Source organism: Pseudoalteromonas sp. T1lg22, assembly GCF_002964645.1.
GTDB lineage: Bacteria > Pseudomonadota > Gammaproteobacteria > Enterobacterales > Alteromonadaceae > Pseudoalteromonas.
The window spans coordinates 1-57671 of record NZ_PQBY01000027.1 but is presented as its reverse complement, the minus strand read 5'-3'; the positions used below and the strand labels follow the sequence as shown (position 1 = coordinate 57671).

Below are 57671 nucleotides of genomic sequence, written 5' to 3'. Positions count from 1 at the left end.
ACCGCTTCACCAGGTTGTACGTGCCATGTTGCGATTGTTGCATCAGCAACAGATTCTGGAAGTACAGGAACTTTAATATCCACTTCTTTACCTTCTTGTGCGCCAGCAGCGGCTGGAGCGGCTTTGTCTTCAGATGGAGCTGGTGCAGCACCAGCGTCAGCGGCATCAGCTTCACCGATAATGGCAATTACCTGCTCGGCCAGCACTGTTGCGCCTTCTTGTTCTTTGATTTCAGTGATCACACCATCAGCAGGTGCAACAACTTCTAAAACAACCTTGTCGGTTTCGATGTCAACCAGGTTTTGATCGCGACTTACTTTGTCGCCAACACTCACGTGCCACGTTGCGACCGAAGCGTCAGCAACTGACTCAGGAAGAACAGGAACCTTGATTTCTGTGGTCATCTCTTATCCCTTATTTTTTAATGGTAAGCGCGTCAGCGACTAACGCTTGTTGTTCTTTAGTATGTACGGCCATATAACCACATGCAGGTGCTGCAGAGGCTTTACGACCTGCGTATGTTAGGTTGGCACCCTGTGGAATTGAATTCCAGAAGTGATGCTGCGAGCAATACCAAGCGCCTTGGTTTTGCGGCTCTTCCTGACACCATACAAAGTCTTTCACATGGCTGTAACGCTCAACAATGTTCGCCATTTCCTGATGCGGGAATGGGTATAATTGCTCAACGCGCACAATAGCAATATTGTCGATTTCCAGCTTACGACGCTCTTGCAGTAGTTCGTAGTAAACCTTACCGCTACAGAAAACCACACGTTCAACTTTCTTCGCATCGATATCATCGATCTCGTCGATCATGTTGTGGAATACGCCTGCAGAAAGTTCTTCCAGAGACGATACCGCAAGCGGGTGACGTAGTAATGATTTCGGCGTCATTACGATAAGCGGACGACGAAGAGGACGTACCGCCTGACGACGTAGCATGGCGTAAACCTGTGCTGGAGTCGAAGGCACACATACCTGCATATTGTGGTCGGCACACAGCTGAAGGAAACGCTCAAGACGGGCCGAGCTGTGCTCTGGGCCCTGACCTTCATAGCCATGTGGTAGCAAACAAGTTAGACCACAAAGACGGCCCCACTTCTGCTCACCCGAACTTAGGAATTGGTCGAATACAACCTGAGCACCGTTGGCGAAGTCGCCGAATTGCGCTTCCCACATAACCAGTGACGTTGGCTCTGCCGTGGCATAACCGTATTCGAATGCCAGTACCGCTTCTTCAGAAAGCACTGAGTCATATACTTCAAACTTACCTTGCGCTTCGCTGATATGCTGTAGCGGCAAGTAAGTAGAAGCGTCAGCTTGGTTGTGTACAACCGCGTGACGGTGGAAGAAGGTACCACGACCTGAATCCTGACCCGTTAGGCGGATGTCCGTGCCCTCTTCAACCATGGTTGCGTAAGCAAGCGTTTCCGCCATACCCCAGTCCAGTAACTTGTCACCGGCGGCCATGGCTTTACGGTCGTCGTAAATTTTCTTAACGCGAGACTGAGCCTTGTGGTTTTCAGGGTAAGACGCCACCTTGTTGCCAAGCTCTTTAAGCTTTTCAACAGATACGCTGGCATCGTATTGGGTATCCCAATCGTGACCTACGAACTTAGACCACTCTGAAGAGTGCTTGGTCTCTGGCTCAATTTCTTCAACCACACAGTGACCATCATCAAGACCACCGCGATAGGTATCGACCAGGTTCTTGATTTCTGCCTCAGTGAACAGGCCTTCAGAAATCAACTGCTGCGCATAGATTTCACGAGGTACCGCGTGCTTCTTGATCTTTTGATACATCAAAGGCTGAGTTGCATTTGGCTCGTCGGCTTCGTTGTGACCGTGACGACGGTAACACACCAGGTCGATAACCACATCGCGCTTAAACTGATTACGGAAATCAAGAGCGATTTGGGTAACCATGGCAACCGCTTCTGGGTCGTCCGAGTTGACGTGGAAAATCGGCGCCTGAACCATCTTAGCGATGTCGGTACAGTAGTCAGTAGAACGCACATCATCCTGGTTCGAAGTTGTAAAGCCAACTTGGTTGTTGACAACGATACGTACGCTACCACCTACCTTAAAGGCATTGGTTTGCGACATATTGAAGGTTTCTTGCACCACGCCCTGACCGGCGATCGCCGAGTCACCGTGAATGGTGATAGGCAGCGCTTTAGAGCCGCTTTCGCAACCAAGACGGTCTAGACGAGCACGCACCGAGCCCATAACTACCGGGTTTACGATTTCCAAGTGCGACGGGTTAAATGCAAGTGCCATATGGACACTGCCGCCAGCGGTTGCGAAATCAGACGAGTAACCCATGTGGTATTTCACGTCACCCGAGCCTAGCGTGTCATTGTGCTTACCGGCGAACTCATCGAACAGCGCCGATGGGTTTTTACCCAGTACGTTAACAAGCACGTTTAGACGACCACGGTGAGCCATACCGATAACCGCTTCCTGTTGACCGCTTTCACCAGCACGGTGAATAAGCTCTTTCAACATAGGTACCAGGGCGTCACCACCTTCCAGTGAGAAACGCTTGGCGCCTGGGAATTTAGCACCTAGGTACTTTTCTAGACCATCGGCGGCAATCAGACCTTTTAGAATACGCTTTTTAGTAGCGCTATCGAATTGCGGGCGAGCCTGCACCGATTCTAAACGCTGTTGTAACCAACGCTTTTCTTCGGTCGATGTGATGTGCATGTATTCAGCACCAATAGAACCACAATAAGTAGTCTTAAGTGCTTGATAAAGTTCACCCAGTTTCATCATTTCACCGCCGGCAGCGAATGAACCTACATAAAACTCAGTGTCGAAATCTTCTTTGGAAAGGCCGTGGAATTCTAAGTCTAAATCGCGTACGCGCTCACGCTGCCATAGACCCAAGGGGTCAAGGTTCGCGTTTTGATGACCACGGAAACGAAAAGCATTGATAAGTTGCAGAACTTTGATCTGTTTCGGGTCAGCTTGACCCCCTTCTGCAATAATTACTTCTCGGTGTTTATTTTTTGCCAGTTCGGCGAATTCGGCTCTAACTTGTGAATGTTTGGTTTCTACATCCACGCCTTCCACTTTTGGAAGTTGTTCGAACACTACACGCCATTCTTCTGGCACTGAAGTCACATCATCAAGATATGCTTCATAAAGCTCCTCAACATAAGCAACGTTGCCGCCGTATAGATGAGAAGACTCTAGCCATGCCTTCATCACACCATCGTGCATTTATAAGCCCTTTTATCTAGCGCAGATTTACATTGTCTAGCCTACTCAATAATTGAGTAAGTGATCGAAGAATGGCCAGACAGATGTCTAGCCATTCTTTGCGTTATTATGCCCTTAAACAGAACGATTAAGAAGCATTGATTTGATTTGACCAATCGCTTTAGTCGGATTCAAGCCTTTCGGGCACACGTTGACACAGTTCATGATATTGTGACAACGGAATACGCTAAATGCGTCGTCCAAATCGGCCAAGCGTTCTTCGGTTGCCGTATCACGGCTGTCCGCTAGGAAGCGGTATGCGTGTAGCAAGCCCGCAGGGCCAATAAATTTGTCTGGGTTCCACCAGAAACTCGGACAAGAAGTAGAACAACAGGCACACAAGATACACTCGTATAGGCCATCAAGCTTATCACGCTCTTCAATTGACTGAAGGCGCTCGCCTGCTGCCGGTGTGTCGTTGATCAGGTACGGCTTCACTTTCTCGTATTGGGTATAGAACTGAGTCATATCAATAACGAGGTCGCGCACTACAGGTAGACCTGGAAGTGGACGAATAACTACCTTACCCTTGCCGTTTTTCTGCAACGCAGAAATAGGCGTGATACATGCAAGGCCGTTTTTGCCGTTCATGTTAACACCGTCAGAACCACATACACCTTCGCGGCAAGAACGACGGAATGCCAGGCTTGGGTCTTGTTCTTTTAACAGAATCAAGGCATCAAGCACCATCATATCGCGGCCTTCTTCCACCTCTAGGGTGTATTCCTGCATGCGCGGTGCGTTATCCACATCTGGATTGTAACGATAAACAGATAATTCTAAAGTTGCCATCGTCATCTCTCCTAGTAAGTACGAGCTTTAGGTGGGAACGCTTCACGCAATTTAGGCGCGTAGTTAACGTCACGTTTTGACATCTGCTCAGTCTCAGGGTTGTAGATACTGTGACATAGCCAGTTGTCATCATCACGCTCTGGGAAGTCGAAGCGTGAGTGTGCACCACGACTCTCGGTACGGAAGTTAGCTGCAACTGCCGTTGAGTACGCGGTTTCCATAAGGTTGTCTAGTTCTAGACACTCAATACGCTGGGTATTGAAGTCGCTTGATTTATCATCAAGACGGGCGAACTGTAGACGCTCACGGATTTCTTTAAGTTCTTTAAGACCCGTTGCCATGGCATCACCTTCACGGAATACCGAGAAGTTAAGCTGCATACACTGCTGTAGATCTTTCTTAATTTGAACTGGGTCTTCACCTTGACCAGGCTTAGATGTTTCCCAACGATTGAAGCGCGCAAGAGCACCATCAATGTTGTCAGTTGAAGCATCACGCTGCGCTTGGTAATCATTCAGGTAAGTACCTAGGAAGTTACCTGCGGCACGGCCGAATACCACAAGGTCAAGTAGTGAGTTACCACCTAGACGGTTAGCACCGTGTACAGATACACACGCAATCTCACCTACCGCGAATAGACCTTCAACCAGTGTCTCATTACCTTGACCGTCTACGTTCAGAACCTGACCGTTAACGTTTGTAGGCACACCACCCATCATGTAGTGACAGGTTGGGATTACTGGAATTGGCTCTTTTGCAGGGTCAACGTGAGCGAATGTTTTCGCCAGGTCACATACGCCAGGAAGACGTAGGTTAAGGGTTTCTTCACCCAGGTGGTCTAACTTCAGCTTGATGTGAGGACCCCAAGGACCTTCACAACCACGACCTTCACGGATCTCAGTCATCATTGAACGAGCAACAACGTCACGAGAAGCAAGGTCTTTGGCGTTTGGCGCATAACGCTCCATGAAACGCTCGCCGTCTTTGTTTAGAAGGTAACCACCTTCACCACGACAACCTTCAGTAACTAGTACACCCGCGCCGGCGATACCGGTTGGGTGGAACTGCCACATTTCCATGTCTTGCATCGCAACGCCGGCACGTGTTGCCATACCAACACCGTCACCTGTGTTGATGTGCGCGTTTGTAGTAGAGGCGAAGATACGACCTGCACCACCGGTTGCAAGAACCACGGCTTTCGATTTGAAGTAAACAACTTCACCGGTTTCGATGTCGATTGCAGTACAACCAACAACGGCGCCGTCGTCGTTTTTAACTAGATCAAGCGCATACCACTCAGAATAAACGTTGGTTTTGTTTTTAACGTTCTGTTGGTATAGGCAGTGTAGCAGTGCGTGACCTGTACGGTCGGCAGCAGCCGCTGTACGAGCCGCTTGCTCACCACCAAAATTCTTAGACTGACCGCCGAAAGGGCGTTGATATACACGGCCATTTTCAAAACGTGAGAATGGTAGACCCATGTTCTCAAGCTCGGTAATAGCTTCCGGGCCAGTTTTACACATGTATTCGATAGCGTCTTGGTCACCGATGTAATCAGATCCTTTAACGGTATCGTACATGTGCCATTCCCAGTTATCCTCGTGCGAGTTACCTAGCGCAACTGTGATACCACCTTGCGCAGAAACTGTGTGTGAACGAGTTGGGAAAACTTTAGAAATAAGAGCACAAGACTTGCCCGATTCGGTGATAGCTAGTGCTGCACGCATACCCGCGCCGCCGGCACCAATTACTACCGCATCAAATTCGCGAACTGAATATTTCACTTAAACACCCCATAGTACGAATAGGCCGATCACTACGTAAGCAAGAGCCATAAGGTTTAGTACGAAGCCAAGAAACGCGCGTAGTTGAGCGTTCTTTACGTAGTCAGTTAATACCTGCCATAGGCCGATGCGTGTATGCACCATGATGCAAATTAGTGCCACCAAGGTGAACACTTTCATCGCTAGGTTGCCGAATAGGCCTGACCATGCTTCATAGGTTAGTGCTGGAGTGCAAAGCAGATAACCAATAATAAATAGTGCGTAAGCACTGATAACTAGCGCTGTAGCACGAAGAGATACGAAATCCTGAACGCCATTGCGCTTAAGAGATGCTTGATTTAAGACCATAGCCAAACTCCCGCTAAAACAGCAACAATTACCCATAACACTAGGGCTGCTTTAGCCGTCGCGTTACCTGAGTCTAATTCTTTCCACGGGCCCAAATCTTGGACTAAGTGGCGTACACCTGCGATGAAGTGATACGAAAGAACGGTGAGGGTACCCCAGGCGATAAATTTGGCAACAAACCCGGTTAACAGGCTTTTGACAAATTCAAATCCTTCCGGAGAAGATAGAGACTCAGCCCATGCCCAAATCACAAAGGTCAAGGCAAAGAACATTGCTACACCGGTGACGCGGTGAAGAATTGATGCTTTGGCCGTTGCTGGCATAGAGATGGTCGTTAGATCGAGATTTACAGGTCTTTGCTTTTTCACAGTTACTTGCCCATCTTGCTCACATTGAAAAATAGAGCCATCTACATTGTTTTTATAACCATTTATGCATCACTGCATAAATGCGCTCACAGAAATAAACCGTAGACATGCGAAAAATTCACTTTAGGTGTTCGACTTTAAAGCGAATTTCCACTGATTTGTCATAATCGGTTTACTCAAAGACGTTACGGTATTGAACCTCAGACAGTATATAAGTCTGTAGAGGATATTACAATTCTTGTTTAGTCTCGCAGGTTTGCGAATTAGCCATTGGTATAATATTTAATCTGTGAGGAATATTTATTATACCTAGATGCATTAAAATTGACTTTCTACCCCTCTTGTACGTTAGAATGAGCGCAATTTGCTTAACATTAGTATCACGCATAACAGCAGCAGCTTGTTATTCTTATTAGGAGATAAATAGATGGCAGATAAGAAAGCCACAGTTCATATTGATGGACACGACCCTATCGAGCTTCCAATTTATGAAGGCACAGCGGGTCAAGACGTTATCGACGTTCGTACCTTGGGCTCTCACGGTTACTTCACTTACGACCCAGGCTTTATGTCGACTGGCTCTTGTGACTCATCTATCACCTACATCGATGGCGCCAAGGGTGTACTACTACACCGCGGCTACCCTATCGACCAACTAGCCGAAAACTCAAACTACACCGAGCTATGCTACCTACTGTTAAACGGCGAACTGCCAACAGCAGAGCAACTTGAAAAATTCTCAAACTCAATCACATTAAGCACCATGGTCCATGAGAAGGTTGCGGCCTTCTTCCAGGGTTTCCGTGTTGATGCACACCCAATGGCCATGCTGTGTGGTGTAGTTGGTGCTATGTCTTCTTTCTATCACCAGGACCTGGACATTGCCGACCCGATCCAGCGTAAACGCAGCGCCATTCGCCTAGTCGCCAAGCTGCCAACAATCGCAGCCATGGCTTACAAATACACCATTGGTCAGCCTTTCGTTTACCCACGTAACGACTTGAGCTACGCAGAAAACTTCCTACACATGATGTTCTCTGTGCCTTCGGAAGAATACAAGGTAAGCCCAGTGCTAGCGAAAGCTATGGACCGTATCTTTATGCTTCACGCCGACCATGAGCAAAACGCGTCAACGTCGACAGTACGTATCGCTGGCTCTTCAGGCGCTAACCCTTATGCATGTATCGCAGCCGGTATCGCATCACTGTGGGGCCCTGCTCACGGCGGTGCTAACGAAGCCTGCTTGACCATGCTGCAAGAAATCGGTTCGGTTGACCGTATCGACGAATACGTTGCTAAAGCCAAAGATAAGAACGACCCGTTCCGTCTAATGGGCTTCGGTCACCGTGTTTACAAGAACTTCGACCCACGCGCTACGGTAATGCGTGAAACCTGTCACGAAGTACTGAAAGAACTTAACATCGAAGATCCACTACTAGACGTAGCTATGCGCCTAGAGCAAATCGCTCTGGAAGACCCATACTTCGTTGAGAAGAAGCTATACCCGAACGTAGACTTCTACTCAGGTATCATTCTTAAGGCAATCGGTATTCCTACCAGCATGTTCACAGTGATCTTTGCTATGGCCCGTACCGTAGGTTGGATCTCACACTGGGATGAAATGCTTTCTCAGCCTGGTCACAAGATCAGCCGCCCACGTCAGCTTTATAAAGGCGCGACCAAGCGTGATTATGTGAGCCCGGCAGAGCGCTCATAATCCAAGGTGATTCTTAATATAGGCCAGCTTTATGCTGGCCTTTTTATTTGCCATTTGTATGTAACTCTCTACAATATCGGCCATTGTTTTAGCGCCGCCTTCTTATTCAAAGCCAATATGTTTGATATCGATGCCATTCGTGGCGACTTCCCCGCTCTTATTCACCATCAACAGCAGGGAGTTGTCTATCTCGATTCTGCCGCCACCAGTCAAAAACCCCAGTGCGTGATAGATGCAATCTGTGAATTTTATGAAAATGGCAACGCAAATGTACATCGCGGCGCCCATAGGCTGAGTCAACTTGCTACAAAAAGCTACGAAGAGGCGCGCGAAAAGGCTGCAAAGTTTATCAATTGCCAGGCCAAAGAGCTGGTTTGGACCAAGGGGGCAACCGAGGCCATCAACCTTGTGGCCTATGGCCTGACTCATCTAATCAGCGAAAATGATGTCATCTTAATAAGCGAGCTTGAACACCACGCTAACATAGTGCCCTGGCAGCAATTAGCCAAACGCAGCGGTGCGACCTTGCGTGCTATTCCCGTGGACAGCAATGGGATAATAGATACCGAGCAGGCTCTGGCGCTAATTGAAGAGTTAAAACCCAAAGTCTTGGCTATCAGTCATGCCTCCAATGCCCTCGGTAATATTCAACCTGTGCAAACACTTATCAAAGCGGCTAAAGCACATAACGCCTTCACCTTGGTCGATGGCGCCCAATCCCTGCTGCACTTGCGCCCGGACGTAAAAGCCCTGGACTGTGACTTCTTTGTGTTTTCCGCCCATAAATGTCTAGGCCCCACCGGCCTTGGTGCCCTTTATGGCCGTTATCAGTGCTTGGAAGCTCTGGATGTCTTTCAAACTGGGGGCGAGATGGTGACCAAGGTAAGCATAGAACAAACGCAATTTAACCCGCCGCCAAGCAAGTTTGAAACCGGCACACCAAATATCGCCGGTGTACTGGGTTTTAGTGCCGCCATCGACTACCTCAATGGCCTTGAGACAGCGCAGCTACGAGAGCATGAGGTGCAGCTGTTTACCTATTTACGTGAGCAATTGGGGCAATTCTCTGAGGTGCGTATCCTTGGCGATATGGATAACAACATAGGCACCATAAGTTTTGTAGTCGGCGGTGAGCACCCTTATGATTTAGCGACCTTGATGGATATGGAAGGTATTGCCCTGCGCCACGGCCATCATTGTGCGCAACCACTTATGTCGGCGCTCGGAGTTAACGGCACGGTGCGGGTAAGCCTGGCATTTTATAATAACAAGGCGGATATCGACGCCTTTATTATGGCACTTACCAATACCTTGGAGATGATGGCCTGATGGTTGAGAATTTCAATGAATTAAAACAACAGTTTATCGCTTTGGGTAGCTGGCAACAACGTTATCGCGAGTTGATGTTACTGGGTAAGGCCCTGCCCTTAATGGCCAATGAACTCAAGGTGGATGAAGCTAAAGTCGCCGGCTGCGAAAGCAATGTATGGATGTATATCGATTTCACTCCGCAAGAAGATCAGCTGCTGATCATTGCCGACTCAGACACCCGTATCGTTAAGGGGTTGCTGGCGGTGATCTTGCTTATGTACCGTAACAAGACCCCGGCTCAGGTTGTTGCCATTGATGCGGAAAAGGAATTTGATGAGCTAGGCTTACTAAAACACCTAAGCCCATCAAGAGGCAATGGCATACGCGCTATCGTGCAGCAAATTAACGCCTTCGCTGAGCAGCACCTTTAGTTACTCGGCCTTTTAGCTACTCGACCTTTTAGCTACGGCTTCTGCAGGCGGGCGCGCTTATCAAGGTATTTGCGCACCGCTTTCGCAGCGGCAAAAAAGCCGAAGGTGCCTGTCACCATGGTTGCCGAGCCAAAGCCGGTCGCACAGTCCATATTCATGCTTGAGTCCGCTCCTTGCTTGGCCTTACATACCTGGCCGTGACCATCGGGGTAAACCAGCTGCTCCGTTGAATAGATACAATCCACATCGAATTTGCGTTTTGGGTTGGAGCTGAAGTTGTATTGTTTACGCAGGATATAGCGCACTTTAGCCAATAAAGGGTCATGTGTGGTTTTTGCCACATCACCAAATTTTATCTCGCTTGGATCTGTCTGTCCGCCGGCGCCACCCGTGGTAATAATGGGCATCTTATTGCGCTTACAATGGGCTATTAGCGCCGCCTTTTCTTTTACCGCGTCTATGGCATCAATCACATAATCAAAACCTTGAATATGCTCGCGGTAATTATCCAGGGTGATAAAGTCATCGATAACATTGACTTGGATGTCTGGATTGATCAGCTCGCAACGGGCCTTCATGGCATCGACCTTAGCCTCACCCACACTGTTGCGATGGGCGTGTATTTGCCGGTTGGTATTGGTCACACAAATATCGTCCAAGTCGATAAGGGTCAATTTGCCCACACCGGTGCGCGCTAAGGCTTCAGCCACCCAACTGCCAACGCCACCTATGCCAATCACGCAAAAATGCGCTTCACTTAACCATTGTAATTGCTGCTGACCATAAAGGCGGCCAATGCCACCATACCTGAGTTCGTAATCTTGCGTCATGTATCTACCATTCTAATTGCCACGGCTGCTCGGCGAATTCACGGGTAAGTGCGCTCAAATACTCGCTCAATTCACCCTCGCTCGGTGGCACAGAGAACTGAAAATTCTGTTGTTGATATTCAAATTGTAAGGCATAAGCATGCAAATAGGTGCGATCCGATGCCTGCCCGCCATAGAGCTTATCGCCAATAATGGGCGCCGAAAGCGATTTCATCGCCACCCTGAGTTGATGGGTTTTACCACTGTAAGGTTTAAGCACAAAGCCTCGCACCTTAGGTGCCAATGAGTAGGAATAAAACCGAGTAATAGCCGGGTTTTCCTGACTTTTTAATAGCTTAAAGGCACCGCGTCGCGCCTTGACCATATCACCCTTGATCCAGCCCTGCTTTTTCTTGGGCTTATCACTGGCCAGGGCCAGGTAGAATTTATTCACTCGTCGGTCGGTAAAAAGCGTTGTAAAACGTGCTGCTGCCTCTGAGCTTGTGGGCAGTATTACCAGGCCGGAGGTCACCTTATCGAGGCGATGCACAGGAAATAGCTGCAGCCCAAATTGCTCAGCGGCCAAAGCAACCAAGCCCGGGGTGTCATCTTCTGTGTGAAAATTCATCCCCGCAGGCTTGATCACGACAATAAAGTCGCGCTCTTGGGCAAGCAGTTGCAATGGGCTCATTGTAAGGTCGCAATCACACGCGCTAAGTCATCAGGCGTATCGACACCCGCCGCCGGCACTACTTCGGCCTCGGCAATTTTAATGGTGTAGCCATGATACAAGACCCTAAGCTGCTCTAAAGATTCCAGCTTTTCCATGGGCGACGGCGTCAATTCAATGTACTTAGAAATAAAACCGGCGCGGTACGCATAAATACCAATGTGACGTTGCATATGGCTGAAGTCCAGCGCACATTGCTGCGCCAGCAAGGCATCGCGATGATATGGAATGGGTGCACGAGAGAAGTACAAGGCATTATTGCTGGTGTTGCTGACCACCTTAACCGCATTAGGGTTTAATGCTTCTTCAGCATCAATGATGGGCGTTGACAGGGTTGCCATGGGCGCATCATTGCCATCAAGCAGTCGCGCCACTTGCGACACATTTTCTGGCGCCAACAGCGGCTCATCGCCTTGTACGTTAACGACCAGGGTATCATCACTCAAGCCCAGCTTGGTAACTACCTCTGCCAGACGCTCGGTACCGGATTGATGGTCTTCACGGGTCATCACCACCTCGGCGCCAAAGGCCAAACAGGCTTGCTCGACCTCAGGGTGATCGGTGGCAATATACACGGCACTGGCTCCCGATGCCTGAGCACGTTCATAAACATGTTGGATCATCGGCTTACCGCAGATATCGGCAAGCGGCTTGGCCGGCAGCCGAGTAGAAGCATAGCGAGCTGGAATTATAACTACGAATTCCACTTCTCAACCTCTTCGCTGCTCAACTCCCTGGCTTCGTTCTCAAGCAGCACAGGAATATCGTCTCGTACCGGATAGGCAAGCTTGGCGGCGGTGCTGATCAGCTCCTGGTTTTCTTTATCATAGTGCAGCTTGCCCTTGGTAACCGGACAAGCAATGATTTCTAACAACTTGGTATCAAACGCCATGTTAAATGACCCCTTTACGTTTAAGTAGGCTGTGCAGTTGCTGCTCTAGGGCTTGATTGGCCTTGGCATCAACGCGTAAATAATAACATTGCCCATGGGCAAAGGCGCGACATTTTACCGCGTCCTTCTCGGTCATATAGACCGCACTGTGAGAGGGCAAATCCTCAGCTTGGTATTGATGATGGTCGCGAAAATGGCGTTTCTCGGTAAGCTCAACACCTAGCTGCGTCAAACTGCGCTCAAAGCGCTGCGGATTACCTATGGCGCTGACGGCCACACCCGATGCGAAAGGCGGCTCGATAGGAGTGTCATCGGCAACACTGAACATACCGCTTGGTTGCAGCCGATATGCAGCATCAAGAGGCCCCGCGTCACCGTTGAAAATAACCAGGTTGACTGTTTTTAATCGCCACTTTCCTTCGCGCAGCGGTCCGGCAGGCATCAGCAGGCCGTTACCAAAACGACGCTCGGCGTCGACTATGCATAGTTCAATATCTCGCTCTAAAGCATAATGTTGCAAACCATCGTCGCTGATAATGATATCGATTTGGTGTTCGGACATCATTTTTTCAATGCTGGCGCGGCGGTCACCGCCAATCACTACTGGGCACCCGGTTCGCTGCGCCAATAGCACGGGCTCGTCGCCGCCTGTTTTAGTGTCGCACTGGCCGTCGACCATAAAGGGAGTGTAAGGAGGCTCGGCGCCATAGCCGCGAGAGATGATCCCCACTCGCTTGCCCTGCTTTTTTAGCAGCTCGGCAAGAAACAGGGTCATGGGCGTTTTACCATTGCCGCCCACACTGATATTACCGACCACGATCACGGGTACCGGTGCACGATAGGCTTTTTTAATCTTAAGACTAAATAACAAGCGATTAAACGCACTTAGCAACCAAAATAAGGCACTCAAAGGCAGCATAACTAGCGCCAGCCAGTCGCCTTTGCGGTACCAGGCAAGCTCTAAACGCTGAGCAAATCCTTGAGGCTGGTTAGCCGATTGGTGATCCAATCCTGCCATTAATTTTCGCCCTGCTGCATTTTGGCCAGCGCCGCATAGGTGCCATCCTGAGTCAGTAACTCTTGATGCGTACCCTGCTCTATTATACGACCCTTATCAAGCACATAGATACAATCAACCTGCTCTATGGTAGATAAACGATGGGCAATTATAATGGCGGTTTTATCGCGCATTAGCGATTCCAGGGCATTTTGAATCAGCTTTTCCGATTCGGTATCGAGCGCCGAGGTGGCCTCATCGAGAATAAGAATAGGTGCATCTTTAACTATGGCGCGGGCTATGGCGATACGTTGACGCTGACCACCTGAGAGCATGACTCCATCCTCTCCAACCAGAGTATTTAACCCTTGCGGCAAGTCCTTCACAAACTCCCAGACATGGGCCTTTTTCGCCACATCCATCAGCGCCTCATCACTCAGTGGCGTTTCCAGACCATACATAATGTTGTTGGCTATGGTGTCATTAAAGAGCACCACCTGCTGAGACACTATGGCGAATTGTTGACGCAAGCTGCGTAGCTTGTAATCACACAGGGGTATACCATCGAGCGTGATGGCGGAGCTTGGCTCAACATCATAGAAACGTGGCAACAGGCTCGACAAAGTCGATTTGCCCGAGCCCGAGCGCCCCACCAGCGCAATATTGGTACCGGGTTTAAGATCCAGATTAAGATTTTTGATAACCGGATCTAGGCTGCTTGGATATGCAAAGGACAAGTCCTTAATTTCGATATGACCCTTGGCCTTGGCTATCTCCAAGGTACCATTGTCTTTTTCAATCTCGGTATCGAGCACGGCGAAAATACTTTGTGCCGCGGCAATACCACGCTGCAATTCGCTGTTCACGTTGGAAAGCTGTTTAAGGGGACGAAGCATCAACATCATGGACGAGATAAGGGTAACAAAGGTGCCCGAGGTAATGCTGTCAATCATTCCAGGCATGGAAATCAACACCAGGATCACCGCCATGGATGATGCCGCCAGAATCTGAATAACCGACACGCTCAGTGCCTTGGTGGCATCCATTTTAACCCGTTGCAAACGGTTGATGTTATTAACGCGGCCAAAGCGTTCGGTTTCTTGCTGTTGGCCGTTAAAACCATGGATCACCTTATGCCCGGCAAGCATCTGCTCTGAGCAACGGGTTACATCACCCATGGCATTTTGAATATTGCGGGAAATTTTACGAAAGCGTTTTGACACCACAGCGACAATTACCGCCACTATAGGGGTGATCACCAAAAAGATAAGGCTTAGCTTCCAACTGGCGTTAAACATCACCATTAGTAGGAAAACCACATAAGCGCCTTCGCGTACCAGTACCAGAAGCGCCTTGGTAATGGCCTGTTGCACCTGCTCGGTATCAAAGGTGATTTTCGAGATCAGCTCGCCGTTAGAATGATTATCATGAAAGCTCACCGGCAGGTTGAGCATGTGTACAAACAAATCCTGGCGCAACGAGCGCACTACCTGAGAGCCCACATAGGCAAGGCAATAACTGGACACAAAGTTAAAGGTGCCACGGCCGATCACCAGCGCTATCACCACATAGGGCGCCCAACTTAGTACCGTGCTATTGCCCTCGGTAAGGCCTTCGTCAATAAAAGGCTGCATCAACCACACAAAGGTGGCATCCATGGCGGAATAACCAAGCATACCGATAATGGCGACAATGGCCGCAGACTTATAACTTTTAACGTAGCCTAAAAGGCGCTTATAGGTGTGGGTGGCGCTATGTTGCATAAGACTCTCAAATTCACGCATTAGCGGCTATTGTAGCTTTGCGCGGCCAAAAACAAAACTTAATCGGTGATAAACCAATAGTTTTTCTGCTCTTTTGCAGCCTCTACCTGTATTTTATCGCGATAAAACTGAACCCGAATTCCACCTTGCGTTTTAGTTTGCCATTGCCTCGCCCCCACCGTTTGATATCTGGCCAGTACCTTGGGGTGAGGCATTTGCCAATTTGTACGGGCGCTACTTGAATGGATCACCTCAATTGGTTTTAGGGCGTTTACAAAGGCCAGGCTTGAAGAGGTACGGCTGCCATGATGGGGGCTGACCAAGACATCCACCTTGGGCAGCGCGTTTAACGCCACCAATTGCGCCTCTTCTTTTATACCTATATCGCCAGTTAACAACACCCTATGTTTACCATCTGAAATAAGTAATACACAAGAGTTGGCATTATCATTACTGCCTATGTACTTTGGCCACAATGGCGTTAACGCAAGGCCATGCCAATTAAAGGCTTGTTGACTACAGGTCCGCATGCCACCAGGATGAAACCGAACTAAGGTGCTCCCATAACCAGCACTACGCCAAAACTTCAGGCCGCCAGCATGGTCGTTATCCCAGTGAGAAATAAGGGTCAGCTCAGGGCTTAGGTTTTCGCTTTGTATAAATGGCAACAGGGTATTATCGACTATGGAATATTGCCCAAAATAGCTGGCGCCGAGGTCGTATACCAGAGCATGCTCCCCGCGCCTGAGCACTATGCTCAAACCATGGCCGACATCCAGCACATCCAGTTGCCAGCTCGGTGCCCGTACACGCTCAATCAAAGTAAAAGTACTTAACAGCACCAGGGTATATACGGCAGGCCACCAGGTACGAAGCAGCAACACGGCTAAAATAGCAAGATAACAAGCCAGCACAATAACCACAGGTAACTGAGTACCAGGGAATTGAGAACCAGGCAGCCAAAATTGGCTGCTTAAAGGCTGTAAGTAAGCAATTCCAGCTCCGGCATACGTGTCGAAGAGCTCTAAACCTGCAATTAACCAAGGCGCAAAACCACTCAGGGCACTGATTATTAATAGCGGCAGCAAAATAAAGCTCACCAAGGGCACAAACAACAAATTAAATAGCGCTGCAGACCAAGAAAAGCCGCCAAATACCAATAAACTCAGTGGCGCCAAGCCCACACATAAACTCATCTGTACCCAGAGGTAGCGCACCAACCAATGACGCCCGGCGCTAAGTCTAAGGGCAACAAAAATAACCGCCACCGCAGAGAAGGAAAACCACATGCCCACATCCAACAGAGCAAAAGGATTTATCACCAGCACCAGGGTTAATGCCAGTAATAAACTAGGGCCGAGTCGATAGTGTAAGCGACTAAAATATAGGGCCACAAACAACGCCAACATCAGCCAGGCGCGCTGAGCACTAATAGGCAGCTGGCACAGCAGCACAAATAGCGCACACAGGCATAAGGCCGAAAGCCCGACAAGACCATTGATACTTTGGGCTTGGCGAAAAACACTCGTAAAGCAGCGCCCGAGTGCCCAAAGAGCCAGCTTAATTGCATAAAAACAAAAGCCATAGAGCAGCGCTATATGCAAGCCGGATATAGCCAGCAAGTGAATGGTGCCGGTATCACGAAAAAGTTGCTTGTGCTGCTCAGGGATAGCGCTTCTATCGGCACTCAGTAACGCCTTATATATGCCATAAAGGTGATAATCACCCAGATTTTTATCGAGCCAATGGCGGTAATGCTGGGCAAAGGTTGCTTGCGCCTCGCCAATATCCAAGGTCGCCGGTTTTGATGCCTGCAGATGCGGCCCATGCAAAAAGCCATATATGCGCGCATCGCGCACGGAAAAATTAACTCGCCACTGTTTAATCCGCACCCGAGTATGTGCTTTGATGGTCGCGCCAGGTTGCAGGCTGATATCAGCTGGCAGCGGTACGTTGATAATAACCCGCTGATAAAAAGGTACTTTATACTCATCAATGCGAAGCAATTTCAGCGTGGCGAATTGGCTGCTTGGTAATTTACTGAGCGCCACTACCTGTCCTTCTATGTGCCTAACGCTATTATTAATTTCGGGTCCATGCCAATGATAAAACAGCTGAAAATAGGCTAAGGTATAAAGGAGAGCGAACAGGCAGGCTCGGGTCTGGCCGATAAAATAACCAGTTACTGTTCGAATAACTAGCAATATGGCTATTATTGTAAAAAGTACTGGCAGTGACGGGGTGAAAAGTGACAGAATACAGCCGAATGAAAACCCACTGCACAGCGCAATAGATGTACAGGGCCCCATCCGATGGCGAAGAAAACCATTCAACGGTTCTTACCCGATCATAATAAGATCAAGCAGCTTAAATCACTTCGTATTTTTGGGCGGCTATTACACGATGCTAATCTCTGGCATCTAAATAGACGTTCGGCGCGTGGCGCCTTTTCCGTTGGCTTGTTTTTCGCGTTCATTCCAGTTCCCTTTCAAATGATTTTAGCCGCGGCCGTCGCCATTCCTCTGCGCGTTAATTTGCCGCTCTCCATCGCTTTGGTGTGGATCACTAACCCCTTAACCATGCCACCGATTTTCTACTGCTCCTATGTGGTGGGGACTTGGATCCTCGGTCACCCACAGCAGGAATTCTACTTTGAACCCAGTTGGCAATGGCTTAGTGACAGCCTGACGACAATAGGCCCGGCCTTCTTACTCGGCTCTGCCGTCTGTGGCGCCTTGGCTGCACTGATAGGGTTTATTTTAGTCGACTATTTATGGTGCCGCGGTGTGAAAAAGGCCTGGGAATCGCGCAAATAGCAAGTTGGGCTATTTACAGACATAAAAAAACCGCCCTTAGGCGGTTTTTTTAGCACACTTTAAATTAAAGAATATCAAGTAGTTCGATATCAAAAATAAGTGTTGAGTAAGGAGCAATGGCTGCACCGGCACCGCGCTCACCATAGGCAAGGTCGTGCGGGATGTATAGACGCCATTTTGAACCAGTAGGCATCATTTGTAATGCTTCAGTCCAACCTTTAATTACGCCACCTACTGGGAATTCAGCAGGTTGACCACGCTCGTATGAGCTGTCGAATACAGTGCCGTTTACCAGGGTACCGTGGTAATGAGTACGTACAGTAGACTCAGCAGTTGGCTTCTCACCAGAGCCCGCTTCGATAACTTCATACTGTAGACCAGACTCGGTTACCGTTACTTCAGCGCGCTTAGCGTTTTCAGCAAGGAAAGCTTCGCCTTCAGCGGCAAGTACTTTCGCTTCTTCTTCACGACGGGCTTGAATTTCAGCGTTAATTTTTTCGAATGCAGCTTGAATCTCAGGGATCTCAACTTGGAAGCTCTCACCTGTGTAAGCATCTTTCATGCCTTCGAAAACAGAGTTCAGGTTAAGACCTTCGAAAGGGTTTGCTTTAAGTTGCTCGCCCATTTGCAGACCAATACCATAGCTGGCTTTATCCGCATGAGTAGTAAATTTATCAGACATAAAATCGTCCATCTTTTTGAAAATATAAAATTCGCGCACAGGGTAACATACTCAAGGCGCAACGTCAGGCTTAGGCCTAAAAACCGCGGTGATCGCTATTTGTTTGCCGATATATTGGCCATTTTCTTAGCCACAAATGGCCAAGCCCAGGTAAAGACCAGTAAGGAAACGATTAAATAAGCCCACAGCCAATAAGGCATATCAATAAACCAAGGCCATAAAATAACGCCACAGCCGATCACTCCCAAGCAACCTACTAATAGTGCGCATAAGGTGGAAAGTTGTGTTTCATATTTAACTATCAGGTGTGCAACCAGGGCGTTGAAGACGGCGAAACTTGCCAACTGCGCGAGCATACCCAGGTGTGCGTCAACAAGTAACTTATTAACCACATCCAGACCCATGGCGTAAAAGAAGGCTAGTGCCAACCAAAAGAAAATGCGCATTGGTGCTGCCATTTTGTACACTCCATCAAGTTTAGAATCGCAAAGCTATTACGAAAAAACCGCCAATTTAGACGGTCTCTGAGTTTAAGGGCGCAAAGGCGGGGTTTATCATCGCTTTGTGACCCTTTTGATGTCGCGCATACTAAAGTCTCATAAACGGAAAGTAAAGCTAGGCTCGACGTCGCGAGCCCCACCCTAGTAATACTGTTTTGGACGCTTAGCTATAAGTGCACACACTACACAGCCAATGAGGGCGATCAGCGCAAAAAGCACGCTTTGCATAATAAGCTCCCCTCTTTGCTGTTTAGTGGCAGGTATGATCAGCAAGGTTAAAGCCGGAAGCACGCTAACAAACAATACATAGGCGGTGACCTTGAGGGCGCGTAGAAAGTCATAGCGTTTACTGTAGAGCATCCAGCTCGATACCAAGATGACCACGCACATGGCGGCAAGGGTAATGTAAAGGGGCGCCTTAGTGGCCATGGCCACATAAGTGGTCAGCATAGCGCCTACTATTCCCCAAAATGACCACAATCCCCAACGCTCTTTTTCTCTTAAGAATAAGTTACCCATTGACTCTTATCTTCTTATTATTTTTGTTAGTTACAATTTTGTACAATTCTTAGCCTAACAAAAAATATCGGTTTAAAAAACCACACAAAGTGATTAATTAAGCAAAAAAAAGCAGTATAAATGAATAAAGATTAATCTAAGATGACGACGCCCCTAATCGGGCGATTAAATGCGCCGTTTTAAGTCAGATTAGATACCGTAAGAAAAGAAGTCGGCCACCTGATGACGACGCTTTTTCGGACAATCTAAGGTGGGCGTGCCCAGATATAAATAGCCGATTATTTCGTCCTCGCTGCTCAGTCCCAGTTCGCTCTTAACCATGGGCGATTGGGCAAAAGCACCGGTTCGCCAAATACCCGATAGACCCTGAGCGAATGCCGCCTGTTGCATAGCAAAGGTCGCGCATGCCGCGCTGGCTATTTGTTCCACCCTTGGCACCTTGTCGTGTGGGGTGTATTTCATAATGCAGACGATCACCATGGGCGCCCTGTCCACTAAACTGGCTGCACGCTCTATGGCGCGCTCGCCCATGTCTTCGGCTACCGCAGCCTTGGCAAAAATGCTGCCAAGTGCGTCGCGCTGTTCATCTTCTAAAACAATAAACTGCCAGGGAGCAAGATTGGCATGATCCGGCACTCTCAGTGCCGCTTGTTGGATCAGCTCCATCTGCTGTGGTGATGGACCAGGATAAGATAATTGGCTATCGGATTGGCGATTTAATAACAGCTCGGTTGCATTCATTATGGGGGATTCTTTCTCTTAAGTACTTGAGCCTAAGGCTACCATAGTCGCCCTAGGCTGATAAGGGAAAAGCCGCCTAAGCAGGTATTATGTGCGCCTGCGTCGCGGCGCAAGATAATAATCCAAACTTACATAACGACCACCGCCGACAAAAAATAGTGATAGCAACATAACAAAATAAATGGCAGCAAACTCAATACCATTATTGAGGATCACAATATTACCGCGTTCATAGACATAACCGGGTTGCCCGTGTTCAGCCACAATCGTTTTTATCACTTCTAAACGCATTTTAGCCGCCGCAGAATTCTCCAGGCTTTGCTTGGCCGCTTCTATACCGGCCCAGTCTAGGACCTGTGCCGGACTGGTTTGTGTATCCGTAGGAGTGATGGCAAACCAGCCGTTATCCCAATGCACCATAGTGGCCGCCACCACCATGGTGATCATCAAGGGAATGGCCACCAAACGCGTAAACAAGCCGATAAGCAATAACCAGCCTCCGGCAAATTCGGCCCAACCGGCTAATAAGGCAAGCACATCGGCAAAGGGTAAACCTAATCCCCAATCACTGTTGCCAAACCAGGCCACCACATTCGGGTCTGCCAGCAGGCGTTGCGACCAGGGCAAATCACTGTTGCCGAGATTCAATTTAGTATACCCGGCGATGATCATCACCGGCGCCAAAATTAATCGCATTAACAAGGGCGCTAAGCCATCAAATGCCTGTAATGGCCCTAATGATTCATCCTTAGGTGTGGGGGCGACGCGTGTCTGCATGGTGAAACCTTTTATGCTAATAAAGTGTTAATGATATAGCACAAAGACCCGCATTCCCCTGCTTTTATTACAAAAAATATTTAAGACATAAAAAATGCCGCAACTAGGCGGCATTGATAAAAAGCAGTGTAAGCGAGTAAATTAAATCTCGCGTGCCACCATAAGGGCTTCCTTAATGGCACGCTTAGCATCAATTTCTGCCGCCAGTTTTGCGCCGCCAATGACGTGCACCTCGGCTTTCCCTGCCCCTTGTTCGGCCTGTTTAAGCTCGGTGTCGTTGGAGGTTTGGCCAATACAGCCGATCACTGTATCTACATCCAACACCCGGGCTTCACCGGCTACACTGATATGCAGGCCCTGAGCATCAAAACGCTCGTATTGGCAATCGGCGATTTGCTCGACGCCATGCATCTTGGCCACCTGACGATGGATCCAGCCGGTAGTTTTACCTAAGCCGGCACCGAAACGTCCGCTGCTGCGTTTTAGCATATAAAGTTTCTTATTACTCTTGTGTAACTCAACCGGCTGCTCTATGCCCCATTGCGCCTTAAAGTTGGCGATACTCTGATGATGCTCTTCGGTTAAAAACGCCACCATGTCGAAGCCTATACCGCCGGCACCCAAAATAGCAATGCGAGAGCCCAGCTCTACGTCACCACGGATCACCTCGTCATAGCTATAAACCCTTTTACCATCTTCACAGCTGAAACTGGCTTTACGAGGCGATACACCACAGGCAAAGACGATGTCGTCGTAATCATTTTGCATTGAGGCGTCATAGGCGGTGTTCATATGTAGCTGCACGCCCTGACGTACAACTTCTTCGCTGAAATATTTAAGCGCTAACTGGAAGTCTTCTTTCCCGGGAATACGCATGGCCAGGTTAAACTGACCGCCCAGAGTGTCTGAGCGCTCGATAAGGGTGACCTGATGGCCGCGCTGGCGCAAATAAATACTGGCAGCCAGACCCGCAGGACCGGCACCAACGACAAGCACATTTTTACTCTTTTGGGCCTTTTCAATGGCTAAATCTAGCTCAAACGCCGCTAAAGGGTTCACCAAACAGGTGGCGCGCTGGCCTTTAAACACATGGTCTAAACAGCCCTGATTACAGCCGATACAGATGTTAATCTGCTCGCTACGCTGCTGCGCATACTTATTGAAAAGCTCCGGATCTGCCAATAAAGGGCGGGCCATGGAGATCATATCTGCCTGACCGGCTCTTAGGATCTCATTGGCTATCTCTGGGGTGTTAATACGGTTAACAGCGATCACAGGTTTTTCGGTAGCCGCTTTTAAACGCTGTGAGGCTTCTCGAAAGGCCCCAGGTGGTACCATGGAAGCTATAGTCGGTACCCTGGCCTCATGCCAACCAATACCTGTATTAAAGATATCAACACCGGCCGCAGCCAATACCTTGGCCTGCTCGGTGACTTCCTCGGCAGTTGAACCGTTAGGAATAAGGTCCATAACCGACAAACGAAAAACAATAATAAATTCATCGCTCACCTGAGCGCGCACCGCCTCGACTATTTCCTTGGCAAAACGCATACGACCTGTATTATCGCCGCCATATTCGTCAGTGCGTTTATTGGTATGAGGCGCCATAAATTCATTGATCAGATAGCCCTCTGAGCCCATGATCTCAACGCCATCGTATCCTGCCTGCTGTGCCAAACGGGCGCTGTTGGCAAAATCTTTAATGGTACTTTTGATCATGCCCTTGGTCATGGCTTTAGGGGCATAAGGCGTAATAGGTGACTTAATAGCACTGGGGGCACAATTAAAAGGATGATAGCCATAACGCCCGGCATGGAGCAGTTGCAAACAGATTTTACCGCCGTGTTTATGCACCGCCTGAGTGTACTTTTTATGCTTAATTACATCGAACAGAGTATTAAAGGACGATGAGATTGGGGTGAGCTTACCGCGAATATTGGGGCTATAGCCGCCGGTAATAATCAGGCCAACTCCACCTTTAGCACGCTCTTCATAAAACGCCGCCAGGCGCTTACGGTTATGCCACCCTTCTTCTAAACCTGTATGCATTGAGCCCATTACCAGGCGATTTCGTATTTGCCCATGCGCTAATTCTAATGCTTGTTCTAGCATGGCTATCCTCTCTAACTAATCTGGTCATACCTGTTTGAGAGTAGCGATTTTTAACTTCAGCGGCAAGTAGATTCGACAGCGCCCTTGGTGAAAGCAAGGGTAACTGTAAACACTTAGTTACTTTTTTCTGTTTAAAATTTTGAAGTCTTTGGGCTAATATGGAAGTCTAAACTAGGTGTAGAGCAGATTTTAAGATTAAGGATCTGATTTTGATTAAAAAAGTAGTAAAAGCCACTTGGGATGGAATTAACTTTTCCCGCCGTCTGGTGGTCAACCTCATCTTTATAGCATTGGTTATCATAGTGATCGCCTCAATTACCAGCGACGATGGCGAGATCAAGGTTCCTCAGGGCGCAGTGCTTAACCTGAACCTAAACGGCTACCTGGTCGAACAAAAACGCTATGTAGACCCACTCGATGCTGCCCTAGCCCAATCCATGGGTGCACAAGATGAGCCGGCTGAAATCCTGGTTGATGATGTGGTTGATGTGATCAACAAGGCCGCTAACGACGAGCGCATTGAAGCCATGCTATTAAACGTGCAAAACCTAGGTGGCGCTCATATCAATAAGCTCGCGGCCATTGCCAAAGCCATTGATGCTTTTAAAGCCCAGGGCAAACCGGTTATCGCCACAGGCTACTATTACACCCAGAGCCAGTATTATCTTGCCGCCCACGCCGATGAAATTAACCTACACCCCTACGGCGGCGTCTCTATCGAAGGCTTTGGTGTCTACCCTGTTTACTTTAAGGATGCGCTGGACAAGCTGAAGATCACTCAGCACGTGTTCCGCGTGGGTACCTTTAAGTCGGCGGTAGAGCCGCTGATCCGCAACGATATGTCGCAAGCGGCTAAAGAAGCGAACAAAGAATGGTTGTCACACCTTTGGCAGCAATATAAAGACGAAATCGCGACCCTGCGTGGTTTTGAGCAAACCAACTTTGATGAAAGCCTGGACACTTACCTTGCCAAACTTGAGAAAGTAGACGGCAACGGTGCCGAGTACGCGCTGCAAAACGGTTGGGTCGATGCGCTTAAAAACAATCAGGAGCTACGCCAACAGATGATCGACTTGGTTGGTCTTGATGAAAAAGGTAAGAGCTTCCGTCAAATCGGCTTCAACGATTACCTGGCTACCTTTAAGATGCCAATTGCAGTGGATAACCCATTGACTGAAAAAGTGGCGGTTATTGTGGCTAAAGGCACCATAGTCGACGGTCACCGTAAGGCCGGTGAAATCGGCGGTGACAGTACAGCAGCCCTACTACGTGAAGCTCGTAATAATGATCGCGTTAAGGCCGTAGTTCTTCGTATCGACTCTGGCGGCGGCAGCATGTTTGCATCTGAGCTAATTCGCCGTGAAGTTATCGCCCTTAAAGAAGCGGGCAAGCCAGTGGTTGCCTCCATGGGCTCGGTGGCTGCCTCAGGTGGTTATTGGATAGCCAGTGCCGCCAATGAAATTTGGGCAGCGCCAAGCACTATTACCGGCTCTATCGGCGTATTCGGCACCATAATGACCTTTGAGAACAGCGCTGCAAAACTAGGCGTTTACTCAATGGTGTTGGCACCACAGAGCTAAAAGGCTCATCGGTATTACTTGGCCTAGACGATAAACTGGCACAAGCTATTCAAATGAGTGTGGAAAATGCCTACTCTCGCTTCTTAGAAGTAGTGTCAGAGTCTCGCGGTCTATCTCTTGAAGAAGTAGATAAAATCGCTCAGGGCCGTGTTTGGATTGCCACTCAGGCACAACAACTGGGTTTGGTTGACCAACTTGGCGACAAGCAGGCCGCCATTAGCGCCGCCGCTAAACTGGCAAGTCTGAAGCACTATGATGTGCAGCTTATCGAGCAGCCGTTATCGCCACAGGATATTTTCATTCAAAACCTGTTTGGTAATGCCGCGGTGCAGTCATTGGTTGCTAAGCAAGCACCGCAAAGTGCCAGCGTGGGTGCGGCCATGCAGTTCGATAATTTTGTTGAGCAGATTGAACAACAAGTGAACTCGCTTAAAGCCTTCAATGATCCTGAAGGTATCTACGCCCGCTGCTTGGTATGTACCGTAACGAATTAATTTTCGTAAATAAATCCTGGCGCCACATTTAGTCACGGCGCTACAGCATGTATACTTAGCCCGATAGCATTTATCGGGCTTTTTTATGAAACGTAAACGTATTTATATCGCCTACACCGGCGGTACCATAGGTATGAAGAAATCAAGCCAGGGTTTTATTCCCGCCGCTGGCTACCTGACCGAAACGGTTAAAAACAGTGCTGAATTTAACCGCGATGAAATGCCGCTGTTTGATATCGAAGAATATTGCCCCCTTATCGACTCTTCCGATATGTCACCTGCCCATTGGCAGATGATAGCCGACGATATTCAGGCCAAATACCATGACTATGATGGTTTTGTGGTATTGCACGGCACAGATACCATGGCCTACACGGCCTCGGCGCTGTCGTTTATGTTTGAAAACCTGACCAAACCTGTGATAGTTACTGGCTCGCAAATCCCCTTGTCACAACTGCGCTCTGACGGCCAGGTTAACCTGTTAAACGCCATGTATCTGGCGGCCAATTATCCCATTGCCGAGGTGAGCCTCTTCTTTAACAATCAGCTTTTCCGCGGCAATCGGGCGACCAAGATACATGCCGATGGCTTTAATGCCTTCGACTCCCCTAATATGGCGCCCTTAGCCAAAGCCGGTATTAATATTCGCCTGATTGAAGGCCAGCTCAGCCCCTATATCGACAATGAATTACAGGTCTCTCGCATTACCCCACAAGCCATTGCCGTTTTGCACCTGTACCCTGGGATCAGCGCCGATGTGGTCGGCTCGATAATAAACGACGACATTAAGGCCCTTATCTTGTTGAGTTTTGGCGTCGGTAACGCACCGCAAAACCATGAGTTCTTAGAGCTTTTGGCCAATGCCAACGAACGTGGCATAGTCGTTATCAACCTTACTCAATGCCTGCAAGGGCAAGTAAATATGGGCGGCTATGCCACCGGCAATGCATTGTTGAATGTCGGCGTGATCAGCGGCTTCGATATGACCTTGGAAGCCTGTTTAACCAAGCTGCATTATTTACTTAGCAAGCAGCTCTCGGCGCAAAGCATACGTCACTTAATGCAGGACAATTTGCGCGGCGAGTTAAGCCGTTAACTACCAATTTAAAGCATGAAAAAGCCCCGCAAATGCGGGGCTTTTTTTATATGTGCGTGTAATCTTGGCGATTAACGAACCTTGGCATCAATCTCAACCAAGTCCGTCAGGTGACACACCTCACCGCTGTGGGTCTTAATGCCATGCTCACCAAAGTAGTCACGTTGCGCCTGAACCAAGTGACCATTGCTCGGCGTGCTTAAGGTCGCCAAATAGTTTTGTGTGGCGCTCAGCACCGGGAATGCCAGACCTGTGCTCACCGCGGCACCTGTAATACGACGCAGCGCTTTAACTTGCGTATCCAGAGTATCGATAAACTCTACGCCCTCGGCAATTTGATCCAGATAATCGGCACGGATAATACAACCGGCACGCCAGGTTTGCAGCGTTTTAGCAAGGTCTACCTTCCACTGATGGGCGCGCGATGCACCTTTGATCAGCGCCAGACCCTGGCGGTAACATAACAGGCTCGCCAGATGGAAGGCATTTTTTAGTTCGTCCAAATCGATATCGAGGCGCTCAGTGGCCTTGGCGGCATAGGTCATTTCTTTTGCGGCGTGGGTGTCACCTGTATTAGTAAGGTGACGGGCTTGCACCGCGGCAACCAATGAAGGTACGGCAATGCCCAATTCCAAGGCATTTTGCGCTGTCCACAGGCCGGTGCCCTTGGCGCCAACCTTATTGTCAATTAAATCAACCAGTGCCTTGCCGTCTGTGGTTTCAAGCTTAAGAATATGGCTGGAAATAGCCAGCAGATAACTATTCAGTTCGCCCTCAGACCAGGTATCGAAAATCTCGGCGATTTGCTGTGGTGTTTTACCCGCACCCAAACGAAGTAATTGGTAAATCTCGGCAATTAACTGCATCAACGCATATTCGATGCCGTTATGTACCATTTTTACAAAGTGACCGCTGGCGGATTGGCCCACGCGAGCAAAACAAGACTCGCCATTGTAGCTGGCCGCCACTTTTTCAAATGAAGACTCGATACGCTCCCAGCCACCTTCTGAGCCACTGGCCATCATTGCTGGACCATGACGTGCGCCTTCAGCACCACCGGAAATACCCATGGTAGCGAATTCAAATTTGTTCTGGTATTTGAGCTTACGGGCTATGCCATCTTTATAATTGCTGTTACCGCAGTCGACAATAATATCGTCCTTGCTCACCCCCGCATCAACCAAGTCCTGACATACGCGATCAACCAGTTCACCGGCAGGAACCAATAAAAGGATAGAACGCGGCGCTTCTAAACGGCGCACCATATCATGAAGATCTGAGACTATATGCAAGCGCTCGGCCGTTCCTTGCGTTTTGGCGCAGCTGAGTAACTCTTCACCAGCGTCTGGATTTGTATCATAAGCAACGAGCGTGAGCCCTTTTTCGATTAAGTTCAAAGCAAGATTTTTGCCCATCACTCCCAGACCTACTAATGCTACTTGCATCGAGTTTCCTCCTCGGTATTAACGTGTGACTGGTTTAAAACACCCATGGGTGCAACAACATATTACTGTTAGCGTGAGAGCCTAACTCACTAATGGGATTAATAATTTTTATAGAGCCAGGCTCTAAATCTTTATTATTCTCCACTTAGCGTTTTGGTGCTCTGCACGCGGGTTGATCACCTTAAAAAATTGGGTGTATAACCTGATTACGGCGGGCATTATAGGGAAAACTTGAGACCATTCAATCCCCGCCTTGGAATTATATCAAATTACCCCAATATCATTGCATAAAGGAGTCAGCTCGCGATTATAGCACAATTGACTGCATCTGACACCGGTGTCATACTACCGACACATAAATAGTAAAAAATACGTAAAAAGCGGACTCCGAGCTGTAATTAAGCCAGAGTTTGCTACCCTGCTATTAAGCAAATGCCTACGGGAGACTTTAATGCTTAGACGTACGAAAATCGTGGCCACCCTGGGTCCGGCAACGGACAGAGACAATAATCTAGAAAAAATCATCCGCGCTGGCACTAATGTGGTGCGCTTAAACTTTTCCCACGGTAAAGCCGCCGATCACCAAGAGCGTGCCGATGCAGTACGTGATATCGCCAGCCGCTTAGGCGTACATGTGGCCATTCTGGCCGACTTACAGGGCCCTAAAATTCGCGTTTCCACCTTTAAAGAAGGCAAGGTTACCCTGACTCAGGGCGATAAGTTTATTCTTGATGCGGACTTAGGTCCGGAGCAAGGCGATATTAACGGCGTGGGTATCGACTACAAAGAATTACCCCAAGATGTTAAATCTGACGACCTACTGCTCCTTAACGACGGTCTAATTCAATTGACCGTTGACCATGTTGAAGGCAACAAGGTGCACTGTATCGTTAAGGTCGGTGGTGTGTTGTCAAACAATAAAGGCATCAACCGCTTAGGCGGCGGCTTAACGGCGCCCGCCTTTACCGATAAAGATAAAGAAGATTTGATCACCGCCACTAAAATTGGCGTCGATTACATCGCCGTGTCTTTCCCGCGCTGTGGCGAAGATATGCGCTATGTACGCTCTTTGGCCGAAAAAGCCGGCTCTACAGCCCAGCTATTAGCTAAAATTGAACGTGCCGAAGCGGTGGAAAGCGTTGAAGCCATCGACGATATTATCCTGGCTTCCGATGCGGTCATGGTTGCCCGTGGCGACCTGGGTGTAGAAATTGGCGATGCCGAGCTGGTTGGTAAACAAAAGACCATTATCAATCGTGCCCGCTCCCTAAACCGTGTGGTGATCACCGCCACACAGATGATGGAGTCCATGATAGACAACCCTATGCCGACCCGCGCCGAAGTAATGGATGTGGCCAACGCGGTATTGGACGGCACAGATGCCGTGATGCTATCGGCGGAAACCGCTGCCGGTGATTACCCAGAGCAAACCGTCGCCACCATGGCGCGCGTTTGTTTAGGCGCCGAGTCGCAAAAAGAAACCCATATTTCCAAACACCGCCTCGACAGCATGTTTGCCGACAACGCCGAGACGATTGCCCTGTCCGCCATGTATGCGGCCAACCACCTGGGTACGGTTAAAGCCATTGTCGCGCTGACAGAATCAGGTAACACGGCCAAGCTGATGTCACGTATTTCATCTGGCCTGCCCATCTATTCACTGTCGCGCCATAAACAAACGCTAGGTCAGTCTGCCCTGTATCGCGGCGTCTACCCGGTGCACTTCGATTCCAGCCTGTATGAAAAAGAAGAAATTGCCAGCCAGGCGCTGTCGCGCTTAGTTGAGCTTGGCGACCTGCAGCAAGGTGATACTGTGATACTCACCCATGGTGACATGATGGAAACCGTTGGTGCCACAAATACCTTGAAAATTGTCACCGTTCAATAAATAGTAAGCATAGGTTTAAGCAACAGACGCAATAACTTATGACTAAATTGAAACGCGTCGCAATACTTACATCCGGGGGCGATGCCCCCGGTATGAATGCGGCAATCCGTGCCCTTACCCTGCACGCTCTCTCCCATGACTATCAGGTTGTCGGCTTTTACGCCGGCTATAATGGCCTGATCAACGAAGACTATACCGAACTCAAGGCGTCCGATGTTGCTGACATCATACATCGCGGCGGCACCATTTTAAAATCCGCCCGTTGCCCACAAATGCTCAGTGAAGCCGGGATCCTCCAAGCGGCCAACAGCCTGCGCAAATGCCATATTGATGCCCTGGTAGTGATCGGTGGCGATGGTAGCTTCAAGGGCGCCCAAGCGCTGCAAGCCCATTGGCAAGGGCAGCTTATTGGTATTCCCGGCACCATAGACAATGATATCAATGGCACAGAGGCCACCATTGGCTTTCATACCGCCATAGATACGGCGCTCGATTGCATAGACAAGATTCGCGATACCGCTCAGGCCTTTGAACGCACATTTGTGGTTGAGGTAATGGGCCGTGACTGCGGCATTTTGGCCATGGAAGCGGGCCTGGCCAGTGGCGCCGAGCAGATCATCTGCAAGGAACTTATCGATGATGAGCAGGCCTTTCTTGCCGAGCTAAAGGAAGAAATGGCACAGTCACTGCGCCAGGATAAGCACCCTAGTTATGTGCTGGTTATGGCGGAGCACTCGTTAAGTATCAGCGCTCAACAATTGGCCGAGCAGCTCAGCGAATACACAGGAGTCGATAGTCGCAGCGCTATTTTAGGTTATGTGCAACGAGGTGGAGCGCCGGTTGCCGGGGATCGTATTTTGGCGACTCAGTTAGGGGTCGCTGCGATTGAGCAATTAGCCATGGGCACCAGCGGTGTGATGGTCGGCATAGAAAATAATGCCATCACCACCACCCTCTTTGCCGATACCGCCAATACACAAACCCGTAATAAGGACTTTGTGGCCCGGTTAAAGCAGTATCGACTCTAAACTAAGCCCTAACCAAGCCTTAGCTATTTAGTTAGCCAAGGCTGCCTTGACCTTATCACGGTAGCTACGGCTGACTTTCAGCTCCTGACCGTTAGTTAATACCAGAAGGTATTCACCACTGACCTGAGTCACCAGTTTGCTGATCTGTTTTGAATTGACGATGGCGCTGCGATGGACACGTACAAACAAACTAGGGTCAAGCTCACGCTCCAGCTCTTTCATGGTTTTACGTAAGATATGAGTTTGTCCGTCGCCACAGTGAAGACACATATAATCACCGGCGGCATCCACCCATTGAATGCTATTGGTCGACACACGGATGATCTCACCCTGCTCTTTCACCGCCAATGATTCCGGGTAGCGCTTGGTCTCCAAGCTGTCACCGCTGGCTAATTTCTTAAGAATTTCCTCACAGTTATTACCTGTGATCCCGGCCACAAAACTGGCCAGCTTTTTCTTATGAATATTATCTTGTTGTGTTTTTAAATGTGATTGCACTTTTTCCACCGCCTGTTTTAGTCTGTCGTCATCCACAGGTTTGAGCACATAATCGAGCGCATGTACTTCAAAGGCCTGCACGGCATAGCGATCGAAGGCGGTAACGAACACCACAAGGGGTTGCTGCTCGGTGGGCAAGTGCGCTAGCGCATCCGCCACCTCAAAGCCGTTCATTCCTGGCATCTGAATATCCAAAAACACCAAATCTATCGTTTGCGATTGACACAAGGCCACCGCATCGGCACCTTGAGCACACTGCTCGATGACTTCTACGTTATCGAGTTGCGCCAAACGTACGGCCAAGCCCTTACGTGCTAAGGACTCGTCATCGACGATCAGGGTTTTTATGGTATTCACTCTGTTACTGCCTTCTCAAAAGGGATACGAATATTGACGGTTAAACCAGTCGGCGTATTCCCTGATAATACAAATGAATAATTGTTCTCGTAAAGTGTCTTCAATCTATCCTTGGTATTGGCTATGCCAACGCCACCGGCGTGCAGCAGCTGCCCATCTTTAAGCTCTGTGCCCGGGCCGTTATCACTGACCTCAAGCAACAATTCCTTGGCAAACACCTGAGCCTTCACACTGATTACCCCGCCTTGGGTCATCTGCGCTATGGCATACTTCAACGAGTTTTCAATTAACGGCTGCAAAATAAGGCTCGGCACCAAGGCTTCTCTGGCCTCGTCACTGATATCCATCTGCACAGCCAAGCGGTCGTCGAAGCGTACCCGCTCAATATCTAAATACAGGCTTAGGGCATGTAATTCCTGCTCTAAGGCCACTTTTTTAATGGGGTCTGTGTTAAGCGTATAGCGCAAAAAGTCACTTAATCGCGACACCATCTTGTTGGCATCCTTGTTTTCCTCCACCAAGATCAAGGTCGATATGGCGTTGAGAGTATTAAACAAAAAATGCGGATTAAGCTGATAGCGCAGCATTTTCAATTGCGCTTCATGGGCCATGGTATTGGCCTTCAGTGCCTTTTGTCTTTCGCCCTGTAAGAGCTGGTAGTATTTGATCCCGAAATACAAACCACTCCAACATAAAATGATATAAACCGAATCCAGGCCTTGTTGAAAATAGTAAAACCACTCATCGGGGCGATAACCATGGCGGTAAATTTCCCACAGGTTAAACTTTTGCACCACCGACCACAGGGTTCCTGTGATATAGGACACCCCGAACACCACCAGCACCAAGATCCAGGGTTTGGCATTCCACACCCGGCGGTACAAATAGCGCAGCGGCACCGTCATCAGGCACCCGGCATAGGCATTAAGCAAGATCACAAACACGTAAATATCACGCATTTCAAAGACCTTGGAACCTATGTAGTTAACCAGGGCATAGCCTATCCATCCGGCGATTTGCAGGACCCAGAAAAAACGCTGGCGATTATCGACTAATTGCTGCCAATTCAAAATTCACTTAACTCCTTGCCAACGCCATCAATATCCATGCGCGCTGCATACTTATCTAACATCATTATTAATAAAGCCGGCTCAAAAGGCACTGTATTTGGTCTTATCTAACCCTTCCTTCAACGCAAAAACGCCGCACAGTGGGTGCGGCGTTTACTTATATGACGGTGATTAAATACTCACACGCTTATAGTTGCGATATTCGGGGTGCCAATAATTCTTATCTATGGCCTTAATAATGTCCTCGTCACTGACCTCCAGTGCCTCACCCTGCTCAATCGCTACCTTGGCCACCGCAAAGGCAATACGCTTAGACAAGGCTTCAATTTGAGTCAATGGCGGCAGCAAGCTGCCCATACCTGAGTTGGCCAAGGGCGAACTCGACGCCAGGGTTTCACTGGCGGCCATCAGCATTTCATCGGTAATACGTTTGGCTTTAATGGCAATAACACCCAGACCAATGCCCGGGAAAATATAGCTGTTGTTACACTGTGGAATGTTGTAGTCCTTGCCCTCATGGCTAATGGTCCCGAACGGGCTGCCGGTGGCAATGATGGCCTGGCCATTGGTCCAGTTCACTACATCTTGAGGATGGGCTTCAACCTGCTTTGATGGGTTCGACAGAGGGAAAATAATCGGCTGTGGATTATTTTCTGCCATGGTACGTACAACCTGCTCGGTAAAGAGCCCAGGTTGGCCCGATACGCCGATTAGTATGCCCGGCTCAGCACAGTGCATCACATCGAGCAAGGACGGATAATCGCCGCTGTATTGCCACTGCGCAAGGTTATCCTGAGACTGCATCAGCGCCTGTTGGAAATCACGTAACCCTTCCATGCCTTCGGCCAACAGACCAAAACGGTCTACCATGTAGATTTGACTGCGCGCCTGGGCATCACTGATACCTTCAGACACCATTTGGCTGATAACCTGCTCGGCAATACCACAGCCTGCAGAGCCGGCGCCAACAAACACCACCTTTTGCTCACTCAGCTTAGTGCCTTTCACCCGGCAAGCGGCCAACAAGGTACCCACAGTCACCGCTGCTGTGCCCTGGATATCATCGTTAAAGCTACAGATCTCATCACGGTAGCGTTTCAATAGTGGCATGGCGTTAGGCTGAGCGAAATCTTCAAACTGCAGCATCACACTTGGCCAACGGCGCTTAACCGCTTTAATGAAGAGATCAAGAAACTCGTCGTATTCCTGCTGACCGATACGCTTATGACGCGCCCCCATATACATAGGGTCGTTCAATAATTTCTCATTATTGGTACCCACATCCAGCATCACCGGCAAGGTATAAGCCGGGCTAATGCCACCACAGGCTGTGTACAGAGACAGTTTACCAATGGGAATCCCCATACCGCCAATACCCTGGTCGCCCAGACCCAAAATACGTTCGCCGTCGGTGACCACAATCACCTTCACCTTGCCCTTGGTGGCATTGCGAAGAATGTCGTCGATATTATGTCTGTCTTCATAAGAGATAAATAAACCACGTGAACTGCGGTAAATATCGGAGAACTGCTCACAGGCATCGCCCACGGTTGGCGTATAGATAATGGGCATCATCTCGTCGATATGATCGCGTACCAAACGGTAATACAGGGTCTCGTTATTATCTTGAATGGCGCGCAAGTAGATATGCTTATTAAGATTATCGCTAAAGCTGGAGTATTGTTGATAACAACGCTCCGCCTGCTCTTCGATGGTTTCAAAGCGTGGCGGCAATAAGCCGGCCAGGTTAAAACTCTCACGCTCACGCTGCGTAAACGCACTGCCTTTATTGAGCAAGGGTGTCTCTAACAGAGTGGGGCCGGAATATGGAATATAAAGATAATTTGGATCGCTGATTTGTGTGTGAGGTGCGGATGATTTATCAGTCATGATGCCTACTTAGCGCAGAATACAATTGCCTGATATTATTGCCCGTTGAGGGTAAATTGCAAACCGAAATCGGCTAGATTACGTATTCATCCCCAGTTTTTGGGCTTGTTAGCAATTAACCAACAAGCCCCTGAATTTATATTAACATTGGTGCCCTATTGGCCCAGTGCTATGCCCTCACGCCTGGGATCGGCGCTGCCATAAAGTTTGCCATCAATGACCTCCACAGCATGCAGACCTGAGTTCAGATCGCCAATGCGTACCTCATGACCACGCAGCTCAAATTGTGCTTTCAGCTTGGCTAATTCGGTCCCCTGCTCCAAGGTGGTTACATCGTTGCGATTGGTCAGACGTGGCATATTGATGGCCTGCTGCGCTGTAAGTCCCCAATCAAGCACACCGATAATGCTGTGCGCCACATAATTGATAATGCGACTGCCGCCGGGTGAGCCTATCACCAGGCGCAGTGAGCCATCTTCATTAAACACCATAACAGGTGCCATGGAGCTGCGCGGGCGCTTATTGCCCTCAACGCGGTTTTGCACATATTTACCGTCGCGCTTAGGCGAGAGCGCAAAATCTGTGAGTTGGTTATTCAACAAATAGCCATTCACCATGACGGTCGAGCCAAACGCCATTTCGATAGAGGTGGTCATGGACACCGCATTGCCCTTTGCATCAACGATGGAAATATGGCTGGTATTAGGTAGCTCAAAGGCATCGTCCTCGGCATAACTTACACCCAAAACCGGGTTGCCGTGACGCTGCTTATGGTCATGCTCACCTATTAAGGCCGCACGCTTATCCAAATAAGCACTGTCCATCAAGGCTTGAGTGGGAACCGCCTGAAAATCCGGGTCGGCCATATAAACGTTACGGTCGGCAAAGGCCAATCTCGAAGCCTGGGTAAAGTAATGCAACGCTTCTGGGTCATTAACCGGATATTGACTTAGCTTTTTGTGCTCCAGCAATTTCAGAATTTGCAGGACCGCCATACCGCCACTGCTTGGTGGCGCCATAGAGCATACACGGTAGCTATGGTAGCCAACGCAGATAGGAGCACGCTCTTTGGCTTGATAGCCTTGAATATCCGCTTCGGTTAAAAGACCTGGAGCAATCTCGCTGTGCTGCACTGCATTGGCGATGGCCGTGGCGTTGTCACCCTGATAAAAGGCGGTAACGCCCTGCTCAGCCATCTGCTGATATAGGGCTGCAAGCTCAGGGTTTTTGCGTATCGTGCCCACGGCTAAAGGCTCGCCGCCGGGAAAGAAATAGTCGCTGGCCACCGGCAGCTTTTCAACACCTGGGTTGATGCGACGGGCCAGCAGGTTATGCAGCCGCGGCGATACCTCAAATCCTTGCTCGGCTAAGGCAATGGCGTCGCTAAAGAGTTCTTCCCATGCCAAATTGCCGTACTGGGTGTGGGCATCGGCCAAGGCTTTCATCACCCCGGGCACACCCACGGAGCGACCACCGACGACCGCATCTATCCAGCGCACCGCCTTGCCTTCACTATCGAGAAATAGCTCGGGTGTGGCCGCTTTTGGCGCGGTTTCACGGCCATCAAAGGTAGTTAACTGACGCCCCTGCGCATCATAATGCATAATAAAGGCGCCGCCTCCTATACCCGATGATTGCGGCTCAACCAGGGTTAAAACAAGTTGTACGGCGATGGCTGCGTCTATGGCGCTACCGCCTTTGGCCAATACCGCCTCGCCGGCCTTTACCGCATAAGGGTTCGCGGCGGCAACCATGTATTTACCACCGACAACCTGATGTTTGGCGACAATACTGGTGGTGGCTTCGGGCTCTCTGTCGGCGAGTACCTGTTTGTTGGCACTGGGTTCTTCGGTGGTAACGCAGCCGGTAGTAAGAAAAAGAGTGGCTGCAAGAGTAAGCAGGGGTTTAGAAAAAGTCATAATAGCGCTAGAGTCTGTTTATCTTGTTTGAGATTGGCATCTTAAGGGAAATACCAATTCACTTAAATAGCTAATCATTCTAGCGGGCTAAATATCATGCTCACTGTGTTGGGATTTTTCTATGTAGAATATAAGAAAAAATTCCGCCTTGTGAGCATATCATTTATCCAGCGCTATCTCTGGTCACATACTTAACAGAATTGGTATAAACGGGCACAATACGCAAAAATATTAGATAATCGCCCTATGTTTAAATCCTTGTTTAAAAAGTCGACCCTATTTGCTCCTTTAGCCCTGATCATTCTCTGCATCCTGATCATGGTTTTCAATTTGAATCCCGTGCTGCAGTTTGACCGCGGCGCCATCAATGACGGGCAAGTCTATCGTCTGCTTAGCGGTAACTTCAGCCACAGTAATGGCGCCCATTTATTAATGAATATGGCCGGCGTTGGCGCCCTTTGGCTTCTTCATCATCATTTTTTTACGGTACGTGGCTATTGGCTGGCGGTACTGAGTATTTCAATCGGCTGCACCGGGCTTATTTATCTGTTCGCCGATAATATAGATATTTACGTTGGCCTAAGCGGCACCTTGCATGGCCTATTGGTCTATGGCGCCCTTCGGGATATTTGCAGCGGCGAGAAAACCGGTTACCTGCTGTTATTAGGCGCGTTGATCAAGGTGGCCTATGAGCAATTTATCGGCGCCAGCGCCGACTTAGAAACCCTTATCGCCTCGCGGGTGGCCATTGAAGCCCATTTATTTGGCGTTATAGGCGGTGTGGCGCTGGGGGCATTGCACTGGTTAAGGCATCGCGCTCGCAAGTAAATTAGCTTATCTAGAGAAGAAAATAAAAAGCCCGGGGGGAAACCCGGGCTTTTTTATGCGCTTAACGATAAGCGTTATACCAATTCTGTTAAGTATGTGATCAGAGATAGCGCTGGATAAATGATATGCTAACAAGGCAGATTTTTTCATATGTAGTTATTCTACATAGAAAAAATCTAACGCCGTTAGCATGATATTTAGCCCGCTAGAATGATTAGCTATTTAAGTGAATTGGTATCATAGGTTTTCTTTAAACAGCTTATGAATACGACGGTATTCGTCTAACCAGCTTGAAGGTTGGATAAAGCCGTGCGGCTCCACTGGGAAGATGGCGGTCTCGAAGTTCTCTTTTTCCAGCTCTATAAAGCGCTGAACCAAGCGTACTACGTCCTGGAAGAACACATTGTCATCAACCATGGGGGCGTTGATCAGCAGTGGCTTTTGTAAACCCTCGGCGAAGTAAATCGGCGAGCTGCGTTCATAAGCGATGGGATCAACATCCGGACGGTTTAGAATGTTCGAGGTGTACGGCGCATTGTAATGAGCCCAGTCGCTGACCGGACGCAAGGCGGCACCGGCTTGGAATACTTCCGGCGCGGTGAACAGAGCCATAAAGGTCATAAAGCCGCCGTAAGAGCCGCCATAGGTGCCTACGGCACCGGTATCAACATTGGCATGCTCGGCCATCCAGTTAACACCATCGATCAGATCTTGGGTTTCTGGTGTGCCCATTTGGCGATAAATAGCGGTACGCCAATCACGACCATAACCTTTTGATGCCCGGTAATCCATATCCATTACCACATAACCCTCATCGGCCAGTAAGGAGTGGAACATAAATTCACGGAAATAACCGGACCAACCGAAGTGTGAGTTTTGCAGGTAGCCGGCACCATGGTTAAAGATCACCGCTTTACGGGTCTTACCACTTTCCCCTTCCACGTAGTCGCTTGGGTAATAAACCTTGGCATACACGGGCTGCTCACCATGACTTGAAGGCACGGCAACAATTTTCGGCGCTGTCAGTTTAGTGGCTTTAAATTGCTCGGATACGGTGTGAGTCAGTTGTGTCACTTCAGACTTAGGCGCCGCGTCCATCACAAATAGCTCAGGTGGATTCATAATGGTCGAGTGCGTCAGCAACAACTTGCTCTGATCCGGGCTGAGCACATAATCCGTCATACCGTTAAGGTCGGTCAATGCTTCAAAATCACCACCGGCCAACGGCAAACGGTAGATTTCATAGATACCTGGGTGCTTTATATTGCCCTTAAAGTAAAGGTAAGCGTCATCATTGCTTAGAGTCAGATCGGAAACCTCAAACGCACCACGAGTACGCTGCGTCGCCTTACCATCTAACGCCTTGGTATAGATATGGCTATAACCGGACTGCTCAGATAGGTAATACAAGGTATCGCTGTTATTTAACCAACCGAAGTCGTTAAAGGTGTAGTTTACCCAGGCATCATCGTGCAATCTGTGTTGGTTAACCAGCTTTTTGCCATTGAAATCAACGGTGGCAATCCAGCGGTCTTTGTTATCCCAGGCTTCCAGCATAACAGCGACTTGCGTACCGGCGTTATTCCAGACAATAGCGCTTTGATCCCAGCCCCAGTCCATCATTAGATTGATTTCACGGCGTTTCTTTTCAGATTTGTACTTTTTACCTTCGCGGGCATAGTTTTGTGCTTTCACTTCCGCCAGTACGTCTTCATCCCAACCGGGCAAGGTATTGTAGGTCAGGGTCGACTTCTGCTTGCTATCCAGGTCGATATACACCAGCTCGGTTTCCTGCGGCTTATCATCGGCCACACGGCGACGAGCAGGAACCGCATCAATACCGGCATCATCCGTAATGTAATTAGGCATGATATCGCCTTCACCTCGCCAGCTGCGGGTGTCGGTCAGGGCCACAATCAGCTTAGTGCCATCCGGTGATAACTGGGCATCAACTAGACGCTTGTTCTCACCTAGGTAAATGCTGGCATCCACCAAAGCATCGTTGGCATCAAGCAAGGCCTGTTGGCGCGCGACGGCATCTTTTTTGTTCTTTAACTGCAAGGCGACATAGTCGATTAGCTTATGCTGCTCTTTGGCTATGTAGCTGCTCGGCTCACTCACCTTCACCGGCGTGTCTTCAAGCTTTAGGTTGACCAGCTCGCTGTGCTGACCCGTGCTTAAATCCACCTGCATAAACAGGTTACCGACTCGGTAGACCAAGGAGTTGTCATTTAAAAACTGCGGCTTAGATTCAAATGCCGACGTTTTAGTAATTTGGATCAGGGTGTTGTTAAGAAGATCCTTAACAAAGATATCACCTTCAAACTGATAGGCCTGCAAACGCTGGTCTTTGCTCATAACCGAGGCGTCATCGCCCAAGGTGTGCAGCTCGTTCAGAGGTACCACGGCAGCGCTGTTGCCAAGCGCTTGAACATAATGATCTCTTAGTTCATTGCCCTGCTGCTTCTGTTGATAAATCACCGCGCCAGAGTCGGCGCGCCAAAACGCACCTTCCGGCTGGTTACCCAACCAGTCTGGATGCGCCATGGCCTGCTCTAGGGTGATGGCAATAGAGCCTGGCTTAGCTGGAGTCGATACTTGTTGTTTTTCAATGGTGCTGGGCTCGGCATTAACCGCTGCCACGCTTTGCGGTGCCGTGCTTTGACAGCCCGCAAGGATAAAGCTAGAAGCTATGGTGGCCGCTAGCACTGTTTTATGAAACATAATTATTAGTATTGAAATTGCAGGTGCAAAGATTTAAGCAAAATCTCAGCAATAAAAACAGATGTTTTAGATTAAATAGGCGCTTAACGGGGTGAATAACAACGCAAAAAAAGGTCAGCAAGTCTTGCTGACCAAAACTCTGCGCTAGCAATAAAACAAGCTATGAACCTGTTCCCTATAAATATAGACCATAATTTAAACAAATACGTTTATTCATTTGCGATTATCTGCACATCCATCCAAACCAGACGATGATCCGAAGATAGCTTTCTATCGCGCACTAACTCATAACCTGCTTCACCTTCTGCCGGCCAATACACACCCGAGCCCACTGGCTGCAAACCGAATTTGGACGGCAAAACATAATCGACGCGGGCCTGCCAGCTGGCGGTATAGAATTTTGCAAAAGGCTCGGTGGAGGATTCGGCGCCTCCCTTACTAACAGGTATTAAGCTGCTATCCACCTTGGGATGTTTTAATAGCTGATCAATGGCCTCAGGCCTTGCCTTGGGGCCTTGGGGCGCGGCGTTTAAGTCACCAAGAATCACAAATCGTCCGTCGCCGCTGAGGCCGCCCACTTGCGCCTTATCATCCACAAGGTAACCTGGGGCTGGCGTGGCGATATAGTCCGCGACTAACTTGAGCTCAGCAAAATTACGCAGGCCGTTTCTGTCTTCCGGGCCGTCAAAAACAGGCGGCGTGGGATGCGAGGCAAGAATATGCAGGCGTTCACCGGCAACCTCTAAGGGAATATCCCAAAATGATTTTGAGCTTAAACGCGCCGCCTGCCAGGTTTGTTGATCATAAAAAGGCTGGTCATTAAGCAGGGGCATAGAAGCGCCGCTTTGCGTATACCAAGGCAAATGCTGGAAGGTACGCACCGCATCAGTATCTATGGGAAAACGGCTCAGCAACAGCATGCCGTATTGACCGGGATAAAAACCAAAACCATAGGCATCACCCGCTATGCCAGACTTTTTGCCATTTCCATCAAAGTCATACTCACTGGCAACACCTGTATTGACCGGCGCCGCATAGCTGTATTGATAGCTAATGGCTTGGTAGTCGCCATGGGCCTGAGCAAGAAAATTTTGCTGAAACAGCGCTACATTTTGTTGCCAATCACCAGTGAAATCAAATTCATTAAGTAAAATAACATCCGGGCGTACAGCCTGGATAATGGTGGCGACATTATGAATTTGCGGGTGGCGGCCCTTGGCCAGTAACTGAGGCAGTGGCGACTCGGTTAAGGAGGTAAAACGTTCGTTGTAATTAGAGCCGTCCATACTGACGTTAAAGGTGGCAATACGTATGCTGGGCGCAGATTGCGCGGCATCAGAGTTAAGCCTGGGGGTGGCGCTGGCGCAAGCGCTTGAAGCGCTTACCCCGAGCATAAATACGCCCAGAAGAGAAAAAGCCCGAGATTGTGCTTTCATACTAGATTCCATTAAGCTGACGAAAAATGCTAGTACCAATTCAGGGAAATAGGTACTAGGTCGCAATGGTAGCAGCTAACCTTTTGACTTTGTAATGAAAAGAGATGAAAAAACCGAGCTTAGCTCGGTTTTTAAGAAGCGCCTGATTTGGCTTAATTTAGAGTGAGGCGTTTGGCCATGGCCGCAATCCCAGGGTATTGCTCCTCGGGTAGATACTCAACCAACGCCGCTAAACGCTCACCCAAGGCATGCAGGTTATCAGCACTGACGTTAATATGCCCCATTTTACGCCCGGGCTTTACTCCCTTACCGTACCAGTGGCTGCGGGTTTGCGCTACGCTAAGTACCTCGGCTGGAATAGCCGCCTGACCCAACACATTGATCATTGCGCTTGGACGCAATAAGGCAGTGTCACCTAACGGCAAACCGGCAACGGCACGCACATGGTTTTCAAACTGACAGCTATAGGCGCCCTGTTGTGTCCAGTGCCCAGAGTTATGCACCCGTGGTGCAATTTCATTAACCAGAAGTTGGCCGTCAACATCAAAGAACTCTATGGCCAGTACGCCCACATAGTTCAGCGCATTCGCCAATTTGCTATAGGCGTCAATGGCTTGCTGTTGCACGCTGTCATTTACTAATCCGGCCACAGACAAAGTCAGTACACCGTTAGTGTGTTCATTCTCTGTTACCGGGTAGATGGCGACATTACCCTCTTGATCACGGGCGCCGATCACCGACACTTCGCGCTCGAATGGGATCATTTTTTCGCAAATGATGCTGTGCTCAGGGTCTTTTTCTAAAAACTCACGCATTTCGGCCCAAATCGGATCCGCATCCGCGGCGTCTTTTAAGCGCCATTGACCCTTGCCATCATATCCTGCCTGACAGGTTTTAATCACCAGGGGTAAGGCCAACTCAGAAATAGCTTTATCCAGGTGGCTACGCTCGGTTACCAGCACATAAGGGGCGCTCGGTACACCAGCGCGCTCTAGCAAGGCTTTTTCTTTAGCTCGGTCACCACCGCAGGCAATGGCTTCTTCGCCAGGGAAGAACTTACCGCTTTGCTCACACTGCGCCAATACATCCGCAGGAATATGCTCGAATTCAGCGGTAATGCGCTCGCTCTGTGCGATCGCCTGCTCCAGCGTTAATTCATAGGTTTCACCGGTTACCGGGTGGACCACCTGCTTTGAGCCTACATCATAGGCACGGATATGAATATCCAAAGGCGCGCCAACAAGCGCCATCATTCGCGCTAATTGTCCCGCACCAAGCACTAACATCTTCATGGCTACCGGACCTTATTCAGCTGGGTTTGGGTTAGCTAAAACGGTATCGGTTTGCTCTTTACGGAAAGCATCGATTTTTGCCAATAACTCAGGCTGTTGACAGCCTAAGATCTGTGCCGCTAACAAGCCAGCATTGGCCGCACCCGGATCGCCAATGGCTAGCGTGCCTACGGCAACGCCTTTAGGCATTTGGCAAATAGAGAGCAATGAATCAACACCGTTTAGGGCTTTAGACTTCACAGGCACACCCAGCACTGGTAGTGAAGTGAAGGCAGCAGCCATACCTGGTAGGTGAGCAGCACCGCCGGCACCGGCGATAATTACCTTGATACCACGCTCGGCGGCAGATGAGGCATAATCGGCCAACAATTGAGGAGTACGGTGCGCCGAAACAACCTTGGTTTCATAGTCGATGCCAAATTTATCCAACATATCCGCTGCATGTTGCATAGTGGGCCAATCAGACTTGGAACCCATAATAATACCTACTTTCATTGTCACTCCTCGGGTCAATAACGATACCAATTTAACTATGGTTTTCACTAAGCTTTAGTGCGCCGGCGCCAAGCTATCACACTTGAGGGGTACGCCCGCCCATAGCTGTTGGCCATTTGCCAACAATAAGTTGCGGCGCATTATACAAAAAAGCCAGATAAAAAGCATGCCAAGTTGGCCGATAAAATGGCCTTATTCTGACTTACCATGCTGCTTGTTTTGCTGAGCTTCACGCCACGCCCGTGTAAACTCCTTAGGCCCTAAGATAAGTGCCAAGAGCACTAAGCCACCTGGCAGTAAAATTGCTTTGAGTATAGGACCTAGGATATAACTATAAAAAACAATAAATGGCATAAAAAGGATATACCCAAGCACCCAAGTTACGGGGTTAGTGTCTGATTTCATGCTGTTTTCCTTAACGATTTAAAAATGAGCGCGCTCATTATAATAATTGAGCGCGCTCAATTTCAACTCTTTAGCAGGCATTTTGTGAGCAATAACCAAGTAGGAAGCAAGGTAATAAGCAAAAAACAATTAACCCGGGAGCGCATCTTGGATGCAGCTTGGCAACTATTCCAGGAGCATGGTTTTGCCGCCACTTCTACACGCGATATTGCCAAACAGGCCCAGGTAGCCAATGGCACCCTGTTTACCCACTTTGAAAATAAAGACGATTTGTTACGCCAACTGATGCTGATGCATATAGATAAAGTGATAGCCAGCGCTAAACGTGAAGATACCTTCGAGCAGCCGAAGCTGAAAATGCGTCACTATGCTCTGCACCTCTATCGTTTTTATTTACAACACACGGAATTCAGCAAGTCCTTATTGCAGGGCCTGGTATGGCAAGGCGCGTTTTTCAGCGCGCAGATGGAGGCATTTAAAAAGTTACTGTTCGATGGTACGCGTCAATACGATGAGGTGCGAGCCGCGGCCATGATGGACTGCTATTTTATGACCTTAATTGAAGGCCTTAACAGCGAAAACCCGGATGTCTCTACCCTAGTTCGTCGTTTGAGCGCCAAGATAGCGCTGTTATAGGCCCCAAATCTCTAAATATTAGTAAGCCTAGGAGCGTGGAAGCCAGGGCAATTGATAGACCCCAGGCTCACTGCACACAAAGCCAAGGCGTTGCAACAGCTTAATACTGCGCAGGTTATCCAGATGCACCTGGGCTTGTATTGTGGTTACATCGGCGCCCATATACTGCTGCCCCTCGGACAATAATAAAGACAAGGCACTATGCATTAGGCCTTGCCCCCAAAACAGGGGGTGGAGTTCATAGCCAATTTTAGCCACCTTGGTATGGGCATCATAAATGCCACAGCTGCCCACTACTTGCTCCTGATAGACGATAGCCATGCGTACTCCTTCACCCGTAAGTAGCAGCTCTATGTCCCCTTGAATAATATCTTGAACCTCGGATGGGTTTGAAGGAAGGGCATAATCGTTATAGCGACTGACTTCTGGGTGCGTAAGTATGCCATAGAGGGCCGACACGTCTTTATGCCGTATTGGGCGAAGCGCCAATGAGGCTTCCTGGCAATGGATCATGAAACTTAGCTCGCAGAGGTTGAGTTGCGGGATTATTGCCTTAAACTAGGGCCATCAGCAAGTTTAAAACGGCAAGCGAATGAGCCAAGCACAATTTATCATGGTGCCCCCCACCACAACAGTATACTGCCCAGAGCGTGGCGAGGGATGGACGCTAACGGGGATCACCGGCCTGGACGAATATACCTCGGTGATGTTTGGCGGGGTGCGTTATACCCTGTCGGCCAAGGAAATCGTTGAGCAACTGCTGCCTAATCAGCAAGCGCGTGAACAAGCGGGCAGCTAGAACCAATAAAAAAGGGCCTTTCGGCCCTTTTTTATTATTACTTTTACTTTAATGCGTTAATACGTGCATCCAACGGTGGGTGCGAAGCAAACAACTCGCCGATAGAACGCCCCGAGGCAATACCAAAGGCCATCATAGAGCCTTCTAGCTGCGACTCACGGTTGCCCTTTAAACGCTCCAGTGCGGCACGCATCTTATTGGCACCAACTAGTTCCGCAGCCCCTCGGTCAGCGGCATATTCGCGTTTACGGCTGAAGTAGGCCACAACCACGGAAGCAAGCACACCAAAGAGAATTTGAAACAGCATATCAAAGATGAAGTATGTCCAGCTTGGGCCGCTTTCTTCTTCATTGCCGCTTAGGAAGTTATCCACCACCCCGGCAAGTACTTTCGCCAGGAAGATGACAAAGGTGTTCACCACGCCTTGGATCAGCGTCAGGGTAACCATATCACCGTTAGCCACGTGCGATACCTCATGAGCCAGTACCGCCTGCGCTTCATCCTGGGTCATGTTATGAAGTAAACCACTGCTTACCGCTACTAAGGCATTGTTTTTAGACGGGCCGGTAGCAAAAGCGTTGATCTCAGGGCTGTCGTAAATCGCCACCTCGGGCATTTTAATACCGCGCTGCTGTGCCTGCTCGGCTACTGTGGCCACCAGCCATTTCTCGGTTTCGGTACGCGCCTGTTCGATAACATAGGCGCCAGTTGAGCGCTTAGCTATCCATTTCGACATGGCTAAAGAAATAAAGGCGCCGCCAAAGCCAAATACCGCAGCTATCACTAAGATCCCGCCCATGCTGCGCGAGGAAATGCCTAAAACGGCAAAAATAATCGATAACACCACCCCTAGCACCAGCATTACCGCCAGGTTGGTCAATAAAAAAAGCACTACACGCTTCATACGTCATTCTCCAATCGAGTAAGATTATTCATTAGGGGTCTCCCTTAGCTGGGGTCCAGCGCTTACGGGGCATCCTGACCCATAATGGATAGCATCACTCTCGGCTCTATGAGTCCTATATATAGGCTAACCATGACAGCATCAAGACATTGTAACTTAAACAATTGTAAAGAGTTGTAACAAGATGCCAGAGGAAGGAAAAGCGCTAGCGCAGCGCCAGCACATCCAATAAGGTGCCATGAATACGCAGTTTTGGGGTGCCCTCAGTATAAGGACTCTCGGCCAGCATGGGCACAGGCATGCGCGCCTTTAAGGTGGCCAAATTGGCATCGTATTCGGCCATGTCAGGGTCAACCTGATTGGCTATCCACCCAGCTACCTCCACTCCTTGCTGTTGCAGGGATGCCATGGTGAGCAAGGCATGATTTAAACAGCCGAGCTTCATGCCGACCACTAAGATCACAGGGAGCTTGGCCGCCACCACCCAGTCGCTGAGTAACTCTTGATCATTGATAGGCAATAACCAGCCCCCGGCACCCTCGGTAAGCAAGATATCTGCGTCCAAGGCGCTGATCTCTTCATACGCCTTATTTAGCTTGGCCAGTGTGATTTGTTCACCCTGTTGCGCTGCGGCAATATGAGGAGCTATGGGCGGCTCATAAATAAAGGGGTTTACCTGCTCGTAAAGTGCTTGCGTATTACCGCTTTCAATTAATGTCAGCGCATCGGTATTAACCAGACGACCAAAGGCCTGCTCGGCACCGGCAGCTATGGGTTTAAAGCCCAAAGCCTTGCGTTTATGTTGCACAGCCAATTTCAGCAGCAGACTGGTTACATGGGTTTTACCGGCATCCGTGTCCGTGGCGGTAATAAAAAATTGCTTCATTTAATAAGTTCCAAAAAGACCACGTTATAGCTCAGGGCAACCTCTGGGCTGTCGCCCCCTAAGCACTGCAACACTTGAAGATATTCGCCCTTGGTAAGCGCCTTATGGCTCTGCTCGGCACTGTTTGCCCCTATGGCAGATAAGCTTTTTAACGCATCCTTGGCACTTGCATAGGTGTCGTACAAGGGCAACTCTTGCTGCCAATTGACATTAAAACCGGCATTGTGCGCTGCACCTTGTATTTCTTCAAAGCTAGCGAAATGATTAATCGCCGCTCGCCCTATACCGGCAAACGCGTTTTTTACCTCAACCAAAGAGCCAGCGGCAACTATGGCCAAAAAAGCACGCCCCTTAGGTTTAAGCACGCGGTAAAGCTCGGCCAGGGCGATGTTTAAATCACTCGACCATTGCATGGCAAAGTTACTAAATACCGTATCCAGACAGTTGGCCTGCAGCGGCAGCGCGTCCATATCGGCACAGAGCTTAATGCTTTGCGTACGAATTTGTGCCAGCATCGAGGGCGATAAATCAAGGGCTATCAGGGCATCGCTTTGCGCCTCAAGAGCCGCGCTGTTAACACCGGGCCCCGCCCCTAAATCCAAACACAGCCCTAATGGCCGCTGTGCTAGATGTGCTAACAGCACCTCGCTGGCACTGGCCTGTACGCGGGCATGATGCTGATAACGACCCGCCGCCTTGGAAAAGTGGGATTGGGTTTGTTGTTTTAACGCCGCGCTCATCGACAGGACTCCAGGGCCTTGACCAAGGTGTCTATATCCTGCTCTTGATGGGCAGCGGTCAGGGTAATGCGTAAACGCGCGGTATTGTGGGCAACCGTAGGCGGTCGAATGGCACTGAGCCAAATACCCTGCTCACGTAAATCGGTTTGCATTTGCAAGGCGCTTTCGCTGTCACCTACGATCAGCGGCTGAATTGGCGTCTGTGAGTCCATTAATGCCAAAGACGCTTGCGCACAACGCTCTCTAAAATAAGCGATATTACGCGCAAGTTGCTGGCGCTCGGCGTGAGCGTCAAGCAATTGAGTAAGGCGCTGCTCGGTAACGGCGCATTGCATAGGCGACACCGCGGTGGAATAAATATAATCGCGATTACTTTGTAATAACAGCTCAATCACGGGCGTTGAGGCCAACACTACTGCACCGTTGCTAGCCAGGGCTTTACCAAAGGTGATCACCAGAATATCCGGGCGGGCGCGCTCGTTATCTGTTTCTCCATAGGCTGTGCCCAAACCATTCCCCAGCACGCCAAAACCATGGGCGTCATCAAGCATAAACCAGGCATCATGGGCGCGGCACAAGGCATGAATATCCGCAACCGGGGCGCAATCCCCGTCCATTGAGAACACGCCCTCACTGACCACCAGCTTGTTTTTCGCCTTGGACTTGGTCAAACGGGCCTGCAAATGGCTGATATTGTTATGATTAAAACGCTGCATTGCGGCATTGGCCTGTAGGCCGCCGTCGATCAAACTGGCGTGATTAAGCTTATCCTGAACAATAAGCCCATCATTACTTTCTCCAAACAGGGCTTTTAATACGCTGATATTGGCGCTAAAGCCGCTCGGAAAAAGCATGGCGGCTTGGTAGCCAAGCAAATCACAAAAACGCTGCTCTAATGCTTGGTGGCAACGTTGATAGCCTGTAACCAAGGGAGAGCTGTGAGCGCCAGAGCGAGCATCAAGGCCAGACAAGGGGAAGTCTCCCAGGCCAAGATAGTCGTTGGAAGCAAAGTTAAGATAGTCCTTGCCAGCCACACGAATGCTGCGGGCACTGACCTCTTCCACCAGTACCCGACGACGCAACAGGTGTTGCTGCCGCCTGGTTTCTAATGCGTCATTGATATAGTCAAACGCCATTTATTTTGCTTCGTAGAACAGCTCAGATTCGGCCTTGTCGGCAATGGCCGAGCTTAGTGATGCCTCGTAGGCTTCATCTGAATAGTCCTCACCCTGAGCCGGGCGCATGCCTAGCTTACGAATAAGGTTCATATCCGTGTCTGCTTCCGGGTTTTCCGTGGTAAGTAGCTTATCACCGTAGAAAATGGAATTGGCACCGGCAAAAAAACACATGCTTTGCATCTGCTCGTTCATGGCCGTACGACCGGCAGACAAACGCACATAACTCTTCGGCATCATGATACGCGCCACGGCTATGGTGCGGATAAATTCAAAGTGATCTAGGTCGTCAACATTTTCCAGCGGCGTACCCTTTACCTTAACAAGCATATTAATTGGCACACTTTCTGGCTGTTTTGGCAAGTTAGCAAGCTGGATCAAAAGGCCGTATCTGTCTTTGGCCTGCTCACCCATACCGACGATACCGCCGGAGCATACCTTCATGCCGGCATCGCGAACATGATCTAGAGTGTCTAAACGGTCCTGATAGGTACGAGTAGTAATGATCTGCTGATAATACTCAGGCGAGGTGTCCAGGTTGTGGTTGTAATAGTCCAAACCGGCATCACGCAACTGATGCGCCTTATCGTTATCCAGCATGCCCAGAGTCATACAGGTTTCAAGGCCAAGCTCTTTGACCTCACGAACCATTTTTTCGATATAAGGCATATCGCGGTCCTTAGGATCGGACCAAGCGGCGCCCATACAAAAACGGGTCGCGCCCTTTTGTTTTGCTAAACGGGCCTGCTCCACGACCTTTTCCACTTCCATCAGGCGCTCGCGCTCTAGGTCAGTTTTATAATGACCGGACTGAGGACAGTATTTGCAGTCTTCCGGACAGGCGCCGGTTTTAATCGATAGTAGGGTCGAGATCTGCACCTCATTGGGATTAAAGTGCTGCCTATGAATGCTCGCCGCCTTAAACAGAAGGTCGTTAAAAGGCATTTCGAAAAGGGCTTTTACTTGTTCATGGGTCCAGTTATGGCGGATTTCAGCCTGTTGCATAGGGTTCTCTTTATTATCGACGGTAAACTTATTTTGTATCAGTCTACGAGTTGCCTTAGTATTGTCAACGCCAGTGCAATGTTTAAAGTTTACCTATGAACAATAATTATACAGAAAGCAATTCTATCGATGTCGAGTTTGACCGTGACCATATTTGGCACCCCTACACCTCCATGCTTAAGCCCCTGCCCAACTACCCGGTCACCCATGCCCGCGGTACCCGCTTGCATTTAGCCAGTGGCGAGAGTTTGGTCGATGGCATGGCCTCGTGGTGGAGTGCACTGCATGGCTATAATCACCCACGCTTAAACCGTGCACTGCAAGAGCAAAGCGAAAAAATGAGCCATGTGATGTTTGGTGGTATTACTCATGCCCCGGCGGTAGAACTGTGTAAAAAGCTGATTGCCATGACCCCGGCGCCACTGGATAAGGTGTTTTTGGCAGACGGTGGCTCGGTCAGTGTTGAAGTGGCTATCAAGATGGCGCTGCAGTACTGGTTTAGCCAGGGTCATAAGCAAAAGCATAAGATAATGACCCCACGCAAGGGCTATCATGGCGACACCTTTGCGGCGATGAGCGTATGCGATCCGGTTAATTCCATGCACAGCATGTATCGTGGCTTTTTGCCCGAGCAGATTTTTGTGCCGCAGCCACAAAGTGCCTTTGATGGCGAATTTAACGAGCATGAAGCGGAAGAATTAGCCCATTACTTTGCCGAGCATCATCAAGACATTGCCGCCTTTATTATCGAGCCCATAGTGCAAAATGCCGGCGGCATGAACTTCTACCACCCCGCATACCTAAAGGCCGTTCGCGCCCTGTGCGACCAATATGATGTGCTGCTGATCTGCGACGAAATCGCCACCGGCTTTGGCCGCACCGGCAAGCTATTCGCCGTCGAGCATGCAGATATCTGCCCGGATATCATGTGTGTGGGCAAGGCCCTAACCGGCGGTTATATGACCTTAGCCGCAACCCTGACCACGGATAAGGTCGCCCGCGGCATTTGTAGTGGTGAGGCCGGTGTCCTAATGCATGGCCCGACCTTTATGGGCAACCCCCTGGCCTGCGCCGTGGCCAACGCCAGCCTGAGCCTGTTACAGGAAAACGATTGGCAGCAACAGGTCGGCAACATCAATCTTTGGCTACAACAACTGACGCGCTGTACGGAGCTTGATGCTGTGGTGTCGGTGCGCACCTTGGGCGCCATCGGCGTGGTGGAGCTCGATAGCAATGTCGATGTGGCTAAAATTCAGCGCTTTTTCGTAGCGAACGGGGTGTGGATCCGACCTTTCGGTAAACTTATCTACCTTATGCCACCTTTTGTCAGCTCAAAGCAGGACATCGAAACCCTGTGCAATGCCATTTACCAAGCCATTGCCGAAAGACATTACTAGATCAAACGATCTTATAACCTAGCGGCGATCTTATTTGTTTTTGTACAAATCAATAAAATTACCATAAAAGTGATTGAAAACGCTTTTATGGTGAAATTTTCCGAGTAATTCCAGCGTTTCGCTAGGAATCGCCCCTTGCTTTTTGTTAGAGTACGAAACTTTTCAATAAGCAAGTGATTTTCTATGCAGCAACACGTCCAGATTCAGCCAGCGGAGGCCTTTGTCCCACCCAGGTTTACCGTGTATCAACATCGCCAAATTGATAAAATTGAGGCTTTGCATCAACTGCCAGAGCATATGCGCTTTGAAATGAAGGTGGTCGCAAGTGTATTCCCTTTCCGCGTCAATAATTTTGTCATTGAAGAATTGATCGACTGGGATAAGGTACCCAATGATCCCGTCTTTCAATTGACCTTTCCGCAGCGCGGTATGCTTGATGACGAGTCATACGAACAAATGGCGGCGCTGCATAGAAGCAACCCCAGTGCTGAAGAAGTGATGACGCTGGCCCAGGAAATTCGCTTAAAGTTGAACCCTCATCCCGCCGGACAAATGGAAAAGAACGTGCCTGAGCTAGATGGCGAGCGCGTCGAAGGGATCCAACATAAATACAAAGAAACCGTCCTCTTCTTTCCATCTCAGGGCCAATATTGCCACTCTTACTGCACCTTTTGCTTTCGCTGGGCGCAGTTTGTAGGTAAAGCCACACGCTTTAACAATAACGATGCCGAACTGCTGCACGGTTATTTGCGCGAGCATACAGAAGTAACCGACCTACTGATGACAGGTGGTGATCCCATGGTTATGCGCACGATCAAACTGCGTGGCTATCTTGAAAAGTTAAAAGAGCCGGAGTTTGATCATATTCGCACTATCCGTATTGGCACCAAATCATTGACCTTTTGGCCATACCGATACCTGACCGACCCGGACGCGCAGGACTTATTGGCACTATTAAAGGAATTGGTCGATGCCGGTAAGCATGTGTCCATTATGGCCCATGTAAACCATAAGCAAGAGCTGCGCAGTCCGGCCACCCGCGAAGCCATCGCTTTAATTCGCAAAACCGGGGCGCAAATTCGCACCCAGGCGCCACTGCTCAATAACATCAACACCGATCCCAATATGTGGGCCGAGATGTGGAAAGAGCAAACCCAACTAGGCATGATCCCCTACTATATGTTTATCGAGCGGGACACGGGTGCAAAACGCTACTTTGAGTTGCCCCTGCACAAAACCTGGGAAACCTTCCGTGAAGCCTATAAACAGATCTCCGGAGTAAGTCGCACCGTGCGTGGCCCGTCAATGAGTGCCGGCCCAGGCAAGGTCGAAGTATCGGGTGTGAGCGAGATCGCCGGTGAAAAGGTGTTCGTACTGCGATTCATTCAGGCCCGCAATCCGGACTGGGTGCAACGTCCTTTCTTTGCCAAATACGATGAAGCCGCCACCTGGCTTGATGACCTAAAACCAGCCTTTGGCGAAGAGAAGTTCTTCTGGGAAGACGAATACAACGCCATGTAAGGACATAAAAAAATCCCGCTTAATGCGGGATTTTTTATTTGCTGAGGCAGTGACTACCATTCAAACTGGTAGGCCATCTTCGCTATGGTTCTCAGCGCCACATTATGGGTATTACGCTGAGCATAAAGGTGCTGCATGGCCTTGTCCTTAACCTCACCCACTATCACCTCTTTAACCTGATAACCCAAAGCATGAGCGGCCTCTAGATAGGCAATAAATTCCCATTTTTTTATATTGGTGTTATCGGCGATCACCAAGGGAATACCCTCGCTCAGGGCCTTGATAAAGCGTGCTAGGTTAAGGTTGTGGTATTCGGGAAGCTTATGCTTATCGAATTGATAACCCTCGGCGCCGACAAAGTAATCATCGGTGCTGCAAATGACATATTGACTGCTGTCGCCGGCGACCAAATCGTCGGCCAGGTTGTGCGCATAATTGGTTTTACCGCTGCCAGGTAAACCGCGCAAAATAAACGCTTGTTTCATTAACTACTCACTAAGGCTAGCATGAAGCTGATGCACAAAAACGCCCAGGCAATTAAGGATAGAGGCGCTAGTTACATCATTTTATTTATCTTTCTGGCTCTTATAATGCCACAAACTGCGCACAGACTGCACAACCCAAGTAACATTAAGGCGGATTTTTTGCACTTAATAGCCAAAAATCCTGTGTTTGTACGCCTAAATAGCGCCACTGGCCAAAATCCGGCTCCGGCGACCCTAATGGATGATGAGTAAAACCAGTACAAACAAACTCCATCCCAATGCTGCACACCAGCCAATCAATATAAAAGGGCCCGCTCCGTCGCCTCGTAACATCCCCTTAAGCCTTATAATTTCACGCTCAAATTTAGTTTAGGTGAATTCTTGGCCATTTTTCAGCAATTAAGCGGTAAAGAGCGTAATTGGCAGTTTTTTTCTCACCCGAACACGGTTAAGATAGGCCTCTTAACTTACATCATAATAAAGCTGCTTAGTAAGAGCCTGAACAAGGGCTAAGCAACTTGGGCAATAGTAATCATTGGAGTGAAAATGAGCCATACAGCAATCGCCGAGCTATTAAAAGGCGCCGTTGCCGTGGACAGCCAGGTGACCATTAAGGGCTGGGTGCGTACACGTCGCGACTCAAAAGCAGGTATTTCGTTTTTAGCCGTTCATGACGGTTCGAGTTTTGATCCTATTCAAGCGGTCGTGCCCAATTCGCTTAATAATTATGATGAAATCACTCGTTTAACCGCTGGTTGCTCTGTGTCTGTAACTGGTAAGCTGGTTGCTTCCGAAGGTCAAGGCCAGGCGTTTGAAATTCAAGCCGAAGCCGTTGAGGTGATTGGCTGGGTTGAGAACCCGGATACTTACCCTATGGCGGCCAAGCGCCACAGCATCGAATTTTTGCGTGAGCATGCCCACTTGCGTCCACGTACCAATGTGATTGGTGCCGTAACGCGCGTGCGTAACTGCTTATCGCAAGCCATCCACCGCTTCTTCCACGAGCGTGGTTATATGTGGATCAGCACGCCTATCATTACCGCCAGTGACTGTGAAGGTGCCGGTGAAATGTTCCGTGTATCGACCCTTGATATGCAGAATCTGCCACTGACCGACAAGGGTGACATAGATTACAGCCAGGATTTCTTCGGTAAAGAAGCCTTCCTTACCGTATCAGGTCAGCTCAACGGCGAAACCTATGCCAGCGCTCTGTCTAAGATTTACACCTTCGGTCCAACATTCCGCGCCGAAAACTCTAACACCTCGCGCCACCTGGCGGAATTCTGGATGGTTGAGCCGGAAGTGGCCTTTGCCGATCTGAACGACATCGCCAAGCTGGCCGAAGACATGCTCAAATATGTATTCGCCGCCGTGCTTGAAGAGCGCCGTGACGACATGGAATTCTTTGCCCAGCGCATCGAGAAAACAGCTATTTCACGTCTAGAAGAATTCGTGAGCAAAGACTTTGCTCAGGTGGATTACACAGACGCCATCGAAATCTTGAAAGAATGTGGCAAGAAATTCGAATTCCCTGTTGAGTGGGGCGTAGATCTGCAATCAGAGCACGAGCGTTACTTGGCCGAAGAACACTTTAAAGCACCGGTTGTTATCAAAAACTACCCACGCGATATCAAGGCCTTCTATATGCGTCAGAACGAAGACGGCAAAACCGTGGCGGCCATGGACGTGGTTGCCCCTGGTATCGGTGAGATCATCGGTGGTTCACAACGTGAAGAGCGTTTGGACGTACTGGATGCCCGCCTAGATGAAATGGGTTTAAATAAAGAAGACTACAGCTGGTATCGTGATCTACGCCGTTACGGCACAGTGCCACACTCTGGCTTTGGTCTTGGTTTTGAGCGCTTGGTTGCCTATGTAACCGGTATGGGCAACGTTCGTGACGTTATCGCCTTCCCTCGTACTAAGGGCAGCGCTACTTACTAATACTTAGTTAGATGGCAAACAAAAAACCGCTCAATGAGCGGTTTTTTACTTTGAGTTATTGTAGGAGAGGAATAAAGTTTCATACTAAACAGTCAAGCAACCCTGCTCGAACCGTTTAAGATTAAACATGACCAAAAATAAAGATTCATACTAAATGCTACTATCAAGTCCGAATCAAGCTACAACTGAGTATTAAAGTATCATACTCGTTGTAACTCACTTCTGGACAGAAACACGTTAGAGTATTTATTCGGTAACGCCGAAAATAAACGGCTAAAAATAGTTGGCTAAAATTTGTGAGGTACGAACAAAGCCAACTGTTTTTTGTCCGCACTTTTAATTTGTTTTGTTAGAAAGCCTGCATCCTATACTCAAGGCTTTTATTTCTGAGTTGAAAAGATACAACTCGACTATATTCGTCATAACTTACGACCTGATTCATAGTCTTGCTTTTAAAATAGTCACCAATCTCATTAGCTGAAATATCTCTAGAAAATAAGACTGTGTGACTAACTGAGCTTTCCTTACACGCTGGTAGGTCAGAGTCACTCCTGCACCTATCATCTAAAGTTGGCATTAAGACAGAAACAGAGTAAAAATTATTAGCTTGTTTGCCAGCATCTAAATAGACTCTTGTGCTTACAGTAGCAACCATACAACCAGAGCCAATATAGTGTTTATGAGAACGGCCTGAAATAGAACTTTGTCCAACCCTAAGACTTTCTCCACTATCTGTCGAAATTGGAAAAGACTGATAATACTCGTGAGCGCATTGTTCCAGTTTAGAGTTTGATATTTCTGACGTAGGTAAATACCCCCAATCCCAAACGGGGTCAGGCTCTTTCTTTCCACAACCAAATAAAAAAAACAAAGCTAAAAGGTAACTCAAATTCTTCATAGGCTTTCTAACGCCGCCAACAGCGGCCGAGCGTAGCGAGGTCCAGCCCCGTAGGGGCGATGCTGCTTGGCCTTGTTATAGGCTTCCCTAGTTTATTCATATAATTTTTGTTTAAGCTCATCAATACGTACTTCGCAATACTTAACCTGAGCTTTATACCATCTGGATCTCGGGTCAGCTTCAAGATCTTTTTGATACTTATCCTTTTCTTCTTTTAGAGTTTCGGATTCTACCAAGCAAAGCTCCCGCTCATAATCAGTGGCACTTGAGCCAAGCTTAAGAAAAACCTCGCCGTACTCTTCAATTATTCTCTCGTGCCTCTCTTTTTCCCAGTCTCTAACACTGTCATAAGGCGTAGCGTGAGTGGTCTTTTTCTCGATTAGCAGGTTCGCGAAACTAGATTTTAGTTTCTTTCTATAGAGTTCTGAAGCTTGCTGATAATACCCTAAGTCTGCTGCGAGCTTCGCTGAAGGGACCTCCTTCAATAACTTTTCTGGTGTTGAATATTGTTGAAACCACTCGAGCCCAGGGCCTGATAAAGCATCTACTACCTCTTGAATAGACTTTTGGGCTCCTTCAGGCGTTTTAGTCCACCATGTATGTTGCCCATGCCCAAACCCCTCAGGCGACAGATGACCTAAGTAACCAACACCGCGGGGAAATGGTTCATCTTTGTGCTGGCAAGGTATCCAGTAAGGAGTAATTAGGACATCAAATAATGGGTTACCTCTATGCGAAAAATTTAAGCATACGACCCATGCTAGCCTTTCATCTTCATTCGGAAACTTCCAATATGTGGGGGTACTAGTTTTCTTTCTAATAAATCCAATCTCAGCCATTTTCTTATCCAATTCTGGCATCAATTGTTTTTTGAATTCTTGGTAATCCATCCTGGTACCTTGGCCCTATAACGCCCGCATAATGGGCGGATTAAGCTTGGCTAAAATTAGCGAGGAACGAGCGTCAGCCAAGCTTTAGACGTCCATTCATTCATGCGCTTGTTATACATCTTTTTGCCACAGCTTCTCGCACTTGAAGGCATACATGTACTGTGGATATATAAATACGAACAAGAAAAAAACACAAAATATAGTGGCGACAACTTGCCCTATAGTAAAATAGCCAATTAATACCAAAACCCCATAGTAAAGTAAGTATGTAGCTAAAAGCATATTCAAAACAGCTATTAGCTGAGCAACTCTTCTCGGACATACTACGACTTGATAAGCAAAGCCATAAAATGGCACTAGCGTAAGCCCTCCCGTAACAGCACCGATGAAATCACTAATAGTTAGGTCATCTTCAAAAGGCAATTGCACCAAACTTATTACATAAATAAAGCTAAAAATAGCAAAGAGAACTTTCCATTTTTTCATATTCTAACTAGATGTATAACGCCTCATTCAGAGGCAATAAAATAGTTGGTTAAAATAAGCGACGAAGGAGCAAAAACCAACTGTTTTTTGTCCTTTGGAATGAC

The 57671-nt window shown here is 48.8% G+C and carries 52 protein-coding genes and 1 pseudogene (1 of these 53 running past the window's edge); 14 read left to right on the top strand and 39 right to left on the bottom strand.

What is annotated here, in order from left to right:
- From odhB to sdhC, 6 genes are all read right to left on the bottom strand, one after another.
- Window positions 1-404, bottom strand: partial view of a 2-oxoglutarate dehydrogenase complex dihydrolipoyllysine-residue succinyltransferase gene (odhB, locus tag C2M24_RS14720; protein ID WP_105215871.1) — the 5' end (the start) only. It extends 1093 nt beyond the left edge of the window; only the first 404 of its 1497 coding nucleotides appear in the window; the start codon lies at window positions 402-404; its stop codon lies off the left edge, out of view.
- Between the two features lie 10 nt (window positions 405-414).
- Window positions 415-3228: a 2-oxoglutarate dehydrogenase E1 component gene (locus C2M24_RS14715; protein ID WP_105199041.1), complete on the bottom strand. Its 2814-nt coding sequence runs from the start codon at window positions 3226-3228 to the stop codon at window positions 415-417.
- 114 nt (window positions 3229-3342) lie between these two features.
- Window positions 3343-4059 carry a succinate dehydrogenase iron-sulfur subunit gene (locus C2M24_RS14710; protein WP_105215869.1) on the bottom strand — a complete coding sequence of 239 codons (717 nt, stop codon included), beginning with the start codon at window positions 4057-4059 and terminating at the stop codon, window positions 3343-3345.
- An 11-nt stretch (window positions 4060-4070) separates the two neighbouring features.
- Window positions 4071-5843: a succinate dehydrogenase flavoprotein subunit gene (gene sdhA, locus C2M24_RS14705; RefSeq protein ID WP_105199043.1), complete on the bottom strand. Its 1773-nt coding sequence runs from the start codon at window positions 5841-5843 to the stop codon at window positions 4071-4073.
- A complete protein-coding gene (sdhD, locus tag C2M24_RS14700; protein WP_105199044.1) occupies window positions 5844-6191 on the bottom strand; it encodes a succinate dehydrogenase, hydrophobic membrane anchor protein in 348 nt (115 codons plus the stop codon).
- A complete protein-coding gene (gene sdhC / locus C2M24_RS14695) occupies window positions 6182-6559 on the bottom strand; it encodes a succinate dehydrogenase, cytochrome b556 subunit (RefSeq protein ID WP_105199045.1) in 378 nt (125 codons plus the stop codon). The genes sdhD and sdhC overlap by 10 nt, the downstream gene beginning before the upstream one ends.
- A 427-nt stretch (window positions 6560-6986) precedes the next feature.
- On the opposite strand from sdhC, the gene C2M24_RS14690 reads away from it, so the two are divergent.
- The 3 genes from C2M24_RS14690 to C2M24_RS14680 all read left to right on the top strand — a co-directional run bounded on the left by C2M24_RS14690 (window position 6987) and on the right by C2M24_RS14680 (window position 10018).
- Entirely contained in the window at window positions 6987-8276 is a 1290-nt protein-coding gene (locus tag C2M24_RS14690; RefSeq protein ID WP_105215867.1) for a citrate synthase, read from the top strand.
- Window positions 8277-8393: 117 nt separating this feature from the next.
- Window positions 8394-9605, top strand: a complete 1212-nt coding sequence (locus tag C2M24_RS14685) for a cysteine desulfurase (RefSeq protein WP_105216159.1) — start codon at window positions 8394-8396, stop codon at window positions 9603-9605.
- Window positions 9605-10018: a SufE family protein gene (locus C2M24_RS14680; protein ID WP_105199050.1), complete on the top strand. Its 414-nt coding sequence runs from the start codon at window positions 9605-9607 to the stop codon at window positions 10016-10018. The genes C2M24_RS14685 and C2M24_RS14680 overlap by 1 nt, the downstream gene beginning before the upstream one ends.
- A gap of 32 nt (window positions 10019-10050) precedes the next feature.
- Here C2M24_RS14680 and tcdA read toward each other — a convergent pair whose 3' ends face one another.
- The 7 genes from tcdA to C2M24_RS14645 are packed head-to-tail and all read right to left on the bottom strand — an operon-like array spanning window position 10051 to window position 17260.
- Window positions 10051-10848, bottom strand: a complete 798-nt coding sequence (gene tcdA, locus C2M24_RS14675) for a tRNA cyclic N6-threonylcarbamoyladenosine(37) synthase TcdA (protein WP_105215856.1) — start codon at window positions 10846-10848, stop codon at window positions 10051-10053.
- Between the two features lie 4 nt (window positions 10849-10852).
- A complete protein-coding gene (locus C2M24_RS14670; RefSeq protein WP_105215854.1) occupies window positions 10853-11518 on the bottom strand; it encodes a TIGR01621 family pseudouridine synthase in 666 nt (221 codons plus the stop codon).
- Entirely contained in the window at window positions 11515-12264 is a 750-nt protein-coding gene (kdsB, locus tag C2M24_RS14665) for a 3-deoxy-manno-octulosonate cytidylyltransferase (RefSeq protein ID WP_105199053.1), read from the bottom strand. The genes C2M24_RS14670 and kdsB overlap by 4 nt, the downstream gene beginning before the upstream one ends.
- The gene (locus C2M24_RS14660) at window positions 12252-12449 is read right to left on the bottom strand and encodes a Trm112 family protein (protein ID WP_105199054.1); all 198 of its coding nucleotides are present in this window, start codon (window positions 12447-12449) and stop codon (window positions 12252-12254) included. Before C2M24_RS14660 ends, kdsB begins: the two co-directional genes overlap by 13 nt.
- Before the next feature lies 1 nt (window position 12450).
- Window positions 12451-13467 carry a tetraacyldisaccharide 4'-kinase gene (gene lpxK / locus C2M24_RS14655; RefSeq protein WP_105215852.1) on the bottom strand — a complete coding sequence of 339 codons (1017 nt, stop codon included), beginning with the start codon at window positions 13465-13467 and terminating at the stop codon, window positions 12451-12453.
- On the bottom strand, window positions 13467-15209 hold the full coding sequence (msbA, locus tag C2M24_RS14650; protein ID WP_105199105.1) for a lipid A export permease/ATP-binding protein MsbA: 1743 nt from the start codon (window positions 15207-15209) through the stop codon (window positions 13467-13469). The genes lpxK and msbA overlap by 1 nt, the downstream gene beginning before the upstream one ends.
- A gap of 59 nt (window positions 15210-15268) precedes the next feature.
- Window positions 15269-17260, bottom strand: coding sequence for a DNA internalization-related competence protein ComEC/Rec2 (locus C2M24_RS14645; RefSeq protein WP_158683786.1), 1992 nt, complete (start codon window positions 17258-17260; stop codon window positions 15269-15271).
- A 261-nt stretch (window positions 17261-17521) separates the two neighbouring features.
- Here C2M24_RS14645 and C2M24_RS14640 point away from each other — a divergent pair, with 261 nt between their 5' ends.
- Window positions 17522-18025 (top strand): DUF2062 domain-containing protein, encoded by a 504-nt coding sequence (locus tag C2M24_RS14640; protein WP_105199057.1) that lies wholly within the window; start codon window positions 17522-17524, stop codon window positions 18023-18025.
- Window positions 18026-18089: 64 nt separating this feature from the next.
- On the opposite strand, the gene C2M24_RS14635 is transcribed toward C2M24_RS14640, so the two are convergent.
- From C2M24_RS14635 to C2M24_RS14610, 6 genes are all read right to left on the bottom strand, one after another.
- Window positions 18090-18707, bottom strand: coding sequence for an FKBP-type peptidyl-prolyl cis-trans isomerase (locus C2M24_RS14635; RefSeq protein ID WP_105216157.1), 618 nt, complete (start codon window positions 18705-18707; stop codon window positions 18090-18092).
- A gap of 95 nt (window positions 18708-18802) precedes the next feature.
- Window positions 18803-19165, bottom strand: coding sequence for a hypothetical protein (locus C2M24_RS14630; RefSeq protein WP_105199058.1), 363 nt, complete (start codon window positions 19163-19165; stop codon window positions 18803-18805).
- A 183-nt stretch (window positions 19166-19348) separates the two neighbouring features.
- Entirely contained in the window at window positions 19349-19726 is a 378-nt protein-coding gene (locus C2M24_RS14625; RefSeq protein WP_105199059.1) for a hypothetical protein, read from the bottom strand.
- A gap of 189 nt (window positions 19727-19915) precedes the next feature.
- Window positions 19916-20467, bottom strand: coding sequence for an NAD(P)H nitroreductase (locus tag C2M24_RS14620; RefSeq protein WP_105215848.1), 552 nt, complete (start codon window positions 20465-20467; stop codon window positions 19916-19918).
- Window positions 20468-20554: 87 nt separating this feature from the next.
- A complete protein-coding gene (locus C2M24_RS14615) occupies window positions 20555-21244 on the bottom strand; it encodes an HvfX family Cu-binding RiPP maturation protein (RefSeq protein WP_105215845.1) in 690 nt (229 codons plus the stop codon).
- Between the two features lie 141 nt (window positions 21245-21385).
- Window positions 21386-23356 carry an NADPH-dependent 2,4-dienoyl-CoA reductase gene (locus C2M24_RS14610; protein WP_105215843.1) on the bottom strand — a complete coding sequence of 657 codons (1971 nt, stop codon included), beginning with the start codon at window positions 23354-23356 and terminating at the stop codon, window positions 21386-21388.
- A gap of 209 nt (window positions 23357-23565) precedes the next feature.
- Between C2M24_RS14610 and sppA the strand changes: the two are divergent.
- Together sppA and ansA are read left to right on the top strand one after the other, a co-directional pair.
- Window positions 23566-25430, top strand: a pseudogene (sppA, locus tag C2M24_RS14605) (signal peptide peptidase SppA).
- Window positions 25431-25515: 85 nt separating this feature from the next.
- Window positions 25516-26526, top strand: a complete 1011-nt coding sequence (ansA, locus tag C2M24_RS14600) for an asparaginase (protein ID WP_105215841.1) — start codon at window positions 25516-25518, stop codon at window positions 26524-26526.
- Window positions 26527-26597: 71 nt separating this feature from the next.
- On the opposite strand, the gene gndA is transcribed toward ansA, so the two are convergent.
- Window positions 26598-27971, bottom strand: coding sequence for an NADP-dependent phosphogluconate dehydrogenase (gene gndA / locus C2M24_RS14595; RefSeq protein WP_105215839.1), 1374 nt, complete (start codon window positions 27969-27971; stop codon window positions 26598-26600).
- Between the two features lie 451 nt (window positions 27972-28422).
- On the opposite strand from gndA, the gene pyk reads away from it, so the two are divergent.
- Window positions 28423-29859, top strand: a complete 1437-nt coding sequence (gene pyk / locus C2M24_RS14590; RefSeq protein ID WP_105199066.1) for a pyruvate kinase — start codon at window positions 28423-28425, stop codon at window positions 29857-29859.
- Between the two features lie 38 nt (window positions 29860-29897).
- On the top strand, window positions 29898-30887 hold the full coding sequence (locus C2M24_RS14585; RefSeq protein WP_105199067.1) for an ATP-dependent 6-phosphofructokinase: 990 nt from the start codon (window positions 29898-29900) through the stop codon (window positions 30885-30887).
- A gap of 27 nt (window positions 30888-30914) precedes the next feature.
- Here the strand turns inward: C2M24_RS14585 and C2M24_RS14580 are convergent, their stop codons facing one another.
- From C2M24_RS14580 to ggt, 4 genes are all read right to left on the bottom strand, one after another.
- Complete coding sequence (locus C2M24_RS14580) at window positions 30915-31742, bottom strand: LytR/AlgR family response regulator transcription factor (protein WP_105199069.1); 828 nt, start codon at window positions 31740-31742, stop codon at window positions 30915-30917.
- Window positions 31739-32812, bottom strand: coding sequence for a sensor histidine kinase (locus C2M24_RS14575; RefSeq protein WP_105199070.1), 1074 nt, complete (start codon window positions 32810-32812; stop codon window positions 31739-31741). Before C2M24_RS14575 ends, C2M24_RS14580 begins: the two co-directional genes overlap by 4 nt.
- 171 nt (window positions 32813-32983) lie before the next feature.
- Complete coding sequence (locus C2M24_RS14570; protein WP_105199071.1) at window positions 32984-34702, bottom strand: NAD-dependent malic enzyme; 1719 nt, start codon at window positions 34700-34702, stop codon at window positions 32984-32986.
- A 155-nt stretch (window positions 34703-34857) separates the two neighbouring features.
- Entirely contained in the window at window positions 34858-36621 is a 1764-nt protein-coding gene (gene ggt, locus C2M24_RS14565; protein WP_105215837.1) for a gamma-glutamyltransferase, read from the bottom strand.
- Between the two features lie 246 nt (window positions 36622-36867).
- Between ggt and rrtA the strand changes: the two genes are divergently transcribed.
- A complete protein-coding gene (gene rrtA / locus C2M24_RS14560; protein WP_105215835.1) occupies window positions 36868-37449 on the top strand; it encodes a rhombosortase in 582 nt (193 codons plus the stop codon).
- A gap of 237 nt (window positions 37450-37686) precedes the next feature.
- Here the strand turns inward: rrtA and C2M24_RS14555 are convergent, their stop codons facing one another.
- From C2M24_RS14555 to C2M24_RS14535, 5 genes are all read right to left on the bottom strand, one after another.
- Window positions 37687-40173: a S9 family peptidase gene (locus C2M24_RS14555; RefSeq protein ID WP_105215833.1), complete on the bottom strand. Its 2487-nt coding sequence runs from the start codon at window positions 40171-40173 to the stop codon at window positions 37687-37689.
- A gap of 209 nt (window positions 40174-40382) precedes the next feature.
- Window positions 40383-41609 carry an endonuclease/exonuclease/phosphatase family protein gene (locus C2M24_RS14550; RefSeq protein WP_233999561.1) on the bottom strand — a complete coding sequence of 409 codons (1227 nt, stop codon included), beginning with the start codon at window positions 41607-41609 and terminating at the stop codon, window positions 40383-40385.
- A gap of 152 nt (window positions 41610-41761) precedes the next feature.
- On the bottom strand, window positions 41762-42901 hold the full coding sequence (locus tag C2M24_RS14545) for a 5-(carboxyamino)imidazole ribonucleotide synthase (RefSeq protein WP_105215830.1): 1140 nt from the start codon (window positions 42899-42901) through the stop codon (window positions 41762-41764).
- 12 nt (window positions 42902-42913) lie between these two features.
- Window positions 42914-43396, bottom strand: a complete 483-nt coding sequence (gene purE / locus C2M24_RS14540) for a 5-(carboxyamino)imidazole ribonucleotide mutase (protein ID WP_105189681.1) — start codon at window positions 43394-43396, stop codon at window positions 42914-42916.
- A gap of 192 nt (window positions 43397-43588) precedes the next feature.
- Entirely contained in the window at window positions 43589-43801 is a 213-nt protein-coding gene (locus tag C2M24_RS14535; RefSeq protein ID WP_105199076.1) for a hypothetical protein, read from the bottom strand.
- An 84-nt stretch (window positions 43802-43885) separates the two neighbouring features.
- Between C2M24_RS14535 and C2M24_RS16255 the strand changes: the two genes are divergently transcribed.
- Complete coding sequence (locus C2M24_RS16255) at window positions 43886-44437, top strand: TetR/AcrR family transcriptional regulator (RefSeq protein WP_325034825.1); 552 nt, start codon at window positions 43886-43888, stop codon at window positions 44435-44437.
- A gap of 27 nt (window positions 44438-44464) precedes the next feature.
- Here C2M24_RS16255 and C2M24_RS14525 read toward each other — a convergent pair whose 3' ends face one another.
- Window positions 44465-44950 (bottom strand): GNAT family N-acetyltransferase, encoded by a 486-nt coding sequence (locus C2M24_RS14525; RefSeq protein WP_105215828.1) that lies wholly within the window; start codon window positions 44948-44950, stop codon window positions 44465-44467.
- Between the two features lie 79 nt (window positions 44951-45029).
- On the opposite strand from C2M24_RS14525, the gene C2M24_RS14520 reads away from it, so the two are divergent.
- On the top strand, window positions 45030-45236 hold the full coding sequence (locus tag C2M24_RS14520; RefSeq protein WP_105199079.1) for a hypothetical protein: 207 nt from the start codon (window positions 45030-45032) through the stop codon (window positions 45234-45236).
- Between the two features lie 43 nt (window positions 45237-45279).
- Here the strand turns inward: C2M24_RS14520 and htpX are convergent, their stop codons facing one another.
- The 5 genes from htpX to bioB form a co-directional block, all read right to left on the bottom strand.
- A complete protein-coding gene (gene htpX, locus C2M24_RS14515) occupies window positions 45280-46140 on the bottom strand; it encodes a protease HtpX (RefSeq protein ID WP_105215826.1) in 861 nt (286 codons plus the stop codon).
- A 205-nt stretch (window positions 46141-46345) separates the two neighbouring features.
- Window positions 46346-47026: a dethiobiotin synthase gene (gene bioD / locus C2M24_RS14510; protein WP_105199081.1), complete on the bottom strand. Its 681-nt coding sequence runs from the start codon at window positions 47024-47026 to the stop codon at window positions 46346-46348.
- Window positions 47023-47766, bottom strand: a complete 744-nt coding sequence (locus tag C2M24_RS14505) for a methyltransferase domain-containing protein (protein ID WP_105215824.1) — start codon at window positions 47764-47766, stop codon at window positions 47023-47025. The genes bioD and C2M24_RS14505 overlap by 4 nt, the downstream gene beginning before the upstream one ends.
- Window positions 47763-48902: an aminotransferase class I/II-fold pyridoxal phosphate-dependent enzyme gene (locus C2M24_RS14500; RefSeq protein WP_105215822.1), complete on the bottom strand. Its 1140-nt coding sequence runs from the start codon at window positions 48900-48902 to the stop codon at window positions 47763-47765. Before C2M24_RS14500 ends, C2M24_RS14505 begins: the two co-directional genes overlap by 4 nt.
- The gene (gene bioB / locus C2M24_RS14495; RefSeq protein ID WP_105189673.1) at window positions 48903-49946 is read right to left on the bottom strand and encodes a biotin synthase BioB; all 1044 of its coding nucleotides are present in this window, start codon (window positions 49944-49946) and stop codon (window positions 48903-48905) included. It abuts the gene before it with no gap.
- Between the two features lie 95 nt (window positions 49947-50041).
- Between bioB and bioA the strand changes: the two genes are divergently transcribed.
- Complete coding sequence (gene bioA / locus C2M24_RS14490) at window positions 50042-51343, top strand: adenosylmethionine--8-amino-7-oxononanoate transaminase (RefSeq protein WP_105215820.1); 1302 nt, start codon at window positions 50042-50044, stop codon at window positions 51341-51343.
- Between the two features lie 183 nt (window positions 51344-51526).
- A complete protein-coding gene (locus tag C2M24_RS14485; RefSeq protein WP_105215818.1) occupies window positions 51527-52864 on the top strand; it encodes a KamA family radical SAM protein in 1338 nt (445 codons plus the stop codon).
- A gap of 53 nt (window positions 52865-52917) precedes the next feature.
- Here the strand turns inward: C2M24_RS14485 and C2M24_RS14480 are convergent, their stop codons facing one another.
- The gene (locus C2M24_RS14480) at window positions 52918-53349 is read right to left on the bottom strand and encodes an ATP-binding protein (RefSeq protein ID WP_105199084.1); all 432 of its coding nucleotides are present in this window, start codon (window positions 53347-53349) and stop codon (window positions 52918-52920) included.
- Window positions 53350-53895: 546 nt separating this feature from the next.
- Between C2M24_RS14480 and asnS the strand changes: the two genes are divergently transcribed.
- Entirely contained in the window at window positions 53896-55293 is a 1398-nt protein-coding gene (gene asnS / locus C2M24_RS14470) for an asparagine--tRNA ligase (protein ID WP_105199086.1), read from the top strand.
- Between the two features lie 349 nt (window positions 55294-55642).
- On the opposite strand, the gene C2M24_RS16045 is transcribed toward asnS, so the two are convergent.
- From C2M24_RS16045 to C2M24_RS14455, 3 genes are all read right to left on the bottom strand, one after another.
- Entirely contained in the window at window positions 55643-56191 is a 549-nt protein-coding gene (locus C2M24_RS16045; protein WP_158683784.1) for a hypothetical protein, read from the bottom strand.
- Between the two features lie 92 nt (window positions 56192-56283).
- On the bottom strand, window positions 56284-57081 hold the full coding sequence (locus tag C2M24_RS14460) for a hypothetical protein (RefSeq protein WP_105215812.1): 798 nt from the start codon (window positions 57079-57081) through the stop codon (window positions 56284-56286).
- A 111-nt stretch (window positions 57082-57192) separates the two neighbouring features.
- Window positions 57193-57567, bottom strand: a complete 375-nt coding sequence (locus C2M24_RS14455) for a hypothetical protein (RefSeq protein ID WP_105215810.1) — start codon at window positions 57565-57567, stop codon at window positions 57193-57195.
- Between the last annotated feature and the right edge of the window lie 104 nt (window positions 57568-57671).

What these genes read in the sequence shown, in the direction of transcription:
- C2M24_RS14550 (WP_233999561.1), bottom strand. Translation starts at nt 41,609, where the DNA reads ATGAAAGCACAATCTCGGGCTTTTTCTCTTCTGGGCGTATTTATGCTC.
- bioB (WP_105189673.1), bottom strand. Translation starts at nt 49,946, where the DNA reads ATGCAACAGGCTGAAATCCGCCATAACTGGACCCATGAACAAGTAAAA.
- htpX (WP_105215826.1), bottom strand. Translation starts at nt 46,140, where the DNA reads ATGAAGCGTGTAGTGCTTTTTTTATTGACCAACCTGGCGGTAATGCTG.
- C2M24_RS14670 (WP_105215854.1), bottom strand. Translation starts at nt 11,518, where the DNA reads ATGAGCCCATTGCAACTGCTTGCCCAAGAGCGCGACTTTATTGTCGTG.
- bioA (WP_105215820.1), top strand. Translation starts at nt 50,042, where the DNA reads ATGAACAATAATTATACAGAAAGCAATTCTATCGATGTCGAGTTTGAC.
- C2M24_RS14535 (WP_105199076.1), bottom strand. Translation starts at nt 43,801, where the DNA reads ATGAAATCAGACACTAACCCCGTAACTTGGGTGCTTGGGTATATCCTT.
- pyk (WP_105199066.1), top strand. Translation starts at nt 28,423, where the DNA reads ATGCTTAGACGTACGAAAATCGTGGCCACCCTGGGTCCGGCAACGGAC.
- C2M24_RS14505 (WP_105215824.1), bottom strand. Translation starts at nt 47,766, where the DNA reads ATGAGCGCGGCGTTAAAACAACAAACCCAATCCCACTTTTCCAAGGCG.
- C2M24_RS14520 (WP_105199079.1), top strand. Translation starts at nt 45,030, where the DNA reads ATGAGCCAAGCACAATTTATCATGGTGCCCCCCACCACAACAGTATAC.
- ggt (WP_105215837.1), bottom strand. Translation starts at nt 36,621, where the DNA reads ATGACTTTTTCTAAACCCCTGCTTACTCTTGCAGCCACTCTTTTTCTT.
- C2M24_RS14545 (WP_105215830.1), bottom strand. Translation starts at nt 42,901, where the DNA reads ATGAAGATGTTAGTGCTTGGTGCGGGACAATTAGCGCGAATGATGGCG.
- C2M24_RS14525 (WP_105215828.1), bottom strand. Translation starts at nt 44,950, where the DNA reads ATGATCCATTGCCAGGAAGCCTCATTGGCGCTTCGCCCAATACGGCAT.
- C2M24_RS14570 (WP_105199071.1), bottom strand. Translation starts at nt 34,702, where the DNA reads ATGACTGATAAATCATCCGCACCTCACACACAAATCAGCGATCCAAAT.
- C2M24_RS14615 (WP_105215845.1), bottom strand. Translation starts at nt 21,244, where the DNA reads ATGCAGACACGCGTCGCCCCCACACCTAAGGATGAATCATTAGGGCCA.
- C2M24_RS14460 (WP_105215812.1), bottom strand. Translation starts at nt 57,081, where the DNA reads ATGGATTACCAAGAATTCAAAAAACAATTGATGCCAGAATTGGATAAG.
- bioD (WP_105199081.1), bottom strand. Translation starts at nt 47,026, where the DNA reads ATGAAGCAATTTTTTATTACCGCCACGGACACGGATGCCGGTAAAACC.
- C2M24_RS16045 (WP_158683784.1), bottom strand. Translation starts at nt 56,191, where the DNA reads ATGAAGAATTTGAGTTACCTTTTAGCTTTGTTTTTTTTATTTGGTTGT.
- C2M24_RS14455 (WP_105215810.1), bottom strand. Translation starts at nt 57,567, where the DNA reads ATGAAAAAATGGAAAGTTCTCTTTGCTATTTTTAGCTTTATTTATGTA.
- C2M24_RS14585 (WP_105199067.1), top strand. Translation starts at nt 29,898, where the DNA reads ATGACTAAATTGAAACGCGTCGCAATACTTACATCCGGGGGCGATGCC.
- purE (WP_105189681.1), bottom strand. Translation starts at nt 43,396, where the DNA reads ATGAAAGTAGGTATTATTATGGGTTCCAAGTCTGATTGGCCCACTATG.
- C2M24_RS14625 (WP_105199059.1), bottom strand. Translation starts at nt 19,726, where the DNA reads ATGGGTAACTTATTCTTAAGAGAAAAAGAGCGTTGGGGATTGTGGTCA.
- C2M24_RS14635 (WP_105216157.1), bottom strand. Translation starts at nt 18,707, where the DNA reads ATGTCTGATAAATTTACTACTCATGCGGATAAAGCCAGCTATGGTATT.
- C2M24_RS14610 (WP_105215843.1), bottom strand. Translation starts at nt 23,356, where the DNA reads ATGCTAGAACAAGCATTAGAATTAGCGCATGGGCAAATACGAAATCGC.
- ansA (WP_105215841.1), top strand. Translation starts at nt 25,516, where the DNA reads ATGAAACGTAAACGTATTTATATCGCCTACACCGGCGGTACCATAGGT.
- tcdA (WP_105215856.1), bottom strand. Translation starts at nt 10,848, where the DNA reads ATGACGCAAGATTACGAACTCAGGTATGGTGGCATTGGCCGCCTTTAT.
- lpxK (WP_105215852.1), bottom strand. Translation starts at nt 13,467, where the DNA reads ATGGCAGGATTGGATCACCAATCGGCTAACCAGCCTCAAGGATTTGCT.
- C2M24_RS14680 (WP_105199050.1), top strand. Translation starts at nt 9,605, where the DNA reads ATGGTTGAGAATTTCAATGAATTAAAACAACAGTTTATCGCTTTGGGT.
- C2M24_RS14640 (WP_105199057.1), top strand. Translation starts at nt 17,522, where the DNA reads ATGGCGAAGAAAACCATTCAACGGTTCTTACCCGATCATAATAAGATC.
- msbA (WP_105199105.1), bottom strand. Translation starts at nt 15,209, where the DNA reads ATGCAACATAGCGCCACCCACACCTATAAGCGCCTTTTAGGCTACGTT.
- asnS (WP_105199086.1), top strand. Translation starts at nt 53,896, where the DNA reads ATGAGCCATACAGCAATCGCCGAGCTATTAAAAGGCGCCGTTGCCGTG.
- C2M24_RS14485 (WP_105215818.1), top strand. Translation starts at nt 51,527, where the DNA reads ATGCAGCAACACGTCCAGATTCAGCCAGCGGAGGCCTTTGTCCCACCC.
- C2M24_RS14685 (WP_105216159.1), top strand. Translation starts at nt 8,394, where the DNA reads ATGTTTGATATCGATGCCATTCGTGGCGACTTCCCCGCTCTTATTCAC.
- gndA (WP_105215839.1), bottom strand. Translation starts at nt 27,971, where the DNA reads ATGCAAGTAGCATTAGTAGGTCTGGGAGTGATGGGCAAAAATCTTGCT.
- C2M24_RS14710 (WP_105215869.1), bottom strand. Translation starts at nt 4,059, where the DNA reads ATGGCAACTTTAGAATTATCTGTTTATCGTTACAATCCAGATGTGGAT.
- rrtA (WP_105215835.1), top strand. Translation starts at nt 36,868, where the DNA reads ATGTTTAAATCCTTGTTTAAAAAGTCGACCCTATTTGCTCCTTTAGCC.
- C2M24_RS14555 (WP_105215833.1), bottom strand. Translation starts at nt 40,173, where the DNA reads ATGTTTCATAAAACAGTGCTAGCGGCCACCATAGCTTCTAGCTTTATC.
- C2M24_RS14715 (WP_105199041.1), bottom strand. Translation starts at nt 3,228, where the DNA reads ATGCACGATGGTGTGATGAAGGCATGGCTAGAGTCTTCTCATCTATAC.
- C2M24_RS14630 (WP_105199058.1), bottom strand. Translation starts at nt 19,165, where the DNA reads ATGGCAGCACCAATGCGCATTTTCTTTTGGTTGGCACTAGCCTTCTTT.
- C2M24_RS14500 (WP_105215822.1), bottom strand. Translation starts at nt 48,902, where the DNA reads ATGGCGTTTGACTATATCAATGACGCATTAGAAACCAGGCGGCAGCAA.
- sdhD (WP_105199044.1), bottom strand. Translation starts at nt 6,191, where the DNA reads ATGGTCTTAAATCAAGCATCTCTTAAGCGCAATGGCGTTCAGGATTTC.
- C2M24_RS14480 (WP_105199084.1), bottom strand. Translation starts at nt 53,349, where the DNA reads ATGAAACAAGCGTTTATTTTGCGCGGTTTACCTGGCAGCGGTAAAACC.
- C2M24_RS14660 (WP_105199054.1), bottom strand. Translation starts at nt 12,449, where the DNA reads ATGGCGTTTGATACCAAGTTGTTAGAAATCATTGCTTGTCCGGTTACC.
- C2M24_RS14620 (WP_105215848.1), bottom strand. Translation starts at nt 20,467, where the DNA reads ATGAATGCAACCGAGCTGTTATTAAATCGCCAATCCGATAGCCAATTA.
- C2M24_RS14690 (WP_105215867.1), top strand. Translation starts at nt 6,987, where the DNA reads ATGGCAGATAAGAAAGCCACAGTTCATATTGATGGACACGACCCTATC.